The 56383-nt window shown below is 55.0% G+C and carries 53 protein-coding genes and 1 riboswitch (2 of these 54 running past the window's edge); of the genes, 27 read left to right on the forward strand and 26 right to left on the reverse strand.

The window, feature by feature from the left end; translation table 11 throughout:
* Window positions 1–960, reverse strand: partial view of a multifunctional CCA addition/repair protein gene (locus tag ABGB15_RS03615; protein WP_152082267.1) — the 5' portion only. Its footprint begins 282 nt before the window's first position; 960 of the gene's 1242 nt are visible here — the first part of the coding sequence; its start codon is at window positions 958–960; the stop codon falls past the left edge of the window.
* A gap of 58 nt (window positions 961–1018) precedes the next feature.
* Entirely contained in the window at window positions 1019–1639 is a 621-nt protein-coding gene (locus ABGB15_RS03620) for a TIGR04211 family SH3 domain-containing protein (protein ID WP_152082266.1), read from the reverse strand.
* A 237-nt stretch (window positions 1640–1876) separates the two neighbouring features.
* Here ABGB15_RS03620 and ABGB15_RS03625 point away from each other — a divergent pair, with 237 nt between their 5' ends.
* The 3 genes from ABGB15_RS03625 to hldE are packed head-to-tail and all read left to right on the forward strand — an operon-like array spanning window position 1877 to window position 7525.
* On the forward strand, window positions 1877–3178 hold the full coding sequence (locus ABGB15_RS03625; protein ID WP_215722490.1) for an inorganic triphosphatase: 1302 nt from the start codon (window positions 1877–1879) through the stop codon (window positions 3176–3178).
* Between the two features lie 20 nt (window positions 3179–3198).
* Window positions 3199–6054 (forward strand): bifunctional [glutamate--ammonia ligase]-adenylyl-L-tyrosine phosphorylase/[glutamate--ammonia-ligase] adenylyltransferase, encoded by a 2856-nt coding sequence (gene glnE, locus ABGB15_RS03630; RefSeq protein WP_215722491.1) that lies wholly within the window; start codon window positions 3199–3201, stop codon window positions 6052–6054.
* Window positions 6055–6094: 40 nt separating this feature from the next.
* The gene (hldE, locus tag ABGB15_RS03635) at window positions 6095–7525 is read left to right on the forward strand and encodes a bifunctional D-glycero-beta-D-manno-heptose-7-phosphate kinase/D-glycero-beta-D-manno-heptose 1-phosphate adenylyltransferase HldE (RefSeq protein WP_047347819.1); all 1431 of its coding nucleotides are present in this window, start codon (window positions 6095–6097) and stop codon (window positions 7523–7525) included.
* Window positions 7526–7604: 79 nt separating this feature from the next.
* On the opposite strand, the gene ubiK is transcribed toward hldE, so the two are convergent.
* The gene (gene ubiK / locus ABGB15_RS03640) at window positions 7605–7901 is read right to left on the reverse strand and encodes a ubiquinone biosynthesis accessory factor UbiK (protein WP_152082263.1); all 297 of its coding nucleotides are present in this window, start codon (window positions 7899–7901) and stop codon (window positions 7605–7607) included.
* 120 nt (window positions 7902–8021) lie between these two features.
* A riboswitch (FMN riboswitch) is annotated at window positions 8022–8172 on the forward strand.
* A gap of 107 nt (window positions 8173–8279) precedes the next feature.
* Here ubiK and ribB point away from each other — a divergent pair.
* Window positions 8280–8933, forward strand: a complete 654-nt coding sequence (gene ribB / locus ABGB15_RS03645; RefSeq protein WP_010435670.1) for a 3,4-dihydroxy-2-butanone-4-phosphate synthase — start codon at window positions 8280–8282, stop codon at window positions 8931–8933.
* A gap of 44 nt (window positions 8934–8977) precedes the next feature.
* Here ribB and ABGB15_RS03650 read toward each other — a convergent pair whose 3' ends face one another.
* From ABGB15_RS03650 to zupT, 5 genes are all read right to left on the reverse strand, one after another.
* Window positions 8978–10039: a type 1 fimbrial protein gene (locus tag ABGB15_RS03650; protein WP_152082262.1), complete on the reverse strand. Its 1062-nt coding sequence runs from the start codon at window positions 10037–10039 to the stop codon at window positions 8978–8980.
* The gene (locus ABGB15_RS03655; protein ID WP_215722518.1) at window positions 10023–10784 is read right to left on the reverse strand and encodes a molecular chaperone; all 762 of its coding nucleotides are present in this window, start codon (window positions 10782–10784) and stop codon (window positions 10023–10025) included. The genes ABGB15_RS03650 and ABGB15_RS03655 overlap by 17 nt, the downstream gene beginning before the upstream one ends.
* A gap of 9 nt (window positions 10785–10793) precedes the next feature.
* On the reverse strand, window positions 10794–13238 hold the full coding sequence (locus ABGB15_RS03660) for a fimbria/pilus outer membrane usher protein (RefSeq protein ID WP_215722492.1): 2445 nt from the start codon (window positions 13236–13238) through the stop codon (window positions 10794–10796).
* A 75-nt stretch (window positions 13239–13313) separates the two neighbouring features.
* Window positions 13314–13874 (reverse strand): fimbrial protein, encoded by a 561-nt coding sequence (locus ABGB15_RS03665; RefSeq protein WP_215722493.1) that lies wholly within the window; start codon window positions 13872–13874, stop codon window positions 13314–13316.
* A gap of 348 nt (window positions 13875–14222) precedes the next feature.
* Window positions 14223–14996 carry a zinc transporter ZupT gene (gene zupT, locus ABGB15_RS03670; protein WP_369064111.1) on the reverse strand — a complete coding sequence of 258 codons (774 nt, stop codon included), beginning with the start codon at window positions 14994–14996 and terminating at the stop codon, window positions 14223–14225.
* A 131-nt stretch (window positions 14997–15127) separates the two neighbouring features.
* Here zupT and ygiD point away from each other — a divergent pair, with 131 nt between their 5' ends.
* Complete coding sequence (gene ygiD / locus ABGB15_RS03675; protein WP_215722494.1) at window positions 15128–15916, forward strand: 4,5-DOPA dioxygenase extradiol; 789 nt, start codon at window positions 15128–15130, stop codon at window positions 15914–15916.
* Between the two features lie 79 nt (window positions 15917–15995).
* Here the strand turns inward: ygiD and ABGB15_RS03680 are convergent, their stop codons facing one another.
* The 3 genes from ABGB15_RS03680 to tolC all read right to left on the reverse strand — a co-directional run bounded on the left by ABGB15_RS03680 (window position 15996) and on the right by tolC (window position 19497).
* Window positions 15996–17156, reverse strand: coding sequence for a glutathionylspermidine synthase family protein (locus ABGB15_RS03680; protein WP_152082257.1), 1161 nt, complete (start codon window positions 17154–17156; stop codon window positions 15996–15998).
* Window positions 17157–17158: 2 nt separating this feature from the next.
* Window positions 17159–17824, reverse strand: a complete 666-nt coding sequence (locus ABGB15_RS03685; RefSeq protein WP_215722495.1) for a DUF1190 family protein — start codon at window positions 17822–17824, stop codon at window positions 17159–17161.
* Between the two features lie 194 nt (window positions 17825–18018).
* Window positions 18019–19497, reverse strand: a complete 1479-nt coding sequence (gene tolC, locus ABGB15_RS03690) for an outer membrane channel protein TolC (RefSeq protein ID WP_152082255.1) — start codon at window positions 19495–19497, stop codon at window positions 18019–18021.
* A gap of 203 nt (window positions 19498–19700) precedes the next feature.
* Between tolC and nudF the strand changes: the two genes are divergently transcribed.
* Genes nudF through parE form a run of 5 tightly spaced genes read left to right on the forward strand, consistent with a single transcriptional unit; the run spans window position 19701 to window position 24109 of the window.
* Window positions 19701–20333, forward strand: coding sequence for an ADP-ribose diphosphatase (gene nudF / locus ABGB15_RS03695; RefSeq protein ID WP_152082254.1), 633 nt, complete (start codon window positions 19701–19703; stop codon window positions 20331–20333).
* Window positions 20330–20752, forward strand: a complete 423-nt coding sequence (locus ABGB15_RS03700; protein ID WP_003862516.1) for a DUF1249 family protein — start codon at window positions 20330–20332, stop codon at window positions 20750–20752. The genes nudF and ABGB15_RS03700 overlap by 4 nt, the downstream gene beginning before the upstream one ends.
* Before the next feature lie 27 nt (window positions 20753–20779).
* A complete protein-coding gene (cpdA, locus tag ABGB15_RS03705) occupies window positions 20780–21607 on the forward strand; it encodes a 3',5'-cyclic-AMP phosphodiesterase (protein ID WP_215722496.1) in 828 nt (275 codons plus the stop codon).
* Window positions 21607–22188 carry an esterase YqiA gene (gene yqiA / locus ABGB15_RS03710; protein WP_152082252.1) on the forward strand — a complete coding sequence of 194 codons (582 nt, stop codon included), beginning with the start codon at window positions 21607–21609 and terminating at the stop codon, window positions 22186–22188. Before cpdA ends, yqiA begins: the two co-directional genes overlap by 1 nt.
* A gap of 28 nt (window positions 22189–22216) precedes the next feature.
* On the forward strand, window positions 22217–24109 hold the full coding sequence (gene parE / locus ABGB15_RS03715; RefSeq protein WP_152082251.1) for a DNA topoisomerase IV subunit B: 1893 nt from the start codon (window positions 22217–22219) through the stop codon (window positions 24107–24109).
* A gap of 46 nt (window positions 24110–24155) precedes the next feature.
* On the opposite strand, the gene ABGB15_RS03720 is transcribed toward parE, so the two are convergent.
* The gene (locus ABGB15_RS03720; protein WP_215722497.1) at window positions 24156–24995 is read right to left on the reverse strand and encodes an AraC family transcriptional regulator; all 840 of its coding nucleotides are present in this window, start codon (window positions 24993–24995) and stop codon (window positions 24156–24158) included.
* 166 nt (window positions 24996–25161) lie between these two features.
* Here ABGB15_RS03720 and ABGB15_RS03725 point away from each other — a divergent pair, with 166 nt between their 5' ends.
* From ABGB15_RS03725 to ABGB15_RS03735, 3 genes are read left to right on the forward strand one after another with little or no spacing between them, the layout of a single operon-like run.
* On the forward strand, window positions 25162–26979 hold the full coding sequence (locus tag ABGB15_RS03725; RefSeq protein ID WP_215722498.1) for a DUF2264 domain-containing protein: 1818 nt from the start codon (window positions 25162–25164) through the stop codon (window positions 26977–26979).
* 33 nt (window positions 26980–27012) lie between these two features.
* Entirely contained in the window at window positions 27013–28281 is a 1269-nt protein-coding gene (locus tag ABGB15_RS03730; protein WP_152082248.1) for an oligosaccharide MFS transporter, read from the forward strand.
* Between the two features lie 27 nt (window positions 28282–28308).
* Window positions 28309–29496: a glycoside hydrolase family 88 protein gene (locus ABGB15_RS03735; protein WP_152082247.1), complete on the forward strand. Its 1188-nt coding sequence runs from the start codon at window positions 28309–28311 to the stop codon at window positions 29494–29496.
* Between the two features lie 32 nt (window positions 29497–29528).
* Here ABGB15_RS03735 and lysM read toward each other — a convergent pair whose 3' ends face one another.
* From lysM to qseB, 5 genes are all read right to left on the reverse strand, one after another.
* On the reverse strand, window positions 29529–29969 hold the full coding sequence (gene lysM / locus ABGB15_RS03740; RefSeq protein ID WP_014885249.1) for a peptidoglycan-binding protein LysM: 441 nt from the start codon (window positions 29967–29969) through the stop codon (window positions 29529–29531).
* Between the two features lie 143 nt (window positions 29970–30112).
* Window positions 30113–30427 carry a putative quinol monooxygenase gene (locus tag ABGB15_RS03745; RefSeq protein ID WP_008502984.1) on the reverse strand — a complete coding sequence of 105 codons (315 nt, stop codon included), beginning with the start codon at window positions 30425–30427 and terminating at the stop codon, window positions 30113–30115.
* Window positions 30428–30457: 30 nt separating this feature from the next.
* Window positions 30458–31039 carry an NAD(P)H-dependent oxidoreductase gene (locus ABGB15_RS03750; protein ID WP_152082246.1) on the reverse strand — a complete coding sequence of 194 codons (582 nt, stop codon included), beginning with the start codon at window positions 31037–31039 and terminating at the stop codon, window positions 30458–30460.
* A gap of 105 nt (window positions 31040–31144) precedes the next feature.
* Window positions 31145–32494: a quorum sensing histidine kinase QseC gene (gene qseC, locus ABGB15_RS03755; RefSeq protein ID WP_215722499.1), complete on the reverse strand. Its 1350-nt coding sequence runs from the start codon at window positions 32492–32494 to the stop codon at window positions 31145–31147.
* Window positions 32491–33150, reverse strand: coding sequence for a quorum sensing response regulator transcription factor QseB (qseB, locus tag ABGB15_RS03760; RefSeq protein ID WP_152082244.1), 660 nt, complete (start codon window positions 33148–33150; stop codon window positions 32491–32493). The genes qseC and qseB overlap by 4 nt, the downstream gene beginning before the upstream one ends.
* Window positions 33151–33289: 139 nt before the next feature.
* On the opposite strand from qseB, the gene ABGB15_RS03765 reads away from it, so the two are divergent.
* From ABGB15_RS03765 to ABGB15_RS03785, 5 genes are all read left to right on the forward strand, one after another.
* Window positions 33290–33691, forward strand: coding sequence for a YgiW/YdeI family stress tolerance OB fold protein (locus tag ABGB15_RS03765; protein ID WP_152082243.1), 402 nt, complete (start codon window positions 33290–33292; stop codon window positions 33689–33691).
* A 119-nt stretch (window positions 33692–33810) separates the two neighbouring features.
* Window positions 33811–36069 (forward strand): DNA topoisomerase IV subunit A, encoded by a 2259-nt coding sequence (parC, locus tag ABGB15_RS03770; RefSeq protein WP_215722500.1) that lies wholly within the window; start codon window positions 33811–33813, stop codon window positions 36067–36069.
* 162 nt (window positions 36070–36231) lie between these two features.
* Window positions 36232–36969 carry a 1-acylglycerol-3-phosphate O-acyltransferase gene (plsC, locus tag ABGB15_RS03775; protein ID WP_152082241.1) on the forward strand — a complete coding sequence of 246 codons (738 nt, stop codon included), beginning with the start codon at window positions 36232–36234 and terminating at the stop codon, window positions 36967–36969.
* Between the two features lie 58 nt (window positions 36970–37027).
* The gene (ftsP, locus tag ABGB15_RS03780) at window positions 37028–38440 is read left to right on the forward strand and encodes a cell division protein FtsP (protein WP_152082240.1); all 1413 of its coding nucleotides are present in this window, start codon (window positions 37028–37030) and stop codon (window positions 38438–38440) included.
* Window positions 38441–38590: 150 nt separating this feature from the next.
* Window positions 38591–40768: a YgiQ family radical SAM protein gene (locus ABGB15_RS03785; RefSeq protein ID WP_152082239.1), complete on the forward strand. Its 2178-nt coding sequence runs from the start codon at window positions 38591–38593 to the stop codon at window positions 40766–40768.
* Window positions 40769–40862: 94 nt separating this feature from the next.
* Here ABGB15_RS03785 and dkgA read toward each other — a convergent pair whose 3' ends face one another.
* On the reverse strand, window positions 40863–41690 hold the full coding sequence (dkgA, locus tag ABGB15_RS03790) for a 2,5-didehydrogluconate reductase DkgA (RefSeq protein ID WP_152082238.1): 828 nt from the start codon (window positions 41688–41690) through the stop codon (window positions 40863–40865).
* 105 nt (window positions 41691–41795) lie between these two features.
* Window positions 41796–42959, reverse strand: a complete 1164-nt coding sequence (gene yqhD, locus ABGB15_RS03795; RefSeq protein ID WP_152082237.1) for an alcohol dehydrogenase — start codon at window positions 42957–42959, stop codon at window positions 41796–41798.
* 195 nt (window positions 42960–43154) lie between these two features.
* On the opposite strand from yqhD, the gene ABGB15_RS03800 reads away from it, so the two are divergent.
* On the forward strand, window positions 43155–44054 hold the full coding sequence (locus ABGB15_RS03800) for an AraC family transcriptional regulator (RefSeq protein WP_152082236.1): 900 nt from the start codon (window positions 43155–43157) through the stop codon (window positions 44052–44054).
* Between the two features lie 45 nt (window positions 44055–44099).
* Here the strand turns inward: ABGB15_RS03800 and yghB are convergent, their stop codons facing one another.
* The gene (gene yghB, locus ABGB15_RS03805; protein WP_152082235.1) at window positions 44100–44759 is read right to left on the reverse strand and encodes a DedA family general envelope maintenance protein YghB; all 660 of its coding nucleotides are present in this window, start codon (window positions 44757–44759) and stop codon (window positions 44100–44102) included.
* 143 nt (window positions 44760–44902) lie between these two features.
* Window positions 44903–46090 carry a cystathionine beta-lyase gene (gene metC, locus ABGB15_RS03810; protein WP_215722502.1) on the reverse strand — a complete coding sequence of 396 codons (1188 nt, stop codon included), beginning with the start codon at window positions 46088–46090 and terminating at the stop codon, window positions 44903–44905.
* A gap of 251 nt (window positions 46091–46341) precedes the next feature.
* On the opposite strand from metC, the gene exbB reads away from it, so the two are divergent.
* Both exbB and exbD read left to right on the forward strand, forming a co-directional pair.
* A complete protein-coding gene (gene exbB, locus ABGB15_RS03815) occupies window positions 46342–47073 on the forward strand; it encodes a tol-pal system-associated acyl-CoA thioesterase (RefSeq protein ID WP_215722503.1) in 732 nt (243 codons plus the stop codon).
* Between the two features lie 4 nt (window positions 47074–47077).
* Entirely contained in the window at window positions 47078–47503 is a 426-nt protein-coding gene (gene exbD / locus ABGB15_RS03820) for a TonB system transport protein ExbD (protein WP_006178535.1), read from the forward strand.
* 44 nt (window positions 47504–47547) lie between these two features.
* Here the strand turns inward: exbD and ABGB15_RS03825 are convergent, their stop codons facing one another.
* On the reverse strand, window positions 47548–47985 hold the full coding sequence (locus tag ABGB15_RS03825; RefSeq protein ID WP_215722504.1) for a cytoplasmic protein: 438 nt from the start codon (window positions 47983–47985) through the stop codon (window positions 47548–47550).
* A 1-nt stretch (window position 47986) separates the two neighbouring features.
* Complete coding sequence (locus ABGB15_RS03830) at window positions 47987–48391, reverse strand: hypothetical protein (RefSeq protein WP_152082231.1); 405 nt, start codon at window positions 48389–48391, stop codon at window positions 47987–47989.
* Window positions 48392–48493: 102 nt separating this feature from the next.
* On the opposite strand from ABGB15_RS03830, the gene ABGB15_RS03835 reads away from it, so the two are divergent.
* Together ABGB15_RS03835 and ABGB15_RS03840 are read left to right on the forward strand one after the other, a co-directional pair.
* A complete protein-coding gene (locus ABGB15_RS03835; protein ID WP_152082230.1) occupies window positions 48494–48997 on the forward strand; it encodes an ESA_00282 family adhesion-associated protein in 504 nt (167 codons plus the stop codon).
* 81 nt (window positions 48998–49078) lie between these two features.
* Entirely contained in the window at window positions 49079–49567 is a 489-nt protein-coding gene (locus ABGB15_RS03840; RefSeq protein ID WP_152082229.1) for a TIGR00645 family protein, read from the forward strand.
* A 41-nt stretch (window positions 49568–49608) separates the two neighbouring features.
* On the opposite strand, the gene ABGB15_RS03845 is transcribed toward ABGB15_RS03840, so the two are convergent.
* Complete coding sequence (locus tag ABGB15_RS03845; RefSeq protein ID WP_215722505.1) at window positions 49609–50649, reverse strand: aldo/keto reductase; 1041 nt, start codon at window positions 50647–50649, stop codon at window positions 49609–49611.
* Between the two features lie 82 nt (window positions 50650–50731).
* Here ABGB15_RS03845 and yghX point away from each other — a divergent pair, with 82 nt between their 5' ends.
* From yghX to ABGB15_RS03860, 3 genes are all read left to right on the forward strand, one after another.
* On the forward strand, window positions 50732–51619 hold the full coding sequence (yghX, locus tag ABGB15_RS03850; protein ID WP_215722506.1) for a YghX family hydrolase: 888 nt from the start codon (window positions 50732–50734) through the stop codon (window positions 51617–51619).
* A 114-nt stretch (window positions 51620–51733) separates the two neighbouring features.
* A complete protein-coding gene (locus ABGB15_RS03855; protein WP_152082226.1) occupies window positions 51734–53281 on the forward strand; it encodes a methyl-accepting chemotaxis protein in 1548 nt (515 codons plus the stop codon).
* Between the two features lie 100 nt (window positions 53282–53381).
* On the forward strand, window positions 53382–53669 hold the full coding sequence (locus ABGB15_RS03860) for a DUF2623 family protein (protein ID WP_152082225.1): 288 nt from the start codon (window positions 53382–53384) through the stop codon (window positions 53667–53669).
* Here the strand turns inward: ABGB15_RS03860 and fucR are convergent.
* Together fucR and ABGB15_RS03870 are read right to left on the reverse strand one after the other, a co-directional pair.
* Window positions 53651–54367, reverse strand: coding sequence for an L-fucose operon activator (gene fucR, locus ABGB15_RS03865; RefSeq protein WP_152082224.1), 717 nt, complete (start codon window positions 54365–54367; stop codon window positions 53651–53653). The two genes, ABGB15_RS03860 and fucR, sit on opposite strands and share 19 nt — an antisense overlap.
* Window positions 54364–55347, reverse strand: a complete 984-nt coding sequence (locus ABGB15_RS03870; protein WP_215722507.1) for a sensor domain-containing diguanylate cyclase — start codon at window positions 55345–55347, stop codon at window positions 54364–54366. The genes fucR and ABGB15_RS03870 overlap by 4 nt, the downstream gene beginning before the upstream one ends.
* Before the next feature lie 234 nt (window positions 55348–55581).
* Here ABGB15_RS03870 and ABGB15_RS03875 point away from each other — a divergent pair, with 234 nt between their 5' ends.
* On the forward strand, window positions 55582–56383 hold the 5' portion of the coding sequence (locus ABGB15_RS03875; RefSeq protein WP_215722508.1) for an ABC transporter substrate-binding protein. It continues 251 nt past the right edge of the window; the window shows 802 of its 1053 coding nt (coding positions 1–802); the start codon lies at window positions 55582–55584; its stop codon lies off the right edge, out of view.

Raw genomic sequence — 56383 nt, forward strand, 5'->3', positions numbered from 1 at the left:
CACGATGGTGGCCGGTTTCAGGATCGGGAAGGTATGGATCAGGTCGTGGAATTCCGCCACCAGTTTCGCCAGGTCACGGATCTCGTTCGGTACGCGCAGACGCTGGCAAAGCCCTTCGACCAGCTTCACGCCTGCCGGACCGTGCCCGTGATGGCGGGGCCAGAATTCTTTCGGGGTTAATCCCTTACCGAGATCGTGGCAGAGGGTCGCAAAACGCACGTCCACGTCCGGACTGAGCATGGCGGCCATGCTCAGCGTCATCAGGGTATGAATACCGGTGTCAATTTCCGGGTGCCATTTCGCCGGAGCCGGAACGCCAAACAGTTTATCCACTTCCGGGAACAGCACCTTCAGCGCACCGCAGTCGCGCAATACCTGGAAATAGACCTGCGGATTGCGTGTGGTAAGCGCGTTTTCCGTCTCTTTCCAGACGCGTTCTGGCGTCAGGTGCGCCAGTTCACCCGCTTCGGTCATCGCCGTCATCAGCGCCATCGTCTCATCGGCAATGCGGAAGCTAAGGTGTGCGTAACGGGCAGCGAAACGCGCCACGCGCAGCACGCGCAGCGGATCTTCAGAAAAAGCAGGCGAGACGTGACGTAAAAGACGGTTGCGCAGATCGTCCTGGCCACCGTAGGCGTCGATAATCTGGCCGTCTTCGTCTTGCGCCAGCGCGTTAATGGTGAGATCGCGGCGCAGGAGATCTTGCTCCAGCGTCACGTCTGGCGCGGCATAGCAGGTAAAGCCGGTATAACCTGAACCGGATTTCCGTTCGGTGCGCGCCAGGGCGTACTCTTCACGGCTTTTCGGGTGAAGAAACACAGGGAAATCGCGGCCTACCTGCTGGTAGCCCGCGTCAAGCATCGCTTCGGGCGTGGCACCCACCACAACCCAGTCCTTATCTTTGACCGGCAGACCTAACAACGCATCACGTACCGCACCACCGACCAGATAACTCTTCACACCAACACTCCCTTTTCTCTTTTCCAGGATAATACGTAAGTGTGGCAGAGAAGACGAGTTAGTTCATCCAGCGGTCTTTACGCTTGCGGCTTGGAATGAGGTGAGGAAGCACCAGACCCAGCACCAGGCCTACGCCCAGCACGCCGCCGCCATACATAAACCACTGCATGATGATGGTGCGCTGTTTGTCATCAAGCTGCAGGTTAGCGGCATTCACTTTCTTCTGCGCGACAATCAGCTCGTTTTTCAGCTTCTGGTTTTCGTCCTTCAGACCACTGATCACGCTGTCGCTCTGCGCCACTTTCTGCTGCATTTCTGCAGTGCGCTGATTCCATGTACCGTCAATATTGTTCAGCTTGTCGGTCAGGGTTTTGACCTGGTTTTCCAGATCCGGCACGCGGGTGCGCAGGCTGGGCACGTTGCTCAGCTCTTTCAGGGGTATCCAGGAGGTGCGGCCGGTGCTGTCGCGAACCTGGCCATAGTTGGTGTCTGCATTGGTCTGTAACAGCGTGACTTCCTCGCCGGCATTAACCGTACCCACGAGGCGATAATTATCTCCGGGACCGCTGCGTACCCAGGTGTTCAGTTCGTCAGAAACGTAACGTTTCTCTTCAGCGTGGACCGCGGTTGCGGCGCTAAAAGCGAGTAAAGTAAGTCCAATCAGGCGTAATTTAAGCATATCAGTCGTTATTTTCATAAAAAGTGGAACGATAGTAGTGGCAACAGTGTCTCTACGCAAAGGATTCATCATCAATCGGAATCATCTGTGTCCTGGTTTCCACTGCTTTAAACTTTTACGCCCGTCAAATTGCTCATTGCGTGGCAATTTGGCGCAAAATACTATGTACTGACAAATAAATGGCGAGGAAGTTCGCCTTCATCGACGCGTCTGTGACGCACGCAAAAGTACAAGGCTATGGCTCAAGAAATCGAATTAAAATTTATCGTCGAAAAAGACAGCGTTGACGCACTCCGTCAGCATCTGTACACGCTTTCCAGCGAGCACCATGAACCGGTACAGCTTCTCAACATCTATTACGAAACGCCAGACAACTGGCTGCGCCGTCACGACAGGGGGCTGCGCATCCGGGGGGCCAGCGGGCGTTACGAGATGACGATGAAAATCGCCGGCCGCGTGGTCGGTGGTTTGCACCAGCGTCCGGAATATAATATCGACATCAGTAAGCCAGAACTTGAGCTGGACCGTTTCCCGGCAGACGTCTGGCCTGAGGGTAAGCTGCCGGAAACCTTGTCTGCAGAGGTGCAGCCGCTGTTCAGCACCGATTTCTGGCGTGAGAAATGGCTGGTGACAGAAGGGAAAAGCCGTATTGAAATTGCGCTCGACCTGGGCGATGTGAAAGCGGGTGAATACCAGGAGCCGATTTGTGAGCTGGAGCTTGAGCTGCTGGAAGGCGAGGCAAATGACGTGCTGAAGCTGGCTCGCAAGCTGGTGAATCAGTCTGGTTTGCGCCAGGGCAGCCTGAGCAAGGCGGCGCGCGGGTATCACCTGGCCGCTGGAAATACGCCACGTGTGCTGAAAGAGACGACGATCTTGCACGTTGCACCGAAAGCCACCATCGAGCAGGGTATGGAAGCCGCGCTGGAGCTGGCGCTCTCCCAGTGGCAATACCATGAAGAGCTGTGGGCGCGTAATGTAAAAAATGCGAAAACCCACGTGCTGGCGGCGATTGGCCTGGTGCGCCATACCCTGGCGCTGTTCGGTGGTATCGTTCCTCGCAAAGCAAGCGCTCACTTACGTGATCTGCTGACGCAGACCGAGACGCTGATGCTCTCTGATGTATCGGCTCAGACGGCAATCTACAGCCCGCAAACCGCCACGGCAAAACTGGCCTTGACCGAGTTTCTGGTAACGCGCGGCTGGCGCACGTTTCTGGATGCGAAAGCGCAGACCAAAATTGCGGATAACTTCAAACGTTTCGCCGACATCCATCTTTCACGCCATGCGGCGGAGCTGAGAACGACCTTTGCCCATCCGCTAGGCGATCAGTATAGCGACCAGCTTCCCCGTCTTGCTCGCAATATCGACAGCATGCTGCTGTTGTCCGGTGCGTATGATGAAGTCAAAGCGCAGGCCTGGCTGGAGAACTGGCAGGGGCTGAAACATGCCATCGAAACCCGTCAGCATATTGAGATTGAGCATTTCCGTAATGAGGCCATTTCGCAGGAGCCGTTCTGGCTGCACAGCGGAAAACGTTAATACTGGCAAGGAACCCTATAATGCCGCTTTCTTCACAGTTACAGCAGCAATGGCAGACCGTTTGCGAACGTCTGCCTGAGTCATTACCGGCGTCATCGTTCAGCGAGCAGGCGAAAAGCGTGCTCACGTTCAGTGATTTTGTGCAGGAAAGTATTACCGCGAATCCGGACTGGCTGGCAGAGCTTGAAAGCTCACCGCCTCAGGCGGATGAGGGGCGGCATTATGCGGGCTGGTTGCAAACCGCGCTGGAAGAGGTCACGGATGAGGCGACGCTGATGCGCGTTTTGCGCCAGTTCCGTCGCCGGGTGATGGTACGTATCGCCTGGGCTCAGGCGCTTGAACTGGTCGGTGAAGAAAGCACGCTGCAGCAGTTGAGCGAGCTGGCACAGACGCTGATTGTCGCCGCGCGGGACTGGCTCTACGCCGCCTGCTGTAAAGAGTGGGGCACGCCGTGCAGTGAAAATGGGGTTCCGCAACCGCTGTTGATTCTGGGGATGGGGAAGCTGGGCGGCTGCGAGCTGAACTTCTCCTCCGATATCGACCTGATTTTTGCCTGGCCTGAGAACGGCTCCACGCGCGGTGGTCGTCGCGAGCTGGATAACGCGCAGTTCTTTACCCGTCTCGGCCAGCGTCTGATTAAAGCGCTGGATCAACCGACGCAGGATGGTTTCGTCTACCGCGTGGACATGCGTCTGCGTCCGTTTGGCGACAGCGGCCCGCTGGTGCTGAGCTTTGCGGCGCTGGAAGATTATTACCAGGAGCAGGGGCGCGACTGGGAGCGTTACGCGATGGTCAAAGCGCGGATCATGGGCGACAGCGATGATGCTTACGCCAACGAGCTGCGCGCGATGCTGCGCCCGTTCGTGTTCCGCCGCTACATCGATTTCAGCGTGATTCAGTCCCTGCGCAACATGAAGGGGATGATCGCCCGTGAGGTCCGTCGGCGTGGTCTGAAAGACAACATCAAGCTCGGCGCGGGCGGCATCCGCGAAATCGAATTTATCGTCCAGGTCTTCCAGCTGATCCGCGGCGGCCGCGAGCCGTCGCTGCAGTCCCGCTCGCTGCTGCCAACGCTGACCGCCATTGAGCAGCTCCACCTGCTGCCGGAAGGCGATGCGCAAACGTTGCGGGACGCCTACCTGTTCCTGCGTCGTCTGGAAAACCTGCTGCAAAGTATTAATGACGAGCAGACCCAGACTCTGCCAGGCGATGAGCTAAACCGGGCGCGTCTGGCCTGGGGGATGCGCGTGGACGACTGGTCAACGTTGACCGAACGGCTGGATACCCATATGGCGGGCGTGCGCCGCATCTTTAACGATCTGATTGGCGACGACGAAAGCGAATCGCAGGACGATGTGCTTTCTGAACACTGGCGCGAGCTGTGGCAGGATGCGCTTCAGGAAGATGACACCACGCCGGTGCTGGCGCATTTAAGTGACGACGATCGTCACCGCGTGGTGGCGCTGATCGCCGATTTCCGTCTTGAACTGAACAAACGCGCCATTGGCCCACGCGGTCGCCAGGTGCTGGATCACCTGATGCCACACCTGTTGAGCGATGTCTGCTCGCGCGCGGATGCGCCGGTGCCACTGTCGCGCATGATGCCGCTGCTGAGCGGGATCATTACCCGAACTACCTACCTTGAACTGCTGAGTGAGTTCCCCGGTGCGCTCAAGCACTTGATCACGCTCTGCGCCGCTTCGCCGATGGTAGCCAACAAGCTGGCGCGTTACCCGCTGCTGCTGGACGAACTGCTTGATCCCAATACGCTTTACCAGCCAACGGCGACGGATGCCTACCGCGACGAGCTGCGCCAGTATCTGCTGCGCGTGCCGGAAGAAGATGAAGAGCAACAGCTTGAAGCGCTGCGTCAGTTTAAGCAGGCGCAGATGCTGCGCGTGGCGGCGGCGGATATCGCCGGTACGCTGCCAGTGATGAAAGTGAGCGATCACTTAACCTGGCTGGCGGAAGCGATCCTCGACGCCGTGGTGCAGCAGGCATGGATGCAGATGGTGGCGCGTTACGGCCAGCCGAAACACCTTACCGATCGTGAAGGGCGCGGTTTTGCGGTTGTGGGTTACGGCAAGCTCGGTGGCTGGGAGTTGGGGTATAGCTCCGATCTGGATCTTATTTTCCTTCATGATTGCCCGGTGGATGTGATGACCGACGGCGAGCGTGAAATCGACGGACGCCAGTTCTACCTGCGGCTGGCGCAGCGCATCATGCACCTGTTCAGTACCCGTACCTCGTCGGGTATTTTGTACGAAGTGGATGCGCGTCTGCGTCCGTCCGGCGCGGCGGGCATGCTGGTGACCTCAACGGAATCTTTTGCTGATTATCAGAAAAATGAAGCCTGGACGTGGGAGCACCAGGCGCTGGTGCGTGCCCGCGTGGTGTATGGCGATCCGCAGCTTAAAACGCAGTTCGATGCCATTCGTAAGGATGTCATGACCACCGTGCGTGATGGCAGCACGTTACAAACCGACGTGCGAGAAATGCGGGAAAAAATGCGCGCGCATTTAGGCAATAAACATCGCGATCGCTTTGATATCAAAGCCGATGAAGGCGGGATTACCGATATTGAGTTTATTACCCAATACCTGGTGCTGCGCCATGCGCACGATAAGCCTAAGCTGACGCGCTGGTCTGATAATGTGCGCATTCTGGAACTGCTGGCGCAAAACGACATTATGGATGAGCAGGAAGCGCTGGCCTTAACGCGCGCCTACACGACGCTGCGCGATGAACTGCATCACCTCGCCCTGCAGGAGCAGCCGGGCCACGTGCCGCTGGACTGTTTTGTCAGTGAACGCGCACAGGTGACGGCAAGCTGGCAGAAGTGGCTGGTGGAACCGTGCGTAACAAAACAAGTGTGATATTATCGCGCGCAAATTGTGAATCTTTCTGGAGTCAGGAATGAAAGTAACACTGCCAGAGTTTGAACGTGCTGGAGTTATGGTTGTCGGTGATGTGATGCTGGATCGCTACTGGTATGGGCCGACCAGCCGCATCTCCCCGGAAGCACCCGTTCCGGTGGTTAAAGTCGATACCATTGAGGAGCGTCCTGGCGGCGCGGCAAACGTGGCGATGAACATTGCCTCTCTGGGCGCGCATTCGCGTCTGGTCGGGTTAACCGGCATCGACGATGCGGCGCGCGCGCTGAGCAAGTCGCTGGCGGACGTGAACGTGAAGTGTGACTTCGTTTCTGTTCCGACACACCCGACCATTACCAAGCTGCGCGTGTTGTCGCGTAACCAGCAACTGATCCGCCTCGATTTTGAAGAAGGGTTTGAAGGCGTTGATCCTGAGCCGTTGCACGAGCGCATCAACCAGGCGCTGGGCAATATCGGCGCGCTGGTTTTGTCCGACTACGCCAAAGGCGCGCTGGCGAGCGTGCAGACGATGATCCAGCTGGCGCGTAAAGCCAGTGTGCCGGTGCTGATCGACCCGAAAGGCACCGATTTTGAGCGCTATCGTGGCGCGACGCTACTGACGCCAAACCTTTCTGAGTTTGAAGCGGTGGCGGGCAAGTGCAAAACCGAAGAAGAGCTGGTTGAGCGCGGCATGAAAATCATCGCTGATTTCGAACTCTCTGCGCTGCTGGTGACCCGCTCCGAGCAGGGGATGACGCTGCTGCAGCCGGGCAAAGCGCCGCTGCATATGCCGACTCAGGCGCAGGAAGTGTACGACGTGACCGGTGCCGGTGATACGGTGATCGGCGTACTGGCGGCAACGCTGGCAGCGGGCAACTCCCTTGAAGAAGCGTGCTACTTCGCTAACGCGGCAGCGGGCGTGGTGGTCGGCAAGCTGGGGACATCTACCGTTTCACCAATCGAGCTGGAAAACGCCGTGCGCGGTCGCGCAGATACCGGTTTTGGTGTCATGAGCGAAGACGAACTGAAAGTGGCCGTTGCCGCGGCGCGTAAGCGCGGTGAGAAAGTGGTGATGACCAACGGTGTGTTCGACATTCTGCATGCGGGCCACGTTTCGTACCTGGCGAATGCGCGCAAGCTCGGCGATCGCCTGATTGTGGCGGTGAACAGCGATGCGTCAACGAAACGTCTTAAAGGCGAAACGCGGCCGGTGAACCCGCTGGAGCAGCGCATGATTGTGCTCGGCGCGCTGGAAGCGGTGGACTGGGTGGTGTCGTTTGAAGAAGACACGCCGCAGCGCCTGATTGCCGGTATTCTGCCGGATCTGCTGGTGAAAGGCGGCGATTACAAACCGGAGCAAATCGCGGGCAGCGAAGAGGTCTGGGCCAACGGCGGTGAGGTGATGGTGCTCAATTTTGAGGACGGGTGTTCAACCACCAACATCATCAAGAAGATCCAGAAAGACAGTCAGTAAAAAAAACGGGCCGATTGGCCCGTTCGTTTTTCACCCTCTCCCACAGGGAGAGGGCTGGGGTGAGGGCATCAGGCCGCACTTACTCCTGCTCGTCCACCGGCGGAATGGCCGGTGCCGGTTTAACTTGTTCCGGCGCATTGCGGTTTTCCAGCTCGGTCAGACGCTGTTCCAGCAGGGCCAGCTTTTCGCGGGTGCGCAGCAGAACCTGCGTCTGTACATCGAACTCTTCACGGCTCACTAAATCAAGGCGAACCAACTGCGCCTGCAGCGTCTGGCGGATTTTCTTTTCTACGTCATCGCCAAACTCACGAATGCCTTTCGGCATGGATTCATGAACCTGACGCGCGATTTGTTCAATTTTTTTCGGGTCAATCATTGTCGTTTCCCTTGATGAAAAGGTATTAGTGTCCATTGTAGCGCGTCATGCTGTGGGTTAAACAAAATTGTTTGATGCTTATGCATTGCCCAGGGTAATCAATAGCGTTATAGTTATCTCGCTTATTCTCAGGGCGGGGCGAAATTCCCCACCGGCGGTAAATCAGCTTAACGCTGAAAGCCCGCGAGCGCTTTGAGTGAACACTCAAAGGTCAGCAGATCCGGTGTAATTCCGGGGCCGACGGTTAGAGTCCGGATGGGAGAGAGTAACGATCCAGTCGGGCATCGGCCCGCTCACGTTATTTTTTTGCCGCTTATACGGCGCTCCTAAGACTGCCCTGATTCTGGTAACCATATTTTTAATGAGGTTTTTTTTACCATGAATCAGACGCTACTTTCCTCTTTTGGCACTTCAACTCAACGTGTTGAACATGCACTGGATGCACTGCGTGAAGGCCGCGGTGTAATGGTGCTTGACGATGAAAACCGTGAAAACGAAGGCGATATGATTTTCGCCGCCGAAAACATGACCGTTGAGCAGATGGCGCTGACCATCCGTCACGGCAGCGGCATCGTATGCCTGTGTATTACCGAAGACCGTCGTAAGCAGCTCGAACTGCCAATGATGGTTGAGAACAACACCAGCGCCTTTGGGACGGGTTTTACCGTGACCATCGAAGCCGCGCATGGCGTGACCACCGGTGTGTCTGCGGCTGACCGCCTGACCACTGTACGTGCCGCGATTGCTGATGGTGCGAAGCCTTCAGACCTGCACCGTCCTGGCCACGTCTTCCCACTGCGTGCGCAGGCGGGCGGCGTGCTGACCCGTGGCGGCCACACCGAAGCGACGATCGACCTGGTAACGCTGGCAGGCTTCAAACCTGCGGGCGTACTGTGCGAACTGACCAACGATGATGGCACCATGGCGCGCGCGCCAGAGTGCATCACCTTTGCACGTCTGCACAACATGCCGGTGGTGACCATTGAAGATCTGGTTGAATACCGCCAGGCGCATGAGCGCAAAGCCAGTTGAAGTGACTGATGTGAAAAAGCCGGGGAAACCCGGCTTTTTTGTCTCTAGTGGTAGTTAATTTTAAACAGCACTACGGTTTCGAACGGACCGGACTGAATGGCTTTTCCTGGTACGGGCGACAGCTCGGCGGTGTAGGTTTGTTCGTATTGCAAGGTACTGCCTGTGAAATCGGCATACTCTTTGTACTGGTTGTAGGTGTAAGGCTGGGTACCGTCCAGTATTCGCAGCTTTAACCCGTTGCCGATGAGCAGGGCGGTGTCATCATCGCTGAGCGTTTCGTTAGTGTAGAACGATGAGTCCATTTTAAAACCATCGGAACATTCGGCGTCTTGTATTTTGGTCGTTCTGACCGAGAAAGTACGCTTTCGTGTGCCCTGGTTGACTATATCGCGTGCGCTAAACGTACCAAAGTCGATCTCCTGATTTTCAGGATAGATGCTGAAGGTAGCACCGCAATCCAGCACGGTGATGTTGTTCAGACCATTGATGTGATACTTGAGGTTTTTCGCATCGGACATCTGGTTCACGCCGCCTTTCCCGTCAAACTGCACCACGATATAGTCCCCAAGCGTGCTGACGTAACCGTGCGGGGGCATGGCCTTTATTTTGACATACAGACGGATACGCACAATGAACGTGCGTGATATATGAATGTCGTTCGCGTTGCCAGAACAGATACGATTCTCCCAGCCCATCTGCTGAATTTGTGCTGGGGTATAAATCGTAATTTTATTATTATCAAGGCACTGAGTCGTATCCACGCCGTTAGGTTGCCCTGTAGCGTCGTAATCCATTCCTTCGTAAGTTACGCCGAGCTCGTAGTAGGGATCTGAAGGCGCGGGATAGGGGTTAACCCAGGCATAGATATCCTCTTTTTCAAAGTCGCTGGTGACGTTGTGGTCGCAGGTTACCGGGATTTTTATGTCATTTGATTCCCAAATTTTTTGCCCCACCTGAGCATTACTGGGGATGGCAAAAGGAGAGATTGTTTTCGTCTCTTCGACGGGGCCTCCCGAACCACCAAGATAGCAGTCAAGTGCCAGCGCCTCTTTGAGTGGCAAGAGCGCCAGTAACAACAGAAACAGATAATTAATGAGCTTTGGCATCTTTTTCGACCTTCCGCTCCTTCAACTGACACGTTGCCGCTCCCGCGCACTTCACATCCACTTTTTTAAGTGCGCCGTAATCATCAATGTAACCCACGCTGTAGTAGTCCCCGTGGTAGCCGCCTGTGGATGTTGATGCTGTCGCAAAGGGGGCAATCATCAGGCTGTCGAAGCCTGGCAGCAGGTTTTTCGCGTTTTTGCTGAGCCAGGCGATGGTGATGTAATACGGCGTTGGGTTATGTACGGTCAGACCTTTTGGTGTGGCGGTAATTTCCATGCGCATTTCGGCTTGTTCGCCCGATTTTTTGGTAATGGCTTTAGGACGCCAGAACAGTTTGATGCGGCTTTGCATCGCCACCTGCATCACACTGTGTTCATCGCCGGCACTGCTGCTCCTGGGCGGAACCTCGCGCAGGTTAAAGTAAAACAGAGATTCCCTGTCTTTCGGTAACTGGCTGGCTGCCGCTTGTTTGACAATCCTCACCTGCGATGAAGCACCCGCTTCAATACGCTGGATCGGTGGCAGGGCCATAAAATGGTTGTCCTCTTTACGCCCGTTTTCGTCTTCAATCCAGGAGAGCGCCAGATATGGTAAGGCTTTGCTCTGGTTGTCGACTTTCAGGCTGCTCGCCTTGTCGTTTTCCGGAAAAACGATACGCGTGCGATCCAGGTTAATGGCGGCGTGGGCGTTCAGGGCTGTGCCGAGCAACATCAGGCACAGGGTTTTCAAGGGGGTTAATTTCATCATGATTTCTTACTGACATGGCAGCATCAGCTGCATACTGTTTTCAAGGTGTGAAGGTAACGAGAAGCGACACTGCTGGTTGTCTCCCCAGGTTACCAGGAATTGTTGATCCGGCTCTACCGCTCCCAGCCAGACGTGACCGTCGTCGGCCACCATGCCGATCTGCTGGCCGGTTTCCTGCAGGCGAACCAGGGCACCGAGAGGAGGAGTGCCGGACGTCGTCCGCAAAATGCCAGCAATATCGCTACCCGCTCGGGTAGCAATTTGGCGGTAACCAATCGCGCCTTCTGTCCATGTTGAGGTCATCACCCGGTTATCGACGTCAACACCCTCAGGCAGGTTGTTCATGTTGACCTGCACGCTGGCCGGGGTATAGCTGGAAAACGAGGGAAGTACGCCAATACCCGCCGCATTGGTTTCATCCCGAGAGACATTCAGCGGAATGTGACCAATGCCGTCTGTACTCACCATGACGCGTGGCTCATTACCATAGCTGCGACGATGGAGAGCAAGCCCTTTTGCCGTGCCAGTAAAGGAGCCATTCCAGCTCGCGCTCATCGAGTTGTATTCATTCGCTTTATAGCTACCCGACACGTTGAGATCGCCCAACGAAGAGTAATGTTGATAGTTGCCGCTGAACTGCGCGCCAGCATCGGCTTTTTCGCTCTCCGTCCCTGCGGAGACACCCCAGGTATTGTCCCGATCAGAGGTGTCATACCAGGAGACGTTCTGGCTCAGACTGTCGCTGTTGCGAAGGTCGTAGTTCAGGCGATGATCAGGGTCGAGCGGTACGCTGAGAGAGAGGTAGAACTGATTGTCATCGCCTTCGTCTTCATCTTCATAATGCGTTCTGCTCAACGATACCGTAATACCGAGGTTCTTCCAGCGGCCGATATCGAAGTTGTAGCCCGCCGTGAGGCTACCCGTCGTTGACGGTGAATCATCCCACCAGGTTTGTCGCAACATGCTCAAATAAAGGTTGAGTGAGAGCGCTGAAATGTACTGACTGGCCGTGACGCTCAGCGTCTGTTTTTCTGTCTGGTTGTCGTTGTCGTCATAATCCAGAAAGCGCGCGTAGCTGAGGAAACGCCGATCAGAGTAGCGATAGCTGGCGAGCGTAAGCTGGCTGCCTGTGGTGTCGAACCGTTTGCTGTAGTTGAAGCGGTAGCTATAACCTGTCTGAGCGTTTTGACCCGGTAGCTGGCTTGTGGCCTGAGTGACATCAAACGAGAGCGCACCCAGATACGCCATATTTTGTCCAAGCCCGGCGGCGATTGAGCGGTAATGATCGCCATCGGCAAGGGTTCCACCATACAAGGACGTTTGAGACAGCATGCCCCAGGAAAACTCGCCGCTCATAAACGCATTATCCTCAACATCATGCGAGGCGTCTTTGCGCGCTTTACCTGTCGCAATTTTGTAGCGAACCTGCCCTTTACGTGTCAAAAAAGGGACGGATTCGGCGGAAACCTGAAACGTACTGACCCGCCCATCCTCTTCTGTAACTTTGACATCCAGCGTCCCTTGCACCGACTGGTTGAGATCCTGGATAACAAACGGTCCCGGCGGAACTTTCGTTTGATAAATCACGCGGTCAGCAAGGCTCACCGTTACCGTAGCGTTTGTTTGGGCGATTCCCGATATTTGTGGGGCGTAGCCGCGTAGTGACCATGGCAACATGCGCTCATCGCTGATCAGTGAGGCTCCGGTATAGGTAAATCCATCGAAAATAGCGGACTGAAAATCCGTCTCTCCGAGCGTCAGCTTTGCTCCAATTGAAGGGAGCGGGCGGAACATATAAACGCGAGAGAAGCGTCCGTCGTGGTCTGAACCGCTTTCGGTATGCGTCTGGTTGTACTGGTAATCACTGCGTAGCCGCCATGGGCCCATATTCGCACCAGCAGTACCGTAGGTATTGGCATTATCAGAGCTGCCGCCACTCGTAGGTTGGTAATGGCTGGCAAAGAGGTTGTAATCCAGAAGTACGCCAGCGACGCCGTTGTCCCAGGTTGAGGGCGGCATCCAGTCGACCGAGCGGTACTGTAACCAGGCCTGGGGGACAGTAATTTTTAAGGTCTGGCTTGCCTGTTCAAAGGTAAATTTGATATCAGGCAATGATGTAAAATCAACGCAACCTTCTTTTTCGGGCAAGCTATTACGTATTTTATCCTGCAAGCCAAACGAATCAGCAAGCTCTGTTGGAATACAAACCTGAACAGCGTTGCCGACCTGTTTCCAGGTGAGTTGCCAGCCATTGGCCAGCGGAGTGTCATTAATTGAGACGGTGACGAAATAACGTCCTGGTACAATAGACGTTTGGTCTTTGAATTGGGTTAAATCTACACTGTCACGCTGATCTTTATCGATGGCATTAATATTGAATTCAGTACCAGAGGCGACTTTTGATATTAGCAGAATAGTAATGATGATTATCTTTTCTAATTTGTATTTCATCATCATATTGCTCAATGTAAATAAAAAATGCCGACTGGCATAAATACCAGTCGGTAGATAGCGAGGTGGGTATACTTATTTATACGCCAACACGTAGTTAGCAGTCGATTCAACCTGGCCCGCAGTAGCCGTTTTACCGCTCAGCACTTCCATCTGTGCTTTAAAATGCAGCGTTTGAGTGTCTGAACCTTCCAGTAATGCCACTTCCGTAGCGCTGCCGAGGGTGATGTTGGCTTCAGCATTATCCAGCAGACGAACGCCGACATTCTGAGCACCGCTTGCATAGGTGTTGCTCATCAGGTTGGTATCCGTAGCGTCTGTTGCTGCGCTGGTGAATGTGACATCGACTTTCGTTACCGGATCGGCGGTTTCATCGCCTGGATCGTCAAGCTGGCAGTTTTTCAGATTGATATCCACTGGAACTGGCGCGGATTTCTTATTGGCATTGATAACGTCTGTCGTAACCTGGCCAAGATCAATTTCTTTATCCACGCTGTCTGGTGCAATACTGCATGGTGCGTCGATAATAACGCCTTTGAATGTGATCTTACCTGAGCCCTGGTCGTCAGCAAAAGCGGAACCAGAGAAAATGGTCGCCATTACAGCAGCTAACAATACCTTTTTACCTGTATGCATGAAAATATCCTTTTCCAAATTAATTCACATCCTGAATGCTATTTTCAGAATAATGCCATAAAAGTATAACTGTCGACAGTAACGCAATGCGATTAATATGACTTAAAAATAATTGTAGTTAGGGTTAAAATATAAATAGTGATAATTGTAAGTGGATGATTTTCGAAAATTGTAGAGATAATACCTGACTTTTAATGTGCGTCTTATAATGGATGAAAATATCTTATAAAAAACTTGATTATTATAGTCCAGGCAGGCGAGGGTGATAGTGGAAATTATTCATCTTAATAATAGTATGCTGTTCGCATAAAAATGTGCGCTTTCGTTTTTCCGAAAGCGCAGATGGCATCAACCAATGCCGGATGTCTGGAGTAAAACCAGGCTTAATCCCATTACAGACATCCCACACAGCACGCCGTAACTAGGATTATTATTCGGGTCTATCTCTTTCGCCAGGGGCATGAGTTCATCAACCGACAGCGCAACCATAATTCCTGCAACGGCTGCCATAATAGCGGCCACCACAACAGGGGAAACCAGGCTGCCGAGTATCAACCACGCCAGCACGCCGCCAAGAATTTCAGCCATACCGGAAATTCCCGCCCAGAAAACGGCGGTGCGTTTTGAACCTGTCGCAGCATAAACCGGTCCGGCAACGGCCAGTCCTTCAGGAATATTGTGTAAGGCCACCGCCAGCGCCACCCCAAAACCCATCTCCAGGTTGCTGCTGGCCGTGACATACGTGGCGACGCCTTCCGGGAAGTTATGCAGGCTGATACCGAGCGTCAGCAGAATGGCCGTTCGTTTGATATTACCCGGAATGGGGGTAACGCTTTTTTGCATCAAGTCCTGAGGGTGCGCGTGCGGCAGCATGCGGTCGAGGGCAAAGTAACCCAGCAGGCCCAATACAAACATGCCGTAGCCCAGAACCGGAGACATTCCCTCGGTGTGAAGCGCTGCGGGCAGCATCTCCATCAGAGAGATAAGCAGCATGATCCCGGCGGCAAAACCCAGAGAAAAAGCCAGCACGCGGTTAGACGGCTTTTGGCCGAGTACGCCGAGTATCGCGCCTATGAAGGTAGCGGCACCCGCAAGTAGGGTCAAAATCAAGGGTACTGACATTCACCTCTCCTGTATCTGTTCCTGATATTCAAATTTCCTGATGATGATCGTCATGGTTATCTGCGTTCATCTTTCCCACATTGCGCGTAATCTGACACCATCAAATTGACATCTTCTGTAAGGATATCATCATGACTTCTCCCCGTATGCCAGCACTGTTTTTAGGCCACGGCAGCCCAATGAACGTGCTGGAAGATAACGTCTATACCCGCGCATGGCGTCATCTGGGTGAGACGTTGCCGCGTCCGAAAGCCATTGTGGTGGTGTCTGCACACTGGTTTACCCGTGGTACAGGCGTCACCGCGATGGAAGCGCCGAAAACTATCCATGATTTTGGCGGCTTCCCGCAGGCGCTGTATGACACACATTACCCGGCACCCGGATCGCCTGAGCTGGCACAGCAACTTGTCGATTTACTGGCACCTGTTCCTGTCGCGCTGGATAAAGAGGCCTGGGGTTTTGACCACGGTTCATGGGGCGTGCTTATTAAAATGTATCCTGATGCCGATATCCCGATGGTGCAACTGAGCATCGACAGTACCAAACCGGCAGCCTGGCATCTGGAGATTGGCCGCAAGCTGGCGACGCTGCGTGATGAAGGCATCATGCTGGTGGCGAGTGGTAACGTGGTGCATAACCTGCGCACAGCGCGCTGGCACGGCGAAAATACACCCTACCCGTGGGCGACCTCCTTCAACGGCTTTGTCAAAGAAAACCTCACCTGGAAAGGCCTGGCGGAGCAGCACCCGCTGGTGAACTATCTGGATCACGAAGGTGGCTCGCTCTCTAACCCGACGCCGGAACACTTCCTGCCGCTGTTGTATGTATTGGGTGCATGGGATGGTGAGGAGCCGATTACCGTCCCGGTAGACGGTATTGAGATGGGCAGTTTGAGTATGCTGTCGGTGCAGGTGGGGTAAAAACATGCCCGGTGGCGCTACGCTTACCGGTCCTGCAAAACCGTAGGCCGGGTCAGGCGAAACCGCCACCCGGCAGGACTTACTCCACAAAAATATGCGGATAGAACCGTGACAGATCCTGCGTGATCAGCGCGCGATCTTCACGGATGCCAATCCCGGCGGGCTGATCGTTGATGAGCCAGCTACCAATCAGCGTATAGCTGTCGCCAAATTTCGGCAGTTGATAGAATTCCTGGACGATCATCCCTTCCTCACCGTATGGCCCTTCAACCGCTTCCAGCGTTTTGCCGTTTTCGATAATCGACACGTTCGCCCCTTCGCGGGAGAAGATCGGCTTAACGACGTATTTTTCCATTGGCGGGAAGTCGTCTTCGGCAAAGTATGCTGGCAGCAGGTTAGGATGGTCCGGGAACATCTCCCACAGCATCGGCAGCAGGGCTTTATTGGAAATAATGCTTTTCCACGCCGGTTCCAGCCAGCGCACGCCAGCGTCTTCCAGTTTGGTGGAGAACATCTCGCGCAGCATATATTCCCACGGATAGAGCTTGAACAGGTTACTGATCACCTGATCCTGCAGATCGGTGAACTGACCTTTCTCGCCCAGACCGATGTCCTCGATATAAAGGAATTCGGTCGCGACTTCCGCTTCAGCCGCACAATCCTGCAGATACTGAACCGTCCCGCGATCCTCTACCGTATCGCGACAGCAGGCGAGATGGAGCAGGTTGAAACCATGCTGTTCACGTAGCTCTGCGAAACGTTCAATCAGCTTCTCCTGCAGGCTGTTGAACTGATCGCTCCCTTCCGGCAGGTTCCCTGCATTGACCTGATCTTCCAGCCAGATCCACTGGAAGAACGCGGCTTCATACAGCGAGGTCGGGGTATCGGCGTTGTTTTCCAGCAGCTTCGGTTCACCCACACCGTCCCAGGCCAGGTCAAGGCGAGAGTAAAGCGACGGCTGGCTGGTTTTCCACGACTGACGAACAAAGCTCCAGGTATGCTTCGGGATACGGAATTTGGCCATCAGCTCATCGCTATCGATAACCTTTTCCACCACCTTCAGGCACATCTGGTGCAGCTCAGCGGTCACCTCTTCCAGTTTCTCGACCTGGGCGAGCGTGAGCGTGTAGTAGGCATCTTCACACCAGTACGGCTCGCCATACATGGTGTGAAAGTTAAAACCGTACTCAGTGGCTTTTTCGCGCCAGTCCGGGCGCTCAACAATACTCACTCGTTCCATGATCAGCCGCCCATTGAGCGAGTTGAGGTGCCGGTCGCGCTACGCTGCATGGTGGTTTGTTTCGCCACAGACTCCCCGAAACCGCCACGGGTAATGGTGCTGGTGGTCGCCGGTTTTGGTGCCATCGCCGTTTTCGGTACGGTCATGGTACGGCCAGGTGTTGCTGCACCGTAGTTCTTGCCGCTGGCATCGGTGTATTTACCGTAAGCTGGGCTGTTAGGATTTTTAGAGCTAAACAGCGGCTGCTGCTGGTAGCCTGCACCGCCGCTCATCAGTCGGCCCATCATGTAACCGGCCATTAACGGCATCCAGAAGCTGCCGCTGGACTGCGCCTGTGCCTGGTTTTCCGGTGCCATTCCCGCCTGCGCCGGTGCCTGCTGGCACTGACCTTCACCAAATTCAGCCACACAGTCTTCGCGTGAGGCGTACTTCGGCGCGGTTCGTTCCGCTTCTTTCAGGGCGTTGTTATAAGCCGTGGTACATTCTGCTGTTTTGCCGGTAGCTGTCGAGCAGTCGTCCGCGTTCTGATACAACGAAACCGTTTCGTCGCTTTTCTCACAACCCGCCAGCATAAAGACGGCGGTGATCGCCAGCGCAACAGGGGTGAGATGACGCGCGTTCCAGCTCTTGCGGAACGAAGCGTGGTTAATCGTTTTTGTCCGTTTCATCTTTGTCTTCCAGGACCCAGTGGTAATAACGCTCAGGATAGAGGATGAGTGGTTGAAAATGAAGCGAAGAGGGGCGGAATCAGGGGGATCTTTACGTTGGCTTACGTTCGGATGTGATTTTGCGCCAGGTGGCGCTGCGCTTACCCGGCCTACGATTAAGTAGGCCCGATAAGCGAAGCGCCATCGGGCAAGGCTTAGTTACGGAACGGATTGCTACCGTTGCTGGCAGGCGTTGTGCTACGCGCTGCCGCTGGCTGTGCGGCTGGCGCGCTGCCGTTACCGTTAAAGTTATCAACGGCGGCAACCTGATCAGGGTTCTCCGGCGCGACGCTTTCTGGCGACGTTGAAACCGGTTTGCCCAGCGTGCTGTTCAGCATCTGCAGATCCTGCTCGTTCAGCGTACCCAGTGCTTGTTTAATGTTCAGCTGGTTAATCAGGTACTGGTAACGCGCGCTGGAAAGTTGCTGTTTGGCGTTGTACAGCGTGGTTGTTGCATCCAGAACGTCGACAATGGTACGCGTACCAACGGAATAGCCCGCTTCCATCGCATCCAGTGAACTTTGAGCCGAGACAACAGCCTGTTTGTAGGCGTTAATGCTGCTGATCGAAGCGTTCACGTTGTTGAACGAAGAACGTACCGTCTGCACCACGTTGCGATGGGCGCTTTCCAGTTGCTCGCTTGCGCCAACAAAGTTGTACTGCGCCTGTTTCACCTGGGAGTTTACCATTCCGCCCTGGTACAGCGGCAGGGAGAAGCTCAGGCCGACTTTATTCTGGCCCGCGTTGCTGTCGTCATATTGCGCCGTGTTGGTTTTAGAACCGTTATAGGTGGTATCAGATACCCCGGTCGAGGCGCTCAGACTCAGCGTTGGCAAATGACCATCCTGCGCCTGACGAATCTGCTCGCGCGCCAGATCCTGGCTCAGACGCGCCTGAAGCAAGGTCAGGTTGCGGTTTTCCGCTTCTTTAAGCAGCGCATTGACGGCTTGCGGTTTGTCCGTTTTGAAGCTGTCCACGTTCAGAGAAGCCAGCTCAGGGTAGTAGTTACCGGTGACCTGACGCAGTGATTCCAGCGCATTATCAAGGTTGTTACGCGCGGTCACTTCGTTAGCCAGCACGGTGTCGTACTGTGAACGGGCGTTTTGCACGTCGGTGATCGCGACCAGACCCACGTTGAAGCGTTGAGTGGTTTGATCCAACTGACGGTAAATGGCCTGTTTCTGCGCTTCGGTGTAGGAGAGCGCGTCAATGGCGCTCAGCACGTTGAAATACGCGGTGGCGGTGTTCAGGATCAGCGTTTGCTGATCGGTCTGATACGTCACATCCTGGATACCTGCGCTTTTTTCCTGCAGGGTCAGGGCACGCCATTTGGACATATCAAACAGCGTCTGGGTTAACTGCAGCGACGCACTGGTGGCATTGGAGTTAATGCCGTTGTTATCGCGGAAACCGTTACTGTAGGTATAATCTGCACCCAGGCCCAACTGCGGCAGCAGCGGACTACGTGCTTCGTTAATCTTTTCAAACGCAGCATCACGATCGGCCGCTGATTTACGTAAATCAGGGTTGCCCAGACGTGCCTGCTGGTAGACCTGTAGCAGGTTCTCTGCCTGGCTCATTGCACTGAAGCCCGTCAGGCTCAGGCCGATAAGGATGGGGAGCAATTTCTTCATTTGCATTCCTTGTTGTGAAGCAGTATTAGCGCTGATCTAATTAAAAATAATTGCCGATTCTAACAGAATCATCCACACCAAAAGGTTGGCGTTACGTGCCATCTGGCGGTAATTTGCACCAATCTACCATATAGCCTTACAAACGGCAGCCAAACAGCCTTGAAATTCACAATTTCATCACCATTGCTACCAGGACTCGACTCATGCAAAAACCAGAAAAGTTGCCCGTGACATTCGCCAAAAACGATGTAGAAATTATTGCACGAGAAACGCTATATAGCGGTTTTTTTTCAATGGATCTTTACCGTTTCAGGCATCGCCTGTTTAACGGTGAGATGAGCGGCGAAATTAAACGCGAAATTTTTGAGCGCGGGCATGCGGCAGTCTTGCTACCCTTTGACCCAGTGCGTGATGAAGTGGTGCTGGTTGAACAGATCCGCATTGCCGCTTACGACACCAGTGAAAGCCCGTGGTTGCTGGAGATGGTGGCCGGGATGATCGAAGAGGGTGAATCGGTTGAAGACGTCGCCCGCCGCGAGGCGCTGGAAGAAGCAGGTCTGGTGGTTGGCCGCACGAAACCGGTGCTGAGCTATCTGGCAAGCCCTGGCGGCACGAGCGAGCGTTTGTCCATTATGGTGGGCGAAGTGGATGCCACGACCGCGGAAGGTATTCACGGTCTGGTCGATGAAAACGAAGATATTCGGGTTCATGTGGTGAGCCGGGAACAGGCTTACCAGTGGGTAGAAGAGGGGACAATCGACAACGCAGCGTCTGTCATCGCCCTGCAATGGCTGCAACTGCATCATCAGACATTACGACACGAGTGGAAAAAATGAAGCGTTATACACCTGACTTCCCAGAAATGATGCGCCTGTGCGAAACCAATTTCGCACAGCTGCGCCGCCTGTTGCCACGAAATGACGCACCCGGCGAAACGGTAAGCTATCAGGTGAGCAACGCGCAGTATCGGTTAACGATAACAGAATCAACGCGCTACACTACGCTGGTGGAAATTGAGCAAACGGCTCCCAGTATTAGCTACTGGAGCCTGCCGTCGATGACGGTGCGCCTCTACCACGATGCGATGGTCGCTGAAGTGTGTTCAAGCCAGCAGATCTTTCGCTTCAAAGCGCGGTATGATTATCCGAATAAAAAGTTGCATCAACGCGACGAAAAGCATCAAATTAACCAGTTTTTAGCTGACTGGCTAAGATATTGTTTAGCACATGGAGCAATGGCGATTCCGGTTTGTTAGCGTCATAAACCTACCTAAGGACACCATTTGGAAAGCCTGTTGAACCTGACTGTTGCTGGTGGGACGCCAGTCAGGATATTACAAATCACCGATACCCACCTTTTTGCCGAAAAGCATGAGACTCTGCTGGGCGTAAACACCTGGGAGAGTTATCAGGCCGTACTTAGCGCGATCCATGCCGAAAACCGCGCATGCGATTTGATCGTCGCAACGGGCGATCTGGCGCAGGATCAATCCTCCGCAGCCTATCAGCATTTCGCTGAAGGGATCGCGAGCTTCAGCGTGCCTTGCGTCTGGCTACCGGGTAATCACGATTTCCAGCCTGCGATGTACAGCTCGCTTCAGGAGGCAGGGATATCGCCGGCAAAGTGTGTATTTACAGGTGACCATTGGCAAATCCTGCTGCTCGACAGCCAGGTGTTTGGCGTCCCGCACGGTGAGCTGAGCGATTTTCAGCTCGAATGGCTGGAGAAAAAGCTGGCTGCCGAACCGGAGCGTAATACGCTGCTGTTGCTTCATCATCACCCGCTGCCTGCGGGTTGTAGCTGGCTTGACCAGCACAGCTTGCGCAACTCTGCGGCGCTGGACAGCGTGCTGGTGAAATTCCCGCGGGTGAAAAATCTGCTGTGCGGACACATTCACCAGGAACAGGATCTCGACTGGAATGGCCGCCGACTGCTGGCGACACCGTCCACCTGCGTTCAGTTTAAGCCGCACTGCGCCAACTTTACCCTGGATACCATCGCGCCGGGCTGGAGATGGCTGGAATTGCATGCGGATGGCTCGCTGACAACCGAAGTCTGCCGTTTATCAGGGACAAAATTCCGTCCTGATACCGCTTCAGAAGGCTATTGATGTCTACGCTCCTCTATCTGCACGGGTTCAACAGTTCGCCACGTTCTGCGAAAGCGACACAATTTCGCCAGTGGCTGAGCGAGCATCATCCACACATTGAGATGATTGTTCCGCAACTGCCACCTTACCCGGCGGATGCGGCGGAAATGCTGGAATCTGTGGTGCTTGAACACGGCGGGGAGTCCTTTGGCATTGTCGGGTCGTCGCTTGGGGGTTACTACGCGACCTGGCTGTCACAATGCTTTATGCTGCCCGCTGTCGTTGTTAATCCGGCGGTACGGCCCTTTGAGCTGTTGCGGGACTTTCTTGGTGAAAACGAGAACCCCTACACCGGGCAGCAATATGTGCTAGAGTCACGCCATATTTACGATCTCAAAGTTATGCAGGTAGACCCGCTTGAAGCGCCCGATCTCATCTGGCTGCTGCAACAGACGGGTGATGAAGTGCTGGATTACCGCCAGGCAGTGGCGTATTACGCATCCTGCCGCCAGACTATAGAAGAGGGCGGAAACCATGCTTTCACGGGCTTTGAAGATCATTTCACCCAGATTGTCGATTTTCTTGGACTGCACAGCCTCTGACAATCAATGCGAATTGCTAGCTTAAATCATGACGCAAACCTATAACGCTGATGCCATTGAGGTACTCACCGGGCTTGAGCCGGTTCGCCGCCGTCCGGGGATGTACACTGATACGACGCGCCCAAACCACCTGGGCCAGGAAGTGATTGATAACAGTGTGGACGAAGCGCTGGCAGGCCATGCCAAACGCGTCGACGTTATCCTGCATGCCGATCAGTCGCTGGAAGTCATCGACGACGGGCGCGGCATGCCGGTAGACATCCACCCGGAAGAGGGCGTGCCAGCCGTTGAGCTGATCCTCTGCCGTCTGCATGCGGGCGGTAAGTTCTCCAACAAAAACTACCAGTTCTCAGGTGGTTTGCACGGCGTGGGTATCTCCGTTGTTAACGCCTTGTCTAAACGCGTGGAAGTGAATGTCCGTCGCGACGGCCAGATCTACAATATTGCGTTTGAAAATGGCGAAAAAGTCCAGGATTTGCAGGTCGTCGGGACATGCGGCAAACGCAACACCGGCACCAGCGTTCACTTCTGGCCTGACGAAAGTTTCTTCGACAGCCCGCGTTTTTCCGTTTCCCGCCTGACGCATCTGCTGAAAGCGAAAGCAGTGCTGTGCCCCGGCGTGGAAATTACCTTTAAAGACAACGTCAACAACACCGAGCAGACCTGGCGCTACGAAGATGGTCTGAACGACTATCTGTGCGAAGCGGTCAACGGCCTGCCGACGCTGCCGGAAAAACCGTTTGTCGGTAATTTTACCGGTGATACCGAAGCGGTGGACTGGGCGTTGCTGTGGCTGCCGGAAGGCGGTGAGCTGCTCACAGAAAGCTACGTCAACCTGATCCCGACCATGCTCGGCGGGACGCACGTTAACGGCCTGCGTCAGGGGTTGCTGGACGCGATGCGCGAGTTCTGCGAATACCGCAACATTCTGCCGCGCGGCGTGAAGCTGTCGGCAGAGGATATCTGGGATCGCTGCGCCTATGTGCTCTCCGTGAAGATGCAGGACCCGCAGTTTGCTGGCCAGACTAAAGAGCGTCTCTCTTCACGCCAGTGTGCGGCGTTCGTCTCCGGTGTGGTGAAAGATGCATTCACCCTGTGGCTGAACCAGAACGTTCAGGCGGCAGAGATGCTGGCTGAAATGGCTATCTCCAGCGCCCAGCGTCGTCTGCGCGCGGCGAAGAAAGTGGTGCGTAAAAAGCTGACCAGCGGCCCTGCGCTGCCGGGCAAGCTGGCTGACTGCACCGCGCAGGATCTCAACCGTACCGAACTTTTCCTCGTGGAAGGGGACTCGGCAGGCGGATCGGCCAAGCAGGCACGCGATCGTGAATATCAGGCGATCATGCCGCTCAAGGGTAAGATCCTCAACACCTGGGAAGTCTCTTCTGATGAAGTGCTGGCCTCGCAGGAAGTGCATGATATTTCGGTGGCGATCGGTATCGATCCGGACAGCGACGATCTGAGCCAGCTACGCTACGGCAAAATCTGTATCCTCGCGGATGCGGACTCCGATGGTCTGCACATTGCCACGCTGCTGTGCGCGCTGTTCGTGAAGCACTTCAGAACGCTTGTGAAAAACGGTCACGTTCATGTTGCGCTGCCGCCGCTGTACCGTATCGACCTCGGCAAAGAGGTTTACTACGCGCTGACGGAAGAAGAGAAAGCGGGCGTGCTGGAGCAGTTGAAGCGTAAGAAGGGCAAACCGAACGTGCAGCGCTTTAAAGGGCTGGGTGAGATGAACCCGATGCAACTGCGTGAAACCACGCTGGACCCGAATACCCGCCGTCTGGTGCAGCTGACGATCAGCGACGAAGACGAACAGCAAACCAACGCCGTAATGGATATGCTGCTTGCCAAGAAACGTTCGGAAGACCGACGTAACTGGCTGCAGGAGAAAGGCGATATGGCGGATATTGAAGCCTGATGCCCTGACCCTCTCCTGAGCAGGAGAGGGGCTTCAAAACAGCCGCTCAGTGGCCAGAATGATTTTTCCGGTACTGCAGCGGCGTCTCCCCAATCCCCTTTTTAAACGCGCTGATAAACCACGTGACGTCAGAAAACCCGACCCGCGTGGCGATCTCACGCACGCTCGCATCCGAGTGAAGCAGGCATTCACACGCCTTACGCAGCCGTAGCGTATTCAGATAATCATGAATTTTCTCGCCCGTTTCCGCATGGAATTTTCGTGACACATAGCTTCGCGATTTACCCAGTTCTTCTGCCAGCGCATCCAGCCGAAATTTCTCCTGATAATGCTCATCCAGCCAGAACATCACCTGGCTGGCGATCCCCTGGCTGTTGCCCGGCGCTCCGTCGTTGTCATCAGGCAGCATGGCAAACAGGCTGATCAGCAGCCCCGCAATGCCCTCGCTGTTCATGGGCGTCTGATAGCAGCTAAACAGATGGTCAATATGGCTATGACAGTGCGCCAGATCCGCCACCCATGCCTCTCCGCCCCGGCGTGAAAGCACTTGCAGCCGCTGCTGAGTATGTGGGAAATCGCGAAGGGCTTTCAGCACGGCGTGCTGGTCAAGATGAATAATCGTGCGCCGATAAAGGGACTCTGCCTGCTCGTCGACCATCACCTTATGCAGGGTAAAAGGCGGGAAGAAAAATAGGCGTCCGGGACGCATGGTGTAGTGACGGTTATCGACAATCGCCACGCCAAACCCTTCTTCTACATAAAGAATTTCCAGACACTGGTGCCAGTGATGATAGCGAACGGTGTTCGCAAAGAGGCGACTGAACGACACCACGGTATCGTTCAGCGTGATCAGCTCCAGATGATCGGACGTCGGCGTATCGCGCATAGTGCAATAAAACTCAATTTTTCCCCACTGGAATGTATTTATAAACCACCTTTTTAAATTTTCTCAACTGTGGGTTTATTCATCGTTCACACCTGTGACATGGCTAACATTTCTGCACCTTGCGGATTCACTATGCTTTGCCGCAGTTGATTACGAGGGTGAACCTATGTGGGCGGCAAACAAAGAAAAATCAAATCCGTTGTCTTCACGCCAGGATGTGGTGGCGTCATTAAACGCGATGCTGGGCGCGCTGGATAAACAGTTTCCGGCAGAAAGTTCGCGTTTCTCGCTGGGTGATACCTGCGCGCATTACGCGACGGATATTGCGCAGATGGAAGGGCTTTCCCGCGCGTTGTGGGGGCTGTTTCCGCTGATGGCATCCGGCGAGTCCACGCCGTTCAGCGAGAAATACATCACGGCGATTAAGCAAGGAACCGATCCGCAAAACGCAGGCTACTGGGGCGAAACCGGGCCATACGATCAGCGCCTGGTGGAGATGGCGGCTTACGGTCTGGGGCTTTCTCTGTTGGGAGATAAACTCACCGAATGCTTCACTGAGCGTGAAGTGATGAATCTGCACGCGTGGCTCAACCAGATCACCGACGCGCAGATGCCGGACAGTAACTGGAACTATTTTGCCATTATGGTGCAGCTTGGTTTCAAACGCGCCGGGCTGCCGTATGACCAGGCCGCGGTTGACCGCCGTTTTGCAATGATGGATGCCTATTACCTGGGCGACGGCTGGTATTCCGATGGGGCGGGCCGCCCGAAAGACTATTACATCTCAATGGCGTTTCACTTCTATGGCCTGATTTACGCCACGCTAAGCGGTGATGAAGAGAGGGCGATAGTCTTGCGCGAACGTTCTCGTCTGTTTGCTGAAGACTTTATCTACTGGTCCGCTGCAGATGGTGCATCGGTGCCGTTTGGCCGTAGCCTGACCTACCGCTTTGCGATGGTCGCCTTCTGGAGCGCGGTGGCCTTTTCCGGGCTGGAGGTATTCACACCAGGCGTTGTGAAGGGCATTGTGCTGCGTCATCTGCGCTGGTGGCAACAGCAACCCATTATCGATCGCGACGGTATTCTGACCCTCGGGTTTGCGTATCCGAACCTGGCCATGTGCGAAGATTACAACTCCCCCGGATCGCCATACTGGGCGCTGAAAACCTTTCTGATCCTGGCACTGCCGGAAGAACACCCGTTCTGGCAGGCGGAAGAACAACCGCTGCCCGCGCTTGCAGAAAAACATGTGATCCCGCATGCGCAGCAGATCCTGATGCATTCAAATGGCTCACAGCACGTCACAATGCTCACTGCCGGACAGCTTGAGCTGAACAACTACGTCAACACCGAAGCCAAATACACCAAATTTGCCTACTCCAGCCGCTTTGGTTTCACCATTGAGCGCGGACGCTTTGGCCTGAAACATGCCGCCTGCGACTCCATGCTGCTGCTGGCGGACGGGGACAACTATTTCCGCGGACGCCGCGAGTGTGAAGCGGTGCGAGTCGAGGAAAATTACATTTTCTCTCGCTGGTCGCCGTGGCATGACGTGCATATCGAAACCTGGCAAGTGCCGTTTGGGGAGTGGCATCTGCGTCTGCACCGCATTAACAGTGGGCGAACCCTGCAAACGGCGGAAGGCGGCTTTGCGGTGATGAAAACCGAACACCAGATCCGCGATCGTGGCTGTTACCTGGCGGCAGAAAATGGCAGCAGCGCGATTGTCGATCTCTCGCCGGTAATTACGCGCGAACCGGACAGCATGGTCACGCCACCCAACAGCAGCGTGATGTTCCCGGAGTGTGCCGCCATTCCGCTGCTCAAAACTGACATTCCGCAAGGAGAGAGCTGGCTGTGCTGTGCCGTTACGGCCAGTGAAAAACAAAAATATTTTGCGGTCACGCCGCAGCTGAATATTACCCATAACCAGGTCGTTATTCGCGAACCCGGAAGCGAACGCCAGCTGTCGTTCACCTTATAAAAACTCTGGCCCCTACACGTCGGCGAGGATGGTATGAAAAACACATCTACAACGAACAAAACCGAATATTACAAAATCAGCAGTTTTATTTTTCTCTACTTCTTTACCTGGTCAGCCAGTATTGGCTTGCTGGCCATCTGGCTCGGCCAGAAAGCGAATCTCAGCGGTTCGGTGATTGGCACGGTATTCGCGGTTAACGGCGTCTTCTCCGTTATTCTTAAACCGATTTACGGCTATATTCTCGATAAAATCGGCATGAGCAAATATCTGCTCTATTTTGTAGTGGCGATGTCTGCTCTGATGGCACCGTTCTTTATTTACGTTTACCAGCCTCTGCTGATGTCCAACACCATGCTGGGGATTATTATCGGTGCGCTCTATTTAAGTTTTGCCTGGTATGCGGGCGTGGCGGCATGCGAATCCTATTCCGATCGTTTCAGTCGCTTAAACGGCATGGAGTTTGGTCAAATCCGTATGTGGGGATCGCTCGGCTGGGCGGTGGCGTCGTCCTTCTCCGGGCTGCTGTTTAATCTCTCTCCGGCATATAACTTCATTATGGGCAGCGTGGCCTCAGTGGTGATGCTGATTGTCCTGCTGAGCCTGAAAGTGAACACTAACTCCGCTCATGCAGGTGAGGTGTTAACCAAAGAGAAAATCGCCCCGTCAGATGTGTATGCCCTGCTGCGGAACCGTAAATTCTGGGCGTTCTGCCTGTATGTGGCGGGTGTGGCGTGGATGATGTTTATTGCTGAACAGCAGTTCTCGCGTTATTTCGTCACCTTCTTCGATGATATCCACCAGGGCAATGCGGTGTTTGGTTATCTGGGAACCGTCCAGTCGGGGATGGAGTTCGTCATGTATATGGTGATCCCGCTGTTTGTAAACTTTATTGGTGCCAAGCGCGGGCTGTTAATTGTCGGGCTGGTGGTGGGTGCGCGTCTGATTATTTCCGGTCTGTGCGATTCGCATCTATTAATCTCGATCCTTAAGCCGCTGTACGGCCTGGAAATTTGTCTGCTGCTGGTCTCTGTCTTTAAATATATCGCCGAGCATTTCGATAAACGCGTAAACGCCACGATGTATTTGCTGGGCTATCAGGCGATGCTGTATGTCGGCAATGTGGTGGTCTCTTCCCCGGCCGGATATCTCTATGACCGCATCGGCTTTGAGCAGACATATATCATCATGGGCGCTACCGCGCTGACCTTTACCCTTATTTCTGTCTTTACGTTATCCGCCTGCCAGAGTAAATGGCGCGGCGCACAAACGATGAATATTGCAGAACACAATCCAACCCGATAATTACGCCGTCAAAGAAGGAACCGAAATATGTTAAGTCGTATCAAAGAGGAACGCCTGCCCGCGATTTCTGAGCCTGTTGATCCACGTGCATTTAGCGATGAACTTAGCTCGGCGCGCAGCCATGTCCTCGACCTGATTAGCCGTCATTTAACGGAATTCGGTGAGCAATTCCCGGCGGAAACCTGCAAAGAGGGGTTTTATCCGCTGACTGACAACGTGGAGTGGACCACCAGCTTCTGGACCGGTCAGCTGTGGCTGGCGTGGGAGATGAGCGGCGAGGAGAAATTCCGCGCGATGGCGGAAAAACATGTGCGTTCGTTTGGCCTGCGCATCGCCGGGCGCAACGACACCAACACTCACGATCTGGGCTTCCTCTACACACTCTCCTGCGTGGCGGCCTGGCGGCTGACGGGTAACCGGGAGGCGCGTGGCTTCTCGTTGCTGGCGGCGGAAGCCTTACTGGAACGCTTCCATGAGAAGGCGAAGATCATTCAGGCGTGGGGGGATCTGGCCGATCCGGAGCAGGCCGGACGCATGATCATCGACTGCAACATGAACCTGCCGCTGCTCTACTGGGCGACCGAACAAACGGGCGATCCGCGCTTTGCTGACGCCGCAAAAGCGCACGTGATGCAGGCGGCGACGTATCTCATTCGTGAAGATGCCTCGACGTTCCACACCTACTATATGGATGTGGAAACCGGTGCGCCGCGCTACGGCAACACGCAGCAAGGTTATGCCGATGACTCCTGCTGGTCGCGCGGGCAGGCGTGGGGGATTTACGGCTTCCTGCTGAGCTATATCTATACCGGCGATGAGACAATGATTGCCCTGTCAAAACGGCTGGCGAACTACTTCCTCAACCGTCTGCCGGAAGACAACGTCTGCCACTGGGATCTGGCGCTGGTGGGCACCGATGCGTTGCGTGATTCTTCCTCGGCGGCGATTGCGGTGTGTGGGCTGCTGGAGCTGGTGAAACATCTGCCGGTCACAGATCCGGATCGCGAACGTTACCTCGAATGGGCGAAAGGGATTATGTCCTCGCTGACAAAGCACTATCTGATGGGCAAAGACGAAAAGGGCAACGGGCTGCTTAAGCACTCGGTGTATCATCTGGCGAGCAATAAAGGCGTGGATGAGTGTGCGAGCTGGGGCGATTACTTCTACGTTGAGGCACTGGTGCGTTTTACGCAGAGCTGGAAACTGTACTGGTAAAAACAGTCGGGGGGCGACCCCCGACTGCCGGGTTACGCCTTAGGAATACGCAGCGTCTGGCCGGGATAAATTTTGTCCGGGCTGGAGAGCATCGGGCGGTTAGCCTCAAAAATCTTGTTGTACTGGTTGGCATCGCCGTACACGGTTTTGGAGATGGCGCTCAGGGTATCGCCTGATTTCACCGTATAGTAAGTGGCTTCATCTTTGGCGTCGGTCGCGGTGATATTGTTCTCAACCTCGCTGACGCCCGCGATGTTCCCGACGGCGACCTGGATTTTCTCTTTCTGCTCCTGAGTCAGCCCGTCGCCCGTCACGCTGGCTTTGCCGTCGGTAACGTTAACCTGAACTTTATCTGAGCCGGGAATATTGAGTTTTTTGAGGTGCTCGGTGATTTTGTCGCCCTGACCTTTGTGGTCGGTCAGGTTATCCCACAGCTTTTCGCCTGCTTCTTTTACAAAGTTAAAAAGACCCATTCCATCCTCCTGTTAATCATGAAGTCAGAATAAGCATAGCAGTTGGGTTTTAAGGTGATAAAAAAAGCCCGGCGGCGCTAACGCTTACCGGGCCTGGATGGGTTCTCCCTCTCCCTGTGGGAGAGGGCGGGGTGAGGGGAAACTTAAACCCCTTGCTCCAGAATACGGATATGGGTTTCCAGAACGTCACCCTTCACCGCGTCGCTCCAGGCTTTCATGTGTGCGGTTTGCAGATGCGCCTCAAGATGCGCTACGGTTTCCCACTGCTCAACCATGATAATGGAGTCTGGCGCGGTCGCCTGGAAGCTCGCGTCTGTGGCAGCATCCACCATCGGCGCATAGCCATGGCAGCCTTCTTCTTTCAGTACGGTCGGGATAATCTTCGCGAACTGATCCAGCACCGCCTGGCGATGATGTTGGCCTGGACGAGTACGGATTTCAGCAATAACGGTAAGCATGGTTAACTCCTTCTAATTCCAGGCTACCAGTTAAGCAAAAATTTCTGCGAGATGCTTGCGATATTCTGCGATATAGCGCGGGACATCCGGCATTTTAATCACGTCGTTGACGATAAAGGTCGGCAGCGGCTCCATGCCCAGGAACTGATTCGCCTTGTGGAACGGCAGATACGCGCCGTCGACGCCCACGCCTTCGAAGAACTGATCTTTCTCGGTGAAGGCTTCCATCGGGGCATTCCAGGTCAGGGACAGCATATATTTTTTGCCCTGAATCAGGCCGCCGGAACCGTATTTTTTGGACGCGTCTGAACGGGTACGGCCATCGCTGGCATACAGTGAGCCGTGACCTTCGGTGAACACGTCATCCATGTATTTTTTTACCGTCCACGGCGCGCCCATCCACCAGCCCGGCATCTGCCAGATCACTACGTCCGCCCACAGGAAATTCTGCACTTCGGCTTTTACGTCATAATCGCTGTCCGCGCGCACGACCTTAACATCATGTCCGGCGTCGCGCAGGAAACCGTCCGCGACCTCGGTCAGGGTGTCATTCAGCTGGCCTTTAGAGTGCGCAAATTCTTTCGCGCCGTTGATAATCAGAATGTTGCTCATTATTTGTCCTCGGAGAAGAGAGTATGCCGGGTATTCTACGCGCGAGGGCGTAACGGTAAAATGAGCAAAATGTGCAAAGTCTTTTGCCTGAGCAGCAATAATCCCTCACCAGTTGACGTTAACCTCAAATCCACCGTCTGCGGCATTCGCCAGCGACACACGCATACCGTGAAGCGCAGCAATGCGCTTCACAATCGACAATCCCAGCCCGCTGCCCGTTTCATCCTGCCCTGGCGGGCGATAAAAGCGCTCACCGATCCGGGCCAGCGCGTCCGGTGAAATACCGGTGCCATTGTCGCGCACGGTAAAGCTGCGCGCGTCCAGCGTAACGTCCACCACGCTGCCGCGCGGGCTGTAACGCACGGCATTATCCAGCAGGTTGCGCACCAGCAGGCTCAGCAGCAGTGGCTGCCCGTTGCGCGTGGCCTGCGGTGCGTTGACGTTGAGCCGAACGTCGATACCTGCCTGCTGTGCCGGATGATAAATATCCATCACCGCAGACTGCAGTAAATCAGCCATTGTCACCGGTTCGACATCGTCCAGGTTGTCCAGCGAATCCAGGCGCGACAGCGTGAGGAGCTGATCCACCAGACGTGAGGCGCGGTCGATACCCGCATGAAGCTGCGACAGGGCTTTAGATTGTGCCTCAGGATCGTCCAGATAGAGCTGCGCCACGTCGGTTTGCACCTTCAGCGCGGCTAACGGGCTGCGCAATTCGTGGGCGGCATCGGAGGTGAAGCGGCGCTCGCGAGTCATCATCTCCTGGGTGCGGGCAAACAGATGATTCAGCGCGTCGAGCAGTGGACGAACCTCTGTGGGCACGCCTTGTGTCGGCAGTGAATCGGTGGCGTCAGGTGAGCGTGAACGCAGCGTCTGCGCCAGCTTTTTCAACGGCTTCAGTTCGCGGCTTAACAGGACGATAAGCAACAGCAGCATCAGGGGCAGCGCCACCAGCCACGGCGTCAGCTGGGAACTGACCACGTCCAGCGCCATCTCCTGCCGATACTCCCACTCCTGGCCGACCACCACGCGGTATTTACCGTCTGGCGACGTCAGCCATAAAAAGCGCCATTCGTCGTTATCGTCCTGAAGCCGTCCGTCATCGAACCCATCCCGGCGATAGTGGTACGGAATATCGCGCCCGTTCTCGCCGTCGTTAAGCACCATTTTGCCGTCAGTCGTGAAGATGGCGAAGGCCAGCGCGTCGTCGTCCAGATGCCCGTGTCTGGCTTTTTTCGGCACCTCGCGCATGCGTTCTGGCGCGCGAAGCTCGTTAAGTTCCATCGTCAGCAGCCGTTTGGCGAACAGCATTTGTTGGGTATCGAACAGTTTATCGAGCTTATGGGTGGTCTGTTGCCAGGCCACCACGCTTGCGGCAAACCAGGCCGCCAGCGACAGCAACAGGAAAAGAAGCGTCAGACGCAGCTTCAGGCTCAGGCGTTGGGTCAGTTTCATGCGTCACCCAGGGTATAGCCGATGCCGTGGACGGTGCGGATAAACCCGCTGCCGAGCTTGCGGCGCAGGTGATGAACGTGAACCTCCACGGCGTTACTGGAGACATCGTCATCCCAGTTATAAAGTTTTTCTTCGATATGTTTACGCGGCAATACGCGGCCTGCATTGCGCATCAGCAGTTCCAGCAGGGCGAACTCTTTCGGTTTGAGCGCCAGCGTTTCGCCATCCCGCATGGCGACAAGACTTGTCGGATCGAGCGTGACGTTGCCGTGACGTAGCTCGCTGCGCGTCTGGCCGTGGCTGCGGCGCACCAGCGCTTCAAGGCGGGCAGCCACTTCAAGCAGCGCGAACGGCTTGCACAGGTAATCATCTGCGCCCAGACGCAGCCCTTCGACGCGCTGGTTCAGCGCATCCCGCGCGGTCAGGATCAGTACCGGCTCACTGCGTCCGCTTTCGCGCCAGGCGCGCAGGATCTCCAGCCCGTCGATTTCCGGCAGCGTCAGGTCGAGCACCACGGCATCATAGGGGGCGCTGTACAGTGCAGTCTGGCCGGTTTTCCCGTCGGTAAACCAGTCCACGCTAAACCCCATTTTGCTTAAGCCCGCTTTGATGCCATCGCCGATTAACTTGTCGTCTTCTACCAGTAAAATGCGCATGTTCGCTCCTTGATGCCGTCAGTAAACCCTCTGCATAAGCCCGCTGTACAGTAAAAATAAATAAATTTTCCCCTTAAGAAGTTGTTAAGGTTTACCCTGTTTAATGGACTGCGAAACGACATTAAAGGGAGAGATTAATATGAAAAAATTCGCTGCTATTGCGGCCATCATGATGATGACCACCGCGCCGGTCTTTGCTGCACAGGGTGGTTTTAACGGCCCGTCTGCAACCGCAACCCAGACGCAAACCCAGCAGGGCGGTTTTGTCGATAACAACGCTAACCTGACGACGGCGGCAAAAGTGAAAGATCTGAAGGACGATGCCTGGGTGAAGCTGCGCGGGAACATCACCGAGCGCCTGTCCGATGACCGCTACACCTTCCGCGATGAAACCGGCACGGTAGTGGTCGAGATTGACCACAAGCGCTGGAACGGCGTGACCGTGACGCCGCAGGATAAAGTGGAACTGCAGGGGAAAGTCGACAAAGACTGGAACGAATTCGAAATCGACGTGAAGCAGGTTATCAGGCTGAACAAATAATGCAGAAAAGGGCCGCTCATCCGGCCCTTTTTCTTTGTGACTCAACTCGTCAGATAAGGTAGTATCTGCGGCAATATTGCCTGAAACCCATCGGTTTCTGAGTTGAGGAATCACACGTAATGAGCGATATGGCAGAGCGCCTCGCGCTACATGAATTCACGGAAAACGCCTACCTGAACTATTCCATGTACGTCATCATGGACAGGGCGTTGCCGTTTATCGGGGATGGCCTGAAGCCCGTTCAGCGCCGCATCGTCTATGCGATGTCCGAACTGGGGCTGAACGCCACCGCCAAGTTCAAAAAATCCGCCCGTACCGTCGGTGACGTACTGGGTAAATACCATCCGCACGGCGACAGCGCCTGTTATGAAGCGATGGTGTTAATGGCGCAGCCGTTCTCTTACCGCTATCCGCTGGTGGACGGGCAGGGGAACTGGGGTGCGCCGGACGATCCGAAATCCTTCGCGGCGATGCGTTATACCGAATCCCGTTTGTCTAAATATGCCGAAGTGCTGCTGGGCGAGCTGGGGCAGGGCACCGTCGACTGGGTGCCAAACTTCGACGGCACGATGCAGGAGCCGAAGATGCTGCCTGCGCGTCTGCCGAATATCCTGCTGAATGGTACCACCGGTATTGCGGTCGGTATGGCGACGGACATTCCGCCGCACAACCTGCGTGAAGTGGCGAAAGCCGCCATCACCCTGATTGAACAGCCGAAAACCTCGCTGGACGATCTGCTCGATATCGTGCAGGGGCCGGACTACCCGACCGAGGCAGAGATCATCACCTCGCGCGCGGAAATCCGCAAAATCTACCAGAACGGCCGCGGCTCCGTGCGTATGCGCGCGGTATGGACAAAAGAAGATGGTGCGGTGGTGATCACCGCGCTGCCGCACCAGGTCTCCGGTGCGAAAGTGCTGGAACAGATCGCCTCCCAGATGCGCAATAAAAAGCTGCCGATGGTGGACGATCTGCGTGACGAATCCGACCACGAGAACCCGACTCGTCTGGTGATCGTGCCGCGTTCTAACCGCGTGGACATGGAGCAGGTGATGAACCACCTGTTTGCCACCACCGATCTGGAAAAAAGTTACCGCATCAACCTGAACATGATCGGCCTTGATGGTCGCCCGGCGGTGAAAAACCTGCTGGAGATCCTCACCGAATGGCTGGCGTTCCGCCGCGATACGGTGCGTCGTCGTCTGAATCATCGTCTGGAAAAAGTGCTTAAGCGCCTGCATATCCTTGAAGGTTTGCTGGTGGCGTTCCTCAATATCGACGAAGTGATTGAGATCATTCGTACCGAGGACGAGCCGAAGCCCGCGCTGATGTCGCGCTTTGGTATCAGCGAAACCCAGGCCGAAGCGATCCTCGAACTGAAACTGCGCCATCTCGCCAGACTGGAAGAGATGAAGATCCGCGGCGAGCAGAACGATCTGGAAAAAGAGCGCGATCAGCTCCAGGCGATCCTGGCGTCCGAACGCAAGATGAACAACCTGCTGAAGAAAGAGCTGCAGGCCGATGCCGAAGCATTCGGCGATGACCGCCGTTCTCCGCTGCACGAGCGCGAAGAAGCGAAGGCGATGAACGAGCACGACATGCAACCGTCCGAGCCGGTGACCATTGTGCTGTCGCAAAGCGGCTGGGTGCGCAGCGCCAAAGGCCACGATATCGACGCGCCGGGGCTGAGTTATAAATCCGGCGACAGCTTCAAAGCGGCGGTGAAAGGGAAGAGTAACCAGCCGGTGGCGTTTATCGACTCCACGGGCCGCAGCTACGCCATCGACCCAATCACGCTGCCATCCGCGCGCGGGCAGGGCGAACCCCTCACCGGCAAGCTAACGCTGCCGCCGGGTGCGACCGTTGAGCATATGCTGATGGAAGCCGACGACCAAAAACTGCTGATGGCCTCTGACGCAGGTTACGGCTTTATCTGTACCTTCAATGATCTCGTGTCGCGCAACCGTGCCGGTAAGGCGCTGATCAGCCTGCCGGATAATGCGCACGTCATGACGCCGCTGGTGATTGAGAACGAGAGCGACATGCTGCTGGCGATCACCGCTGCCGGACGTATGCTGATGTTCCCGGTCAGCGATCTGCCGGAGCTGTCGAAAGGGAAAGGCAACAAGATCATTAACATTCCGTCGGCGGAAGCAGCAAAAGGCGAAGATGGCCTGGCGCACCTCTTCCTTCTGCCGCCGCAGAGCACGCTGACCATTCATGTCGGCAAACGTAAAATCAAACTTCGTCCGGAAGAGTTGCAGAAGGTGGTCGGTGAGCGCGGTCGCCGCGGTTCACTGATGCGTGGCCTGCAGCGTATCGACCGGATAGATGTTGATTCTCCGGTTCGTCCAAAAGCGGACGACAGCGAAGCGTAACCAGATTTAGCCCCCTCTGTTCCGGAGGGGGTATTTCAGGAAAATTTCCCGTAAAAACGTTGTTAATTCGTGCGTTGCGATTAACAATACGCGCTCGTAATAAAGTCCTTACCTGGCCACAGGTGAAGTATAATTGTCGCTGTTGGGGCTTCAGAGGTCGCTATGCTATACATTGTTCGTCTCATTCTTACCGTTATCTACTGCATTCTGGTCTGTGTTTTCGGCTGCATCTATTGCCTGTTCAGCCCGCGTAATCCAAAGCATGTTGCCACCTTTGGGCATATGTTTGGTCGTCTTGCGCCACTGTTTGGTCTGAAGGTTGAAAAACGCCTGCCTGAAGGAGCTGAGCATTTCGGGAACGCCATTTATATCGCAAATCATCAGAACAACTACGATATGGTGACGGCCTCAAACATCGTACTGCCGCCGACCGTGACCGTAGGGAAAAAGAGTCTGTTGTGGATACCGTTTTTCGGTCAACTGTACTGGCTCACCGGTAACCTGCTGATCGACCGTAACAATCGCGCGAAAGCGCACGGCACCATTGCGGAAGTAGTGAATCACTTTAAGAAACGCAAAATCTCCATCTGGATGTTCCCGGAAGGGACGCGCAGCCGTGGTCGTGGCCTGCTGCCGTTCAAAACCGGTGCGTTTCATGCTGCAATTGCGGCAGGCGTTCCAATTATTCCTGTGTGTGTTTCCAATACTTCTAATAAGATTAATCTCAACCGTCTGAATAACGGGCTGGTTATTGTCGAAATGCTGCCGCCGGTGGACACCAGTAAGTACGGTAAAGATCAGGTGCGCGAGCTGGCAGCACACTGCCGTGAGCTGATGGCTCAGCATATTGCGCAGCTCGACAAAGAAGTCGCAGAGAGAGAAGCCGCCGGAAAAATTTAATCCGGCGTTACAGGGAAAACGAATTCCCGCGTTGTTAGTCGTTTCAGATGGAGCTTATATGTCACTCAGTCGGCGTCAGTTTATTCAGGCTTCGGGGATCGCCCTCTGTGCGGGTGCGATGCCGCTGAGAGCCAGCGCCGCCGGGCAGCAGCAGCCGCTGCCCATTCCGCCGTTGATTGAATCCCGTCGCGGGCAGCCGCTTTTCCTGACCCTGCAGCGCAGCCACTGGTCCTTTACCCAGGGGACGCGCGCGTCCGTCTGGGGAATTAACGGGCGCTATCTTGGGCCGACCATCCGTGTGTGGAACGGCGATGACGTTAAGCTGATTTACAGTAACCGCACGACTGAAAATGTCGCCATGACCGTCAGCGGTTTACAGGTTCCTGGCCCGCTGATGGGCGGTGCGGCGCGCATGATGTCGCCAAATGCTGACTGGGCTCCGGTGCTGCCGATCCGTCAGAGCGCGGCTACGCTGTGGTATCACGCCAACACCCCTAACCGCACGGCGCAGCAGGTTTATAACGGCCTCGCCGGAATGTGGCTGATCGAAGATGAAATCAGCAAATCACTGCCGATCCCGAACCACTACGGTGTGGATGATTTCCCGGTCATTATTCAGGACAAACGTCTGGATAACTTCGGCACGCCGGAGTACAGCGAGCCGGGCAGCGGCGGCTTTGTCGGTGACACGCTGCTGGTCAACGGCGCACAAAGCCCGTATGTCGAAGTCTCTCGCGGTTGGGTGCGCCTGCGTCTGCTTAACGCGTCCAACTCGCGCCGCTACCAGCTTCAGATGAGTGATGGCCGCGCGTTGCATGTGATCTCAGGCGATCAGGGCTTTTTACCTGCGCCGGTTTCCGTCAAGCAACTGGCGCTGGCACCGGGCGAACGTCGGGAAATTCTCGTGGACATGACCAACGGGGATGAAGTGTCTGTTACCTGCGGTGAAGCGGCGAGCATTGTGGATCGCATTCGCGGGTTCTTCGAACCATCGAGCATTCTGGTCTCCACGCTGGTATTGACTCTGCGCCCGACTGGCCTGCTGCCACTGGTCACCGATAGCCTGCCAATGCGTTTACTGCCGCAGGAGATCCTCAATGGATCGCCCGTGCGCAGCCGCGATATCAGCCTGGGCGACGATCCGGGGATCAACGGTGCGCTGTGGGACGTCAATCGCATTGATATCACTGCCCAGCAAGGCACCTGGGAGCGCTGGACGGTTCGCTCGGACATGCCGCAGTCGTTCCATATTGAAGGGGTGTCATTCCTGATCCGCAACGTCAACGGGGCAATGCCGTTCCCGGAAGACCGTGGCTGGAAAGATACCGTCTGGGTGGATGGGCAGGTTGAACTGCTGGTCTACTATGGCCAGCCTTCGTGGCCGCACTTCCCGTTCCTGTTCCACAGCCAGACGCTGGAGATGATGGACAGGGGTTCCGTGGGGCAGATGCTGGTCAATCCAGCGCCGTAAACGTGTCGGGTGGCGGCTTCGCCTGACCCGACCTACAGGCCCGTAGGCCCGGTAAGCGAAGCGCTACCGGGCAATAAATACCCCTTCATTTCCCACAATAATCCAGCGTATAATCCCGCTCCTTTTGTCTGTTTTTTCTTCGGAAGCATTATGAGCGCAATTTCCCTGATCCAGCCGGATCGAGACCTCTTCTCCTGGCCCCAGCACTGGGCGGCCTGCTTTGGACCGGCTCCGTTCCTGCCGATGTCCCGCGAAGAGATGGACCAACTGGGCTGGGATAGCTGCGATATCATTCTGGTGACGGGTGATGCGTATGTCGATCACCCGAGCTTTGGCATGGCGATCTGTGGCCGCATGCTTGAAGCCCAGGGCTTCCGCGTGGGGATCATCTCCCAGCCTGACTGGAACAGCAAAGACGACTTTATGCGTCTGGGCAAACCTAACCTGTTCTTCGGTGTGACCGCAGGCAACATGGACTCGATGATCAACCGCTATACCGCGGATCGTAAACTGCGCCATGATGACGCCTACACCGCCGGTAACGTGGCGGGCAAACGTCCGGACCGCGCGACGCTGGTCTACACTCAGCGTTGCAAAGAAGCCTGGAAAGAGGTGCCGGTCATCCTGGGCGGCATCGAAGCGAGCCTGCGCCGTACCGCCCATTATGATTACTGGTCTGATACCGTGCGTCGTTCAGTGCTGGTGGATTCCAAAGCCGACATGCTGATCTACGGCAACGGCGAGCGCCCACTGGTGGAAGTGGCGCACCGTCTGGCGCAGGGCGAGCCGGTGAGCAGCATCCGCGACGTGCGCAACACCGCGATTATGGTGAAAGAAGCGCTGCCGGGCTGGAGCGGGGTGGATTCCCGCATTATCGATATGCCAGGCAAAATCGACCCGATCCCGCATCCTTACGGCGAGGATCTGCCGTGCGCGGATAACAAACCGGTGGAACCGAAAAAAGCCGAAGCGAAAGCCATTGTCGTACAGCCACCGCGTCCGAAGCCGTGGGAAAAGACCTACGTGCTGCTGCCGTCTTTTGAGAAAGTGAAAAGCGACAAGGTGCTTTACGCCCATGCGTCCCGTATTCTGCACCACGAAACCAACCCTGGCTGCGCGCGCGCACTGATGCAAAAGCACGGCGAGCGGTTTATCTGGATTAACCCTCCGGCGATCCCGCTCTCGACTGAAGAGATGGACAGCGTCTTTGCCCTGCCGTACAAACGTGTTCCGCATCCTGCCTATGGCAACGCCCGTATCCCGGCATATGAGATGATCCGCTTCTCGATCAACATCATGCGCGGCTGTTTTGGTGGCTGTTCATTCTGCTCCATTACCGAGCACGAAGGTCGTATTATTCAGAGCCGTTCTGAAGATTCGATCATTAACGAGATCGAAGCCATTCGCGACACGGTGCCGGGCTTTACCGGCGTGATCTCCGATCTGGGTGGTCCTACTGCCAACATGTACATGCTGCGCTGTAAATCGCCGCGTGCGGAGCAGACCTGCCGCCGCCTGTCGTGCGTTTACCCTGATATCTGCCAGCATATGGACACTAACCACGAGCCGACGATCAATCTCTATCGCCGCGCGCGTGACCTGAAAGGCATCAAGAAGATCCTGATCGCCTCCGGCGTGCGTTACGACATCGCCGTGGAAGATCCGCGTTACATCAAAGAGCTGGCGACGCACCACGTTGGTGGTTATCTGAAGATCGCCCCGGAGCACACCGAAGAAGGCCCGCTGTCCAAAATGATGAAGCCGGGCATGGGCAGCTATGACCGCTTTAAACAGCTGTTTGATACCTATTCAAAACAGGCAGGGAAAGAGCAGTATCTGATCCCTTACTTCATTTCCGCACACCCCGGCACCCGTGATGAAGACATGGTGAACCTGGCGCTGTGGCTGAAGCAGCGTCGATTCCGTCTGGATCAGGTGCAGAACTTCTACCCGTCGCCGCTCGCCAACTCGACGACCATGTATTACACCGGCAAAAACCCGCTGAGTAAGATTGGCTATAAGAGTGAAGACGTGGTGGTGCCGAAAGGGGATAAACAGCGCCGTCTGCATAAAGCGCTGCTGCGCTATCACGATCCGAAAAACTGGCCGCTGATCCGCCAGGCGCTGGAAGAGATGGGTAAAAAACACCTGATCGGCTCGCGCCGCGACTGCCTGGTGCCGGCCCCGACGCTGGATGAGATGCGCGAAGCGCGTCGTCAGAATCGCCATACACGCCCGGCGCTGACCAAACATACGCCGATTGTGCATCAGCGTTCGAACGGTGGCGCTACGGGGACGAAAAAAACGGGAAAACGTAAGATCGGTTAAACCTGTAAAAATGCCCGGTGGCGCTGCGCTTACCGGGCCTACAGGTCAGAGCGTAGGCCGGGTAAGGCGGAGCCGCCACCCGGCTTTTTTACTATTACCCGCCAAACTGATCCGGGTCCGGCCCAAGCCGTTTGCCCTGATCCAGCTTCGCAATCTCGCCCAGTTCGTCTTTGTCCAGGCGGAAATCCCAGACGTCGAAGTTCTCAGCGATGCGCGATGGCGTGACCGATTTCGGGATCACCACCAGACCGTTGTCCAGATGCCAGCGGATAACAATCTGTGCCGGCGTTTTTCCATACTTATCCGCCAGTTCACGGATAATTTTCTGGTCGAAAACGCCTTCTCCACCCTGTGCCAGCGGGCTCCAGGACTCAGTCTGGATTTTGTGCGTCGCGTTCCATGAATGAAGCTGACGCTGCTGCATCAGCGGGTGCAGCTCGATCTGGTTGATCACCGGTGCCACGCCCGTTTCATCAATCAGGCGCTGCAGGTGATGCACCTGGAAGTTGCACACGCCGATGCTCTTCACCAGCCCCTCTTTTTGCAGCTCAATCATCCCTTTCCAGGCATCAACGTAATGATCGATTGCCGGAACCGGCCAGTGCATCAGATACAGGTCGACGAAATCAAGCTGGAGTTTATCCAGGCTCTCCTGCAGGGCTTCGCGGGGGCGCTTTTGATCGTCGTTCCACAGTTTGGTGGTAATGAATAACTCGTCGCGGGAAACGCCAGCACTGGCCAGGGCTTTGCCCACGCCGTCCTCATTTTTGTAGGCGGCTGCGGTATCAATAGACCGATAGCCGACTTCCAGTGCTTTATGAATGGCGGAGACGACCTCGTCGTTACCGGCTTTCCATACACCGAGCCCCAGTTGGGGCATTACGTTGCCATCCTGCAGCTTAATTACGGTTTGGTTTGCCATTTTTCCTCCTTCAGGTGCTCATCGTCGAAGGGTTCCTCCGACGATGTGGTGTGCATTAAGTCTGGACGAAATGTCAAAAAACGAAAGGCGGGATAACAAAAACGCTTAGCGCGCCGCTTCGTAGATACGGCGGCTCACGTCCAGCGTGATGTCACCGTGCTCGCCCAGTTGGGTCATTCCGTGTGCTTCAAGTTTTGCCAGCAGGGCAGGGATGGAGCTACCGTCCAGGCCGTAGCCGGAGAGACGTGTTGGCACGCCCAGAGCTTCAAAGAAGCTGCGGGTCGCTTCGATGGCCGCATCAATGCGCGCATCGTCAGAACCGTCGGTGATATTCCACACGCGCTCAGCGTACTGCAGCAGTTTGGCGCGTTTGGTATCACGTTTTTCGTTCCACAGCGCAGGCAGAACAATGGCCAGCGTCTGTGCGTGATCCAGACCATGCATCGCCGTCAGTTCGTGGCCCAGCATGTGGGTCGCCCAGTCCTGCGGCACACCCGCCCCAATCAGGCCGTTCAGTGCCTGAGTCGCCGCCCACATCACGTTGGCACGCACGTCATAGTTTTCCGGTTCTTTCAGCGCTTTCGGGCCTTCTTCGATAAGCGTCAGCAGAATGCCTTCCGCAAAGCGATCCTGAATTTTGGCATCAACCGGGTAGGTAACGTACTGCTCAACGGTGTGAACAAAGGCGTCGACCACACCGTTAGCCACCTGGCGGGCAGGAAGGGTGTAGGTGTAAACCGGGTCCAGAATGGCGAACACAGGCTGAACGTGTTCGTTCATAAAGGCCTGCTTATCACCCGTGGTTTTACGCGAGATGACCGCGCCTTTGTTGGACTCCGAACCGGTCGCGGGCAGAGTCAGTACGGAGCCCATCGGGATCGCGCTTTTAATGTCGCTGCCGCGGGTTTCCAGGATATGCCACGGATCGATGCCGTCCGCGTAGTGCGCTGCAGCGGCGATGAATTTTGTGCCGTCCAGTACAGAACCGCCGCCGACCGCCAGCAGGAAAGTAATGTTCTCTTCGCGGGCGATTTTCACCGCGTTCATCAGCGTTTCGTAAGACGGGTTTGGTTCGATGCCGCCGAACTCACGCACGTCCAGACCTTCCAGCGCGCTGTAAACCTGATCCAGCACGCCGGTTTTTTTCACGCTGCCGCCGCCGTAGGTAATCAGCACGCGGGCGTCAGCCGGGATTTGCTCGCGCAGATCGGCGATAGCGCCTTTGCCAAACAGGATGCGGGTTGGGGTGTGAAGATTGAAGTTGTTCATTGCTCGTTCCCTTATGTGGGTGAAAAACCGTGGCGGCGCAGAAGGCTACCTGATGCTGCACATTGTGGCTGGCTGAGGCTATGCTCTCAATGCACATTCCTGCCGATGTCTTGCCCATTTCTACACGGCGCTGGAGAATTCGCGAGAAAATGCGCACACTGTGTGCGTCGGAAACCGTACCCGGAGCAGGAAAAAATGAATCGCGAAGAAATCTGTTTGCAGCTAACCTCTCAGATTAAACAATTGATAGATAAAAAGAATAACGTTGACGCGTTGTTGCCGGACATCCGTCTGCTCTACGGGACACAGCCAGGCACGCGCACGCCTGTGATGTACCAGCCGGGCATCGTTTTTCTCTTTTCCGGCCATAAAATTGGCTATATCAATGAACGCGTGTTTCGTTACGACACTAATGAATACCTGCTCCTGACAGTACCTTTACCCTTTGAGTGTGAAACTTTCGCGACAGAGGCGGTCCCGCTGGCGGGGATTCGGCTAAATGTTGATATTCTGCAGTTGCAGGAGCTGCTGATGGAGATTGGCGAAGACGAGCTGTTTCAGCCGTCTGTTGCGGCGAGCGGGATCAACTCAGCGACGTTATCGGACGAAATTCTTTGCGCCATTGAACGCCTGCTGGATGTTATGGAGCGGCCACTGGATGCGCGCATTCTCGGCAGGCAGATTATCCGCGAAATCCTCTACCACGTGCTGTTAGGGCCGGGTGGCGGGGCGTTGCTGGCGCTGGTGAGCCGACAGACCCACTTCAGCCTGATCAGCCGCGTGCTGAAACGCATTGAAAGCCAGTACACGGAAAACCTCAGCGTTGACCAGCTGGCGGCGGAAGCGAACATGAGCGTCTCGGCGTTTCACCACAATTTTAAATCGGTGACCAGCACGTCGCCGCTGCAGTATCTCAAAACCTACCGCCTGCATAAGGCGCGGATGCTGATGATCCACGACGGTATGAAGGCCAGCGCAGCGGCGATGCGCGTTGGCTATGAAAGTGCGTCACAGTTTAGTCGGGAGTTTAAGCGCTATTTCGGCGTCACGCCGGGAGAAGATGCTTCGCGCATCCGAACCATGCAGGGAGCTTAGGTTTTTTCCCCTCTCCCCTATGGGGAGAGGGTCAGGGTGAGGGGATCAGGCGCTGCAATACTTTTTCTTAATCACTACCGCGATCGTCCCCACCAGCCCTGCAACCAGCAGGAAAATCGGCAGTACCATCAGGAAAGTCATCACCTGATCTTCATGACGCTTCACTAACGGGATCATATTCAGCGCGTAGCCGAGCGTTGTCACCACGCCGACCCACAGCAACGCGCTCAGCCAGTTAAAGAACTGGAAGCGGCGGTTTGAGAGGCCGGAGATGCCCGCCATGGTTGGCAGCAGGGTGCGGACAAACGCCAGAAAACGGCCCGCCAGCAGCGCCAGCAGGCCGTGACGGTCAAACATGCAGGTCGCCCGCTGATGATATTTGTGCGGCAACTGTGCCAGCCAGCTTTTCACCACGCGGGTATTGCCGAGCCAGCGGCCCTGCATATAGCTCAGCCAGCAGCCCAGGCTGGCGGCAGAAGTAAGGATCACCATCGTTGGTGCGAAGTCCATGACGCCCTTGCCGATTAATGCCCCTGCAAGCAGAAGCAGGCTGTCACCGGGTAAAAACGAGGCTGGCAGTAATCCATTTTCCAGAAACAGTGTCGCGAACATCACGAAATAGACAATACCCACAACATGCGGGTCCGCCAGCGCAGCAAAATCGTGTTGCCAGAGCGCAGCGATAATATCTTGAATAACAGCCATGGACTTTCCTGTGGAACAGCAGATATAGCGCTATTGTACTCCCTATTTCGCCCACCGGGTTTGATCGCGGACGCAACTCATGCAGACTTTTCCGTGCGCAGTGTTCACAAAAGCGTCCAGGGAGTACATTTTCAGCCAGCACTTTACACGATACGCGCAAACCCTGCCGCTAAATCCGCAATTAAATCGTCCACATTTTCTAAACCAACATGCAGTCGGATCAGGGTTCCACTGAAGTCCACTTCGCCGCCGGGACGCAGAGCCGCGATCTGTTCCGGCTGGTTCGGCAGGATCAGCGATTCAAACCCGCCCCAGGAGTAGGCCATGCTGAAGAGGGAAAAATGATCCAGATAGTGTGCCAGCTCGTCGTTATTCAGCCGTTTTTTGAGAACAAACGAGAACAACCCACTGCTGCCCGTAAAATCTCGTTGCCAGAATTCGTGGCCTTTACTGCCCGATAATGCCGGATGATTAACGCGTTCCACCTGAGGGTGCTGCGCCAGCCATTCGGCTATCTTCAGGCTGCTTTCATGGTGCTGACGCAAACGCACACCGAGCGTGCGGATGCCGCGGCTGGTCATGTAGGCGGTGTCGGCATCAACCATCTGGCCCATCAGGTAAGCATTCTCGCGCAGTTGATCCCAGCAGCGGGCGTTAGACACAGCCGTGCCGATCATACCGTCGGAGTGCCCTATCAGGTATTTGGTCGCCGCCTGAATGGAGATATCAATATCAAACTCCAGCGCCTTAAACAGCACGCCTGCCGCCCAGGTATTGTCGATCATGATGATCGCCTCTGGCGCTTTGCTGCGCACGGCCCTTACGATGGCCGGTACGTCGTGCACCTCCATGGTGATGGAACCGGGAGATTCCAGGAACACAAGGCGCGTGTTCGGCTGAATAAGTTCTGCAATACCTTCACCAATCAGCGGGTCGAACCAGCCGGTCGTCACGCCGAGCTTGCTGAGAATTTTGGTGCAGAAGTCCTGGCTTGGCTCGTAAGCCGTGTTGGTCATCAGGATATGATCGCCCTGTTCCACAAACGCCAGAATGGTGTTGGCGACCGCCGCCGCACCGCACGGAAACAGCGCACACCCCACGCCGCCCTCCAGTTCGCACATCGCTTCCTGCAGCGAAAAATGGGTTAGCGTGCCACGACGACCATAAAACAAGCCGCCTTTGGCACGGTTACGCGTGGCTGTTTTTTTATCTTCAACGGTATCAAACACCAGCGAGGAGGCCCGTTGAATCACGCTGTTCACCGATCCCTGCGTGTATTTTTTGCTGCGTCCGGCCTGTACCAGCGTGGTTTCAAGATGCTTCTTAGTCATGTTCGCTAACCCTGTTTTTATACGTCTGGACGTCCAGACTACCACGATTGCAAAAATGTGCACCCGGATGCTTATCGAATAAGCAGAAAATGTTATGAAAAATACGCATAAGAAATTTTTACTGCGTAAGCGCAAGGAAAGTGAGCGGAATTTACGGCACTATGTAAATACTAATGAGAACTACTATCAATTCGACGACGTTTTGATATTATTACGCTCAGAATTTGTGATTTGCGTCCTGGAGATACAGAGTGGGTAATAATTTGATGCAGACGGATCTCTCCGTTTGGGGCATGTATCATCATGCTGACATCGTGGTTAAGATTGTGATGATCGGCCTGATTCTGGCGTCCGTGATCACCTGGGCTATCTTCTTCAGCAAGAGCGCAGAGCTTATCTCGCAAAAGCGTCGTCTCAAGCGCGAGCAGCAGCAGCTTGCCGAAGCCCGCTCTCTGGATCAGGCATCTGATATGACCTCATCTTTCCATGCGAAAAGCCTGACCGCCCTGTTAGTGAACGAAGCGCAGAACGAGCTGGAACTCTCCGCAGGCAGTGAAGATAACGAAGGCATTAAAGAACGTACTGGTTTCCGCCTGGAACGTCGCGTCGCTGCCGTTAGCCGTCATATGGGCCGCGGTAACGGTTATCTGGCCACTATCGGTGCAATCTCCCCGTTCGTCGGCCTGTTCGGTACGGTCTGGGGCATCATGAACAGCTTTATCGGCATTGCCCAGACGCAGACCACCAACCTTGCCGTTGTGGCACCGGGTATTGCGGAAGCGCTGCTGGCGACCGCCATCGGCCTGGTTGCCGCTATCCCGGCGGTGGTTATCTATAACATCTTCGCGCGTATGATTGGCAGCTACAAAGCCACGCTGGGTGACGTTGCTGCACAGGTTCTGCTGCTGCAAAGCCGTGACCTGGACCTGAATGCCAGCTCTGTTAAACCGGTGCACTCTGCGTCCAAACTGCGTGTAGGTTGATTCTATGGCAATGCGTCTTAACGAAAATCTGGACGATAACGGTGAAATGCATGAAATCAACGTGACGCCGTTTATCGACGTCATGCTGGTTCTGCTGATTATCTTCATGGTGGCTGCGCCGCTGGCGACGGTTGACGTGAAGGTGAATCTACCGGCGTCTTCCAGCCAGCCGCAGCCGCGCCCGGAAAAGCCAATCTATCTGTCGGTGAAAGCGGATAAATCCATGTTCCTGGGTAACGATCCGGTGACGGATACGTCTGTTATTCCGGCGCTGGACCAGCTTACCGGCGGTAAGAAAGACACCACCGTCTTCTTCCGCGCGGATAAAACGGTGGATTATGAAACCATGATGAAGGTAATGGACACGCTGCATCAGGCGGGCTATCTGAAGATTGGTCTGGTCGGCGAAGAAAAAACGGCCGCGAAATAAAACGGAGAGCTGGCGAAAGCCAGCTTTTTTTTGCGCGTTAAACGTTAGCGTTCTGTTTCGGCAAGGCCGGTGGGTAAGACGTCTTCATCGAGTGCGACACAGGTGACATTCGGCGTGCGGTATTTGCCGTCGGACAGTTTGCGGGTCAGTCGCAGGGTGGCGGTCTCTCTCGCCAGCAGGTACTGGTAGTTGGCCTCCAGACGGCCCAGGATCTTCTCCTTCAGTTCAGGCCGCTGCTCCATGATGGCGTTCATCACGGCACCGTAAATCTCTTCTTTCACCTGCAGGGAATATATCTCGCGGCGATGCTGCCACTTCAGGCGCACCAGAGTCGCCGGGATTGAAACCAGATCTTGCGTAATACGCGCCATTTCATCGTTTTTAGTTTTTCTCAGCGCATCAAGATTTTGCTTTAAGATAAATTCGTCACTCTTTTTATCATCTAAAGTCAAATAAACGTTATTATCATTAACTTCTGTCACGTTAATCTTCCCCCAGGTTATAAAATATAGGGTTGTTTTTTTCGCGAGTAATTAAATTAAGCCAAATTTCATTGCCAGCTTCGTTTATTTCTTTGGTTTTTTCCGCCATTATTTGACTTAGTTTCTGAGCATCTATTTCACCTTCGGCCTGCAGGTCATCCAGCAGATGCACAAAGGCTTCAATTTTTAGCGCGCGAAATAAGCGGTCTTTAATATGACGGTCGTGCTCTTCCAGCAACATATTACGGGATTTCCCGGTTCGGGAAACACCAATTAATATGTCAGGTTCGAAATCCGAGAGTTTTCTTTTTCCCTGAGTGAAATTAGCCTCCTTTTCTGCTTCCGTCGAAGGCTGTTCCACAGGCGTAATGTGGTACTTAGCCGGGACAAGATTGTCGGGCAGCATTTTAATGTCCTTTAATTTCAATAGGGTGGGGTTGGTAAAGGCGTGAGATTCGTTGACAATAACATGAGGCAATTTTAAAATCAAAAAAAATGGAGCCTACCCATGAACAGCATTTCTTTTACGGTCATTACATTACTATTACTGACCGCTGGCGTTCTTTTATTGATGCAAGAGTTCAATAAAACGAAAGCGTCGAAAGATGCCAGCGAACTGCCACAACCCGAGCTGATGACAAAAGAGGAAGGGGAAGATCATTTCTCCGTTTTGATGAACTCGGTAACACCGGTTTGGTACTGGCGGGTGAACCACGAATATATCGACTTTCTGCATGCGACAATAAAGCGTATGAAAATGTCGGAAATTAACGATACGCCAGGGCTGTTTGAAGCACAGCGCCGCTGTAGCGATCTCAATTCGGCGGTGTATAAATATTATGACAATATCAAAAAGCGCTGTCTGAATGGTGAGAAAGTATCGTATTCCGATTTAGACGTATTAAACCTGCGCCAGTGTTTTCGTGAGTTCAGCCTGGAAGCCTACCCGGAGCTGGTGGTGCTGGTTTGGCCGGAGTATGCGCGTCCTGAGGTTAACCCGGACGACGTGTAAGCGTTGTGTAGGTTTGTTGTTGCAAACAGTGAGCGCCGTTGAGATATACTGAATGCTGGTTTCGTTTGCAGACAGGACTTTATGGAACGCTTCTTTGAAAATGCAATGTACGCCTCTCGCTGGCTACTGGCCCCCGTCTATTTTGGCCTCTCCCTGGCTCTGGTCGCACTGACGATTAAGTTCTTCCAGGAAATTATCCACGTCTTGCCTGATATTTTCTCCATTGCGGAAGCCGATCTGATTCTGGTTCTGCTGTCGCTGGTGGATATGACGCTGGTGGGAGGATTACTGGTCATGGTGATGCTCTCCGGCTATGAGAACTTTGTCTCCCAGCTTGATATTGCCGCGCACAAAGAAAAGCTGAACTGGCTGGGCAAGATGGATGCCTCGTCGCTGAAGAATAAAGTGGCCGCCTCGATTGTGGCGATCTCTTCTATTCATCTGCTACGCGTGTTTATGGACGCAAAGAATGTCCCGGACAATAAACTGATGTGGTATGTGATTATCCACCTGACGTTTGTGCTGTCGGCGTTTGTGATGGGATATCTGGATAAAATCAGTAAGAAGTAAATGACTCCTCTCCCCCTGTGGGGAGAGGATGAAAGACCGCACTACTTATCAGACGACGCCTGCCACAGGTTCAACTCTCCATCCGCAACATGCTGGTCAATCCGCTTCAGCTCATCGTCAGTAAAGCGCAGGTTAACCAGCGCCTGCACGTTCTCTTCCAGTTGTTCCGGACGGCTCGCGCCAATCAGCACTGATGTGACGCGCTCGTCCTTCAGCAGCCAGCTCAGCGCCATCTGCGCCATCGTCTGCCCGCGGGCATGGGCCATCTCGTTCAGCAGACGCAGGCTGTTCAGGTTGGCTTCAGTGAGCATTTTTTCAGTAAGACCGCGCACCTTTTTGCCTTCGCGCTGCATACGTGAACCGTCAGGAATGCCGTTCAGGTATTTGCCAGTTAACAACCCCTGCGCCAGCGGTGTAAAGGCGATACAGCCGGTGCCGTTTGCCTCCAGCGTATCCAGCAGCCCGGTCTTGTCTACCCAGCGGTTAAGCAGGTTATAGGAGGGCTGGTGGATCAGCAGCGGGATCTTCCACTCGCGCAGCAGTTCGGCCATTTTCTGCGTGCGTTCCGTTGAGTAGGAGGAAATCCCCACGTACAGCGCTTTGCCGCTCTGAACGGCATGTGCCAGCGCGGCGGCGGTCTCCTCCATCGGCGTGTTTTCGTCCACGCGGTGGGAATAAAAAATATCAACATATTCCACGCCCATGCGCTTCAGGCTCTGGTCGAGGCTGGCGAGCAGATACTTACGTGAGCCGCCCGAACCATACGGCCCCGGCCACATGTCGTAGCCCGCTTTGGTGGAGATAATCAGCTCGTCACGATACGCGGCAAAATCGTCGCGCAGCAGGCGGCCAAAATTCTCTTCGGCACTGCCCGCCGGTGGCCCGTAGTTATTGGCGAGATCAAAATGGGTAATACCGAGGTCGAACGCTTTACGCAGCAGCGCACGCTGGGAATCAAGCGGCTGGACGTGGCCAAAGCTGTGCCACAGACCGAGGGACAGCGCCGGTAAGCGCAGACCACTTTTCCCGCAGTGGCGGTACTGCATACTTTCATAGCGGCCAGTGTAAGGGTGCCAGGACATGATGTCTCCTTTCTTGTCGATGAATTTTCGAAACAACGTTTTCATTCTATGCTTATCAAATCACAAATTGTGGAGATAAGCGATGACGCGCCTGACAGCTAAAGATTTTCCGCAGGAATTACTCGATTACTACGACTATTACGCTCACGGAAAAATCACCAAACGTGAGTTCCTGAATCTCGCAGCTCGCTATGCTGTTGGCGGCGTGACGGCGCTGGCGCTGTTCAATATGCTGAAACCCAACTACGCCCTGGCAGAGCAGGTCAAATTTACCGACCCCGATATCCTCCCGGAGTACATTACCTACCCGTCACCCAACGGGCATGGTGAGGTGCGCGGCTATCTGGTCAAACCGACCAAAGCCAACGGCAAAGTGCCTGCCGTGGTGGTGGTGCATGAGAACCGTGGCCTGAACCCGTATATCGAAGATGTGGCGCGGCGTGTAGCAAAAGCCGGGTACATTGCGCTGGCACCGGACGGCTTAAGTTCGGTTGGCGGCTATCCCGGAAACGATGAAGAGGGGAAGGTGTTGCAGCAGAAAGTGGACCCGACAAAGCTGATGAACGACTTCTTCGCTGCCATCGAATTTATGAAGAAGCACCCTGATGCGACAGGCAAGGTGGGGATCACCGGTTTCTGTTATGGCGGGGGTGTCTCGAATGCGGCAGCCGTCGCGTATCCGGAGCTGGACTGCGCGGTGCCGTTTTATGGTCGCCAGCCTGCCGCCACAGATGTGCCGAAAATAAAAGCGCCGCTTTTGCTTCATTATGCCGAACTCGATAAAAATATTAACGAAGGCTGGTCTACCTATGAAGCAGCGCTTAAATCGAATAATAAGGTCTATGAGGCGTATATCTATCCGGGCGTAAACCACGGATTTCACAACGATTCTACCCCAAGATACGATGAGCCCGCAGCGGAGCTGGCCTGGAAGCGAACGTTAAGCTGGTTTGAAAAGTACCTCAGTTGACAGATATCTGAACTTAAAAATAATCACAAAAGGTTATATTTTCCTCTGTTCCTGCCGATAACGAGGGTAAGTCTCGCCTCTGGGCGAATTCACCCTCACGGCAAGGAAAGTTCTATGCAGATGCTTCGTAATTTCACCATCCGCTTCGTCATGCTGACGATACTGGGGATCTTTTGTTTAATGTGGGCAGGCGTTGGCCTGTACAGTACCTGGTCACTGTCCAGGGTATCCGACGGTAATGATGTCGATCGTCTGCTGGTTAAACAAATGACGGTGCTCAGCCAGGGCAACGATCAATATTTTCGCTTCGTCACTCGCCTGAGCCGTGCGATGGAGGCCAAAGCGGCGGGCGGCACGCCGGATCTGGCTTCTGCCCAGCAGGCACTCGATAACATGAGCAAAAAACTGGCTGAGATGAAGGCCATCTCTCCGGGTCCGATGGACGAACAGGTTTCTGCGCAGGTCATTGGGGCCTGGCAGGCGCTTCTCGACCAGGGCGTGACCCCGCAGATGCAGCAGGCAAAACAGGCTTCACTGGATGGTTATCGCCAGCAGGCGAATAATGTTACGCCGCCGCTGAGCCGGGCATTCGGTGCGGCAGCGGAGAACTTTAATAACGCCGCGGCAAAGGCGCTCGACAGTACCCGCGTGGTGGTTGACAGACTCACCAGCATGACCCGCACAGTCATTATCACGGCGACGGTTATCGGCCTGCTGATCCTGCTCTTTACCGACCGCTACCTGGCGGCGATGCTGGTGAAACCGCTGGCCCGCATTCGCCAGCAGTTCCGCCAGATTGCGCAGGGCGACCTCAGCCAGTCGATTGAACCTTTCGGCCGTAACTGCGTGGGACAACTGGTGCCGCTGCTGAGCGCAATGCAGGACAGCCTGCGTGAAGCGGTCAGCACTATTCGCTCCGGCAGTGAAAATATCTGGCGCGGGGCGACTGAGATCTCCAGCGGTAACAACGATCTCTCCTCACGTACTGAAGAGCAGGCTGCTGCGCTGGAAGAGACGGCGGCCAGCATGGAACAGCTCACCGCGACAGTAAAACTGAACGCTGAAAGCGCGCGTCAGGCCAGCGAACTGGCGGATATAGCATCGACGACAGCGAGCCGCGGTGGTTCGCTGGTGGACGATGTGGTCACGACCATGAGCGGTATTTCTGACAGCTCGAAGAAAATTGCCGAAATCACCACCGTGATCAACAGTATCGCCTTCCAGACCAATATCCTGGCACTCAACGCCGCGGTGGAAGCCGCGCGTGCGGGTGAGCAGGGACGCGGGTTCGCTGTGGTGGCGGGTGAAGTCCGCAACCTGGCAAGCCGCAGCGCCAACGCGGCAAAAGAGATTGAAGGACTGATCGCTGATTCTGTTTCCCGCGTGGAGCAGGGGGCAAAACTGGTGAACGACACTGGCACCACTATGGAAGCGATTCTGCGCGATGTGACCGAAGTGACCACCATCATGAAGCAAATCGCCTCCGCGTCTGAGGAGCAAAGTAAGGGCATTTCTCAGGTAGGGATTGCCATAACTCAGATGGATGGCGTCACTCAGCAGAACGCCTCGCTGGTGGAGCAAGTTTCCGCTGCGGCGTCCGCGCTTGAACGTCAGACCGAAGAGCTTCAACGTTCGGTGCAAAAATTCCGCCTCACCGCTTAATTTCTGCTTCGTAAGGCCGCTTTGTGCGGCCTTAATTTTCACTGGCTATCGCTCAAAATATCGCTATATAATTTTATATATAACGATTGAGGGCATAGCGATGGATAATCATTTTGGTAAAGGGCTGATGGCAGGCATGCGCGCCGCACAGGCTGATACGGCAAAGAACGTGGCACATTTCTGTTCGGACTATAAACGTGGTTTCGTGCTGGGGTTTTCACACCGGATGTTCGAGAAAACCGGCGATCGTCAGCTTAGCGCCTGGGAGGCGGGTATTTTGACGCGTCGTTACGGCCTGGATCGGGACATGGTGATGGACTTCTTCAGAGAGAGTCACTCGAATGCTGCGTTGCGCTATTTTATGGCAGGTTACCGCCTGGAAGGGTGAGCATCCGTAATCACGTGGGTGACCTGCGCAAGCTGGCCGATTTTCACTTCGCTTGAGCGCTGAAATTTGCTTCTGTCGATCAACAGCAGTGACTGGCTGGCGCGGTGTAGCAGGTGTGCTTTAAAGCGGGCGTTGTGTTCGACCGGGTCCCACAGGGTGCCCTGCTCATCGACGCCTTCGCAGGAGAAGATAAACAGATCGATTTCCAGCCCTTTAAGCTGAGTGGCCAGCGCCGGATTCACATAGCAGCGATATTTGCGCTCAAGCGTACCGCCGGACGAAATCAGCGTAATATTCTCGCGTTTTGCCATCTCAAGGCAGACAGGCAGACTGTTGGTGAACACGGTGAGTTCGATATCCGGCAACTGACGCGCCAGGTGAAAACAGGTGGAGCTGGCGTCAAGCGCAAGCGTCATTCCTGCGCTGATCCAGTCCAGCGCGTGGCGGGCGATATCGGCTTTATCGGCATAGTGGCTTTTTAACCGTGCACCGAACGGCTCCCCGTTATCACGGCTGTCCGGGTGGATCAGCCGTGCGCGGCCATGCTGACGTAAAATTTTCCCCTGCTGCTGGAGTCCGTTCAGATCGCGGCGGATCGTCTCTTTGCTGACGGCAAGCTGTGCGGCGAGTACATCCGTGGTCAGCCAGTCACAGCCGCTCAGCAGTTCGGTAATACGCTGCTGTCGGTTCTGTTTCATGCGTCTGCCCCCGTGCGGGAAATTGAGATCAACGTGGTGCCGATCGCCACACCATTCTTCCCGGTATGTTTAATCTGATACATCGAACGATCTGCCCGCCTCAGCGCATTAACAAAATCATCCTGTCTGCGCACTTCGTCGATACCAATCGATGCGCCAACCTGCGCCTGGCCGTTATCCAGTTCAAACGGCGTCAGCGCTGCTCGCAGGCAGCTGTGTGCCGTACTGTTAACCAGCAAACTGGAGAGCGGAAAGGGCAGCAGCAGGACAAATTCATCCCCGCCGAGACGGCCCACGATGGTGCCTTGCGGGCAATTTTCCCGCAGACGCTGGCTGAGGTGGATTAACAGTTCATCACCGCAGCGATGACCGAAGGTATCGTTAACGGTTTTAAAGTTGTCCAGGTCGATAAACGCCACGCACAACGGTCCCGCGTCTTTTAATGCTTCGAAGTGCTTAACCAAGGCATGACGGTTGGCGAGCCCGGTGAGCGGGTCATGGTTGGCAAGCTGTGCAAGCTGTTCCTCGTACTGCTTCTCTTTGGTCATATCAATGTGGGTGCCGGTAACCTTCAGCGGCTTACCGTTCTCGTCCCATTCGCTCACGCGTCCGCGATCCAGCACCCAGGTAATGGTGCCGTTTTTATGCTGCATACGATGCAGCGCTTCATAAAAGGGCGTTTTACCGTGCAGGTGATCGTAGAATGCATCCAGCACCTGCTGTTTATCGTCCGGGTGCAGATGATCGCGCCAGACCTCAAACTGGGCGCTCAGCTCTTTTGGCTGATAGCCCAACATCGAACCCCAGCGGCGGTTATAGATGATCAATTTCCCTGTCGGCACGTCGAGCTGCCACAGGCACAGGCCCGTGCCATCAAGCGCCGCGCTGAGCTTGCTGCGGGCGTCACGCGCCAGCCTGACAAGCCGGGCGTTGTGCTTTTTCAGATTTTGAATCTGCTGTTTTAGCGCCTGTTCTGACATGCGTAGAATCTTAGGGGAAATAAGAATGATTCTTGCCAGATTATGGGGGCTTGTAAATATGATGTTGAAAAAAGAGAGTGATTTGCGTTAAGGACTGACATGCTGTCGGATAGCGGTTGTGCCTGACCCAGCCTGCGGGGTCATCATACTTGTCGCTTCTACCCCCAAAGCACACCACGACTGACCAGATTAATCGTTGTATAATCCATTGCATAACGAAAATGTGAGGGCATTATGAGGCAACGTTTCTGGCAGGCAGTCGTCTTTAGCGCACTGATTTTACTTCCGTTATCTTCCCAGGCATCCCGTCAGATAACCGATCAAATTGGCCGTACCGTCACCCTTCCTGATGAGGTCGACCGCGTGGTGGTACTCCAGCATCAGACTCTTAACCTGCTGGTGCAGATGAACGCCACCGACAAAATCGTCGGCGTGATGGCGAACTGGAAACAGCAGCTTGGCGATGGCTATGCGCGCCTGGCTCCTGAGCTGAACCAGAAAGCGGCACTGGGCGATCTCACCCACGTCGACCCGGAAAAGCTGGTGGCGCTGAAGCCGCAGGTGGTGTTTGTCACCAACTATGCGCCGCAGGAGATGATCGACGCGATCGGCCGTCTTGGTATTCCGGTCGTGGCGATCTCCCTGCGTCACGATGCCGTCGGTGAAAAAGCCAAAATGAACCCGACCATGGCCGATGAAGAAAAAGCCTATGATCTGGGGCTGCGCGAGGGGATCACCCTGATTGGCGAGATCGTCAATAAACAGTCAGAAGCCAAAGCGTTGATTGATGCTACGGATAACGGCCGCAAGATGGTCAGCGAGCGCCTTAAGGATATCCCGGCAGAAAAACGCGTTCGCGCGTATATGGCTAACCCGGAACTCACCACCTACGGTTCCGGGAAATACACCGGTTTGATGATGGCACATGCGGGCGCAGTTAACGTGGCTGCGTCGACCATCCAGGGCTTTAAAACCGTGGCGATGGAGCAGGTGATCGCCTGGAACCCGCAGGTGATCTTCGTGCAGGATCGCTACC

It is taken from the genome of Enterobacter sp. MALB-1 (assembly GCF_041021625.1).
Taxonomy (GTDB): Bacteria; Pseudomonadota; Gammaproteobacteria; order Enterobacterales; family Enterobacteriaceae; genus Enterobacter; species Enterobacter oligotrophicus.

Excerpts from the sequence above, each read along its gene's own strand:
- zupT (WP_369064111.1), bottom strand. The coding sequence starts at position 14,996 with ATGTCAGTACCCTTGATTTTGACCCTACTTGCGGGTGCCGCTACCTTC.
- parE (WP_152082251.1), top strand. The coding sequence starts at position 22,217 with ATGACGCAAACCTATAACGCTGATGCCATTGAGGTACTCACCGGGCTT.
- ABGB15_RS03800 (WP_152082236.1), top strand. The coding sequence starts at position 43,155 with ATGAATCGCGAAGAAATCTGTTTGCAGCTAACCTCTCAGATTAAACAA.
- parC (WP_215722500.1), top strand. The coding sequence starts at position 33,811 with ATGAGCGATATGGCAGAGCGCCTCGCGCTACATGAATTCACGGAAAAC.
- ABGB15_RS03655 (WP_215722518.1), bottom strand. The coding sequence starts at position 10,784 with ATGAAATTAACCCCCTTGAAAACCCTGTGCCTGATGTTGCTCGGCACA.
- ABGB15_RS03830 (WP_152082231.1), bottom strand. The coding sequence starts at position 48,391 with ATGCTGCCCGACAATCTTGTCCCGGCTAAGTACCACATTACGCCTGTG.
- exbD (WP_006178535.1), top strand. The coding sequence starts at position 47,078 with ATGGCAATGCGTCTTAACGAAAATCTGGACGATAACGGTGAAATGCAT.
- ABGB15_RS03620 (WP_152082266.1), bottom strand. The coding sequence starts at position 1,639 with ATGCTTAAATTACGCCTGATTGGACTTACTTTACTCGCTTTTAGCGCC.
- ubiK (WP_152082263.1), bottom strand. The coding sequence starts at position 7,901 with ATGATTGACCCGAAAAAAATTGAACAAATCGCGCGTCAGGTTCATGAA.
- tolC (WP_152082255.1), bottom strand. The coding sequence starts at position 19,497 with ATGAAGAAATTGCTCCCCATCCTTATCGGCCTGAGCCTGACGGGCTTC.
- ABGB15_RS03835 (WP_152082230.1), top strand. The coding sequence starts at position 48,494 with ATGAACAGCATTTCTTTTACGGTCATTACATTACTATTACTGACCGCT.
- ABGB15_RS03730 (WP_152082248.1), top strand. The coding sequence starts at position 27,013 with ATGAAAAACACATCTACAACGAACAAAACCGAATATTACAAAATCAGC.
- ABGB15_RS03685 (WP_215722495.1), bottom strand. The coding sequence starts at position 17,824 with ATGAAACGGACAAAAACGATTAACCACGCTTCGTTCCGCAAGAGCTGG.
- ribB (WP_010435670.1), top strand. The coding sequence starts at position 8,280 with ATGAATCAGACGCTACTTTCCTCTTTTGGCACTTCAACTCAACGTGTT.
- ABGB15_RS03750 (WP_152082246.1), bottom strand. The coding sequence starts at position 31,039 with ATGAGCAACATTCTGATTATCAACGGCGCGAAAGAATTTGCGCACTCT.
- yghX (WP_215722506.1), top strand. The coding sequence starts at position 50,732 with ATGACGCGCCTGACAGCTAAAGATTTTCCGCAGGAATTACTCGATTAC.
- hldE (WP_047347819.1), top strand. The coding sequence starts at position 6,095 with ATGAAAGTAACACTGCCAGAGTTTGAACGTGCTGGAGTTATGGTTGTC.
- yqiA (WP_152082252.1), top strand. The coding sequence starts at position 21,607 with ATGTCTACGCTCCTCTATCTGCACGGGTTCAACAGTTCGCCACGTTCT.
- ABGB15_RS03665 (WP_215722493.1), bottom strand. The coding sequence starts at position 13,874 with ATGCATACAGGTAAAAAGGTATTGTTAGCTGCTGTAATGGCGACCATT.
- ABGB15_RS03765 (WP_152082243.1), top strand. The coding sequence starts at position 33,290 with ATGAAAAAATTCGCTGCTATTGCGGCCATCATGATGATGACCACCGCG.
- ygiD (WP_215722494.1), top strand. The coding sequence starts at position 15,128 with ATGACTTCTCCCCGTATGCCAGCACTGTTTTTAGGCCACGGCAGCCCA.
- ABGB15_RS03840 (WP_152082229.1), top strand. The coding sequence starts at position 49,079 with ATGGAACGCTTCTTTGAAAATGCAATGTACGCCTCTCGCTGGCTACTG.
- yqhD (WP_152082237.1), bottom strand. The coding sequence starts at position 42,959 with ATGAACAACTTCAATCTTCACACCCCAACCCGCATCCTGTTTGGCAAA.
- ABGB15_RS03845 (WP_215722505.1), bottom strand. The coding sequence starts at position 50,649 with ATGTCCTGGCACCCTTACACTGGCCGCTATGAAAGTATGCAGTACCGC.
- qseB (WP_152082244.1), bottom strand. The coding sequence starts at position 33,150 with ATGCGCATTTTACTGGTAGAAGACGACAAGTTAATCGGCGATGGCATC.
- yghB (WP_152082235.1), bottom strand. The coding sequence starts at position 44,759 with ATGGCTGTTATTCAAGATATTATCGCTGCGCTCTGGCAACACGATTTT.
- ABGB15_RS03785 (WP_152082239.1), top strand. The coding sequence starts at position 38,591 with ATGAGCGCAATTTCCCTGATCCAGCCGGATCGAGACCTCTTCTCCTGG.
- plsC (WP_152082241.1), top strand. The coding sequence starts at position 36,232 with ATGCTATACATTGTTCGTCTCATTCTTACCGTTATCTACTGCATTCTG.
- ABGB15_RS03700 (WP_003862516.1), top strand. The coding sequence starts at position 20,330 with ATGAAGCGTTATACACCTGACTTCCCAGAAATGATGCGCCTGTGCGAA.
- ABGB15_RS03870 (WP_215722507.1), bottom strand. The coding sequence starts at position 55,347 with ATGTCAGAACAGGCGCTAAAACAGCAGATTCAAAATCTGAAAAAGCAC.
- ABGB15_RS03720 (WP_215722497.1), bottom strand. The coding sequence starts at position 24,995 with ATGCGCGATACGCCGACGTCCGATCATCTGGAGCTGATCACGCTGAAC.
- ABGB15_RS03745 (WP_008502984.1), bottom strand. The coding sequence starts at position 30,427 with ATGCTTACCGTTATTGCTGAAATCCGTACTCGTCCAGGCCAACATCAT.
- lysM (WP_014885249.1), bottom strand. The coding sequence starts at position 29,969 with ATGGGTCTTTTTAACTTTGTAAAAGAAGCAGGCGAAAAGCTGTGGGAT.
- ABGB15_RS03660 (WP_215722492.1), bottom strand. The coding sequence starts at position 13,238 with ATGAAATACAAATTAGAAAAGATAATCATCATTACTATTCTGCTAATA.
- qseC (WP_215722499.1), bottom strand. The coding sequence starts at position 32,494 with ATGAAACTGACCCAACGCCTGAGCCTGAAGCTGCGTCTGACGCTTCTT.
- fucR (WP_152082224.1), bottom strand. The coding sequence starts at position 54,367 with ATGAAACAGAACCGACAGCAGCGTATTACCGAACTGCTGAGCGGCTGT.
- ftsP (WP_152082240.1), top strand. The coding sequence starts at position 37,028 with ATGTCACTCAGTCGGCGTCAGTTTATTCAGGCTTCGGGGATCGCCCTC.
- ABGB15_RS03735 (WP_152082247.1), top strand. The coding sequence starts at position 28,309 with ATGTTAAGTCGTATCAAAGAGGAACGCCTGCCCGCGATTTCTGAGCCT.
- nudF (WP_152082254.1), top strand. The coding sequence starts at position 19,701 with ATGCAAAAACCAGAAAAGTTGCCCGTGACATTCGCCAAAAACGATGTA.
- glnE (WP_215722491.1), top strand. The coding sequence starts at position 3,199 with ATGCCGCTTTCTTCACAGTTACAGCAGCAATGGCAGACCGTTTGCGAA.
- metC (WP_215722502.1), bottom strand. The coding sequence starts at position 46,090 with ATGACTAAGAAGCATCTTGAAACCACGCTGGTACAGGCCGGACGCAGC.
- ABGB15_RS03680 (WP_152082257.1), bottom strand. The coding sequence starts at position 17,156 with ATGGAACGAGTGAGTATTGTTGAGCGCCCGGACTGGCGCGAAAAAGCC.
- ABGB15_RS03725 (WP_215722498.1), top strand. The coding sequence starts at position 25,162 with ATGTGGGCGGCAAACAAAGAAAAATCAAATCCGTTGTCTTCACGCCAG.
- ABGB15_RS03860 (WP_152082225.1), top strand. The coding sequence starts at position 53,382 with ATGGATAATCATTTTGGTAAAGGGCTGATGGCAGGCATGCGCGCCGCA.
- ABGB15_RS03650 (WP_152082262.1), bottom strand. The coding sequence starts at position 10,039 with ATGCCAAAGCTCATTAATTATCTGTTTCTGTTGTTACTGGCGCTCTTG.
- ABGB15_RS03855 (WP_152082226.1), top strand. The coding sequence starts at position 51,734 with ATGCAGATGCTTCGTAATTTCACCATCCGCTTCGTCATGCTGACGATA.
- ABGB15_RS03625 (WP_215722490.1), top strand. The coding sequence starts at position 1,877 with ATGGCTCAAGAAATCGAATTAAAATTTATCGTCGAAAAAGACAGCGTT.
- dkgA (WP_152082238.1), bottom strand. The coding sequence starts at position 41,690 with ATGGCAAACCAAACCGTAATTAAGCTGCAGGATGGCAACGTAATGCCC.